This is a genomic window from Streptomyces sparsogenes, from assembly GCF_001704635.1.
In the GTDB taxonomy this organism is placed as follows: domain Bacteria; phylum Actinomycetota; class Actinomycetes; order Streptomycetales; family Streptomycetaceae; genus Streptomyces; species Streptomyces sparsogenes.
Window position 1 is genome coordinate 1 of record NZ_MAXF01000125.1, and the last position, 53003, is coordinate 53003.

Annotated in this window: 44 protein-coding genes and 1 pseudogene; 26 read left to right on the forward strand and 19 right to left on the reverse strand. The window is 73.4% G+C overall.

Annotation, left to right across the window (positions count from 1 at the left end; all coding sequences use genetic code 11):
- Window positions 1–25 precede the first annotated feature (25 nt).
- From BBH68_RS25695 to BBH68_RS25710, 4 genes are all read right to left on the reverse strand, one after another.
- A complete protein-coding gene (locus BBH68_RS25695; RefSeq protein WP_065965879.1) occupies window positions 26–907 on the reverse strand; it encodes a peptidoglycan-binding protein in 882 nt (293 codons plus the stop codon).
- 761 nt (window positions 908–1668) lie between these two features.
- The gene (locus BBH68_RS25700) at window positions 1669–3660 is read right to left on the reverse strand and encodes a GDSL-type esterase/lipase family protein (protein WP_170066598.1); all 1992 of its coding nucleotides are present in this window, start codon (window positions 3658–3660) and stop codon (window positions 1669–1671) included.
- A gap of 242 nt (window positions 3661–3902) precedes the next feature.
- A complete protein-coding gene (locus BBH68_RS25705; RefSeq protein WP_065965881.1) occupies window positions 3903–4163 on the reverse strand; it encodes a hypothetical protein in 261 nt (86 codons plus the stop codon).
- A 161-nt stretch (window positions 4164–4324) separates the two neighbouring features.
- A complete protein-coding gene (locus BBH68_RS25710) occupies window positions 4325–5650 on the reverse strand; it encodes a glucarate dehydratase family protein (protein ID WP_065965882.1) in 1326 nt (441 codons plus the stop codon).
- Between the two features lie 169 nt (window positions 5651–5819).
- On the opposite strand from BBH68_RS25710, the gene BBH68_RS25715 reads away from it, so the two are divergent.
- From BBH68_RS25715 to BBH68_RS25725, 3 genes are all read left to right on the forward strand, one after another.
- On the forward strand, window positions 5820–6611 hold the full coding sequence (locus tag BBH68_RS25715) for an IclR family transcriptional regulator (protein WP_065965883.1): 792 nt from the start codon (window positions 5820–5822) through the stop codon (window positions 6609–6611).
- Window positions 6612–6773: 162 nt separating this feature from the next.
- Complete coding sequence (locus tag BBH68_RS25720) at window positions 6774–7775, forward strand: zinc-dependent alcohol dehydrogenase family protein (RefSeq protein ID WP_065965884.1); 1002 nt, start codon at window positions 6774–6776, stop codon at window positions 7773–7775.
- Window positions 7776–7884: 109 nt separating this feature from the next.
- The gene (locus tag BBH68_RS25725) at window positions 7885–11283 is read left to right on the forward strand and encodes a hypothetical protein (protein WP_065965885.1); all 3399 of its coding nucleotides are present in this window, start codon (window positions 7885–7887) and stop codon (window positions 11281–11283) included.
- A 79-nt stretch (window positions 11284–11362) separates the two neighbouring features.
- Here BBH68_RS25725 and BBH68_RS25730 read toward each other — a convergent pair whose 3' ends face one another.
- Window positions 11363–12913 (reverse strand): helix-turn-helix domain-containing protein, encoded by a 1551-nt coding sequence (locus tag BBH68_RS25730; RefSeq protein ID WP_245738309.1) that lies wholly within the window; start codon window positions 12911–12913, stop codon window positions 11363–11365.
- 251 nt (window positions 12914–13164) lie between these two features.
- Here BBH68_RS25730 and BBH68_RS25735 point away from each other — a divergent pair, with 251 nt between their 5' ends.
- Window positions 13165–13797, forward strand: coding sequence for a hypothetical protein (locus BBH68_RS25735; RefSeq protein ID WP_065965886.1), 633 nt, complete (start codon window positions 13165–13167; stop codon window positions 13795–13797).
- Between the two features lie 204 nt (window positions 13798–14001).
- Here BBH68_RS25735 and ssgD read toward each other — a convergent pair whose 3' ends face one another.
- Complete coding sequence (ssgD, locus tag BBH68_RS25740) at window positions 14002–14418, reverse strand: spore wall synthesis regulator SsgD (RefSeq protein WP_065965887.1); 417 nt, start codon at window positions 14416–14418, stop codon at window positions 14002–14004.
- A gap of 231 nt (window positions 14419–14649) precedes the next feature.
- On the opposite strand from ssgD, the gene BBH68_RS25745 reads away from it, so the two are divergent.
- Window positions 14650–16113: a zf-HC2 domain-containing protein gene (locus BBH68_RS25745; protein WP_065965888.1), complete on the forward strand. Its 1464-nt coding sequence runs from the start codon at window positions 14650–14652 to the stop codon at window positions 16111–16113.
- 21 nt (window positions 16114–16134) lie between these two features.
- Here BBH68_RS25745 and BBH68_RS25750 read toward each other — a convergent pair whose 3' ends face one another.
- Window positions 16135–16593 (reverse strand): (4Fe-4S)-binding protein, encoded by a 459-nt coding sequence (locus tag BBH68_RS25750; RefSeq protein WP_065965889.1) that lies wholly within the window; start codon window positions 16591–16593, stop codon window positions 16135–16137.
- A gap of 290 nt (window positions 16594–16883) precedes the next feature.
- On the opposite strand from BBH68_RS25750, the gene BBH68_RS25755 reads away from it, so the two are divergent.
- Complete coding sequence (locus BBH68_RS25755; RefSeq protein WP_065965890.1) at window positions 16884–18104, forward strand: RNA-guided endonuclease InsQ/TnpB family protein; 1221 nt, start codon at window positions 16884–16886, stop codon at window positions 18102–18104.
- Window positions 18105–18244: 140 nt separating this feature from the next.
- Window positions 18245–19336 (forward strand): WD40/YVTN/BNR-like repeat-containing protein, encoded by a 1092-nt coding sequence (locus tag BBH68_RS25760; RefSeq protein WP_245738311.1) that lies wholly within the window; start codon window positions 18245–18247, stop codon window positions 19334–19336.
- 55 nt (window positions 19337–19391) lie between these two features.
- On the opposite strand, the gene BBH68_RS25765 is transcribed toward BBH68_RS25760, so the two are convergent.
- Entirely contained in the window at window positions 19392–19691 is a 300-nt protein-coding gene (locus BBH68_RS25765; RefSeq protein WP_065965891.1) for a YciI family protein, read from the reverse strand.
- Between the two features lie 30 nt (window positions 19692–19721).
- Here BBH68_RS25765 and BBH68_RS25770 point away from each other — a divergent pair, with 30 nt between their 5' ends.
- On the forward strand, window positions 19722–20453 hold the full coding sequence (locus tag BBH68_RS25770) for an endonuclease V (protein WP_065965916.1): 732 nt from the start codon (window positions 19722–19724) through the stop codon (window positions 20451–20453).
- Between the two features lie 253 nt (window positions 20454–20706).
- Here the strand turns inward: BBH68_RS25770 and BBH68_RS25775 are convergent, their stop codons facing one another.
- Entirely contained in the window at window positions 20707–21204 is a 498-nt protein-coding gene (locus BBH68_RS25775) for a DUF1203 domain-containing protein (protein WP_065965892.1), read from the reverse strand.
- A 202-nt stretch (window positions 21205–21406) separates the two neighbouring features.
- On the opposite strand from BBH68_RS25775, the gene BBH68_RS25780 reads away from it, so the two are divergent.
- From BBH68_RS25780 to BBH68_RS25800, 5 genes are all read left to right on the forward strand, one after another.
- Entirely contained in the window at window positions 21407–22345 is a 939-nt protein-coding gene (locus tag BBH68_RS25780) for a dihydrodipicolinate synthase family protein (protein WP_065965893.1), read from the forward strand.
- A 50-nt stretch (window positions 22346–22395) separates the two neighbouring features.
- A complete protein-coding gene (locus BBH68_RS25785) occupies window positions 22396–23793 on the forward strand; it encodes a sialate:H+ symport family MFS transporter (protein WP_245738313.1) in 1398 nt (465 codons plus the stop codon).
- A 171-nt stretch (window positions 23794–23964) separates the two neighbouring features.
- Window positions 23965–25098: a CaiB/BaiF CoA transferase family protein gene (locus BBH68_RS25790; protein WP_174589096.1), complete on the forward strand. Its 1134-nt coding sequence runs from the start codon at window positions 23965–23967 to the stop codon at window positions 25096–25098.
- Between the two features lie 64 nt (window positions 25099–25162).
- The gene (locus BBH68_RS25795) at window positions 25163–26377 is read left to right on the forward strand and encodes an acetyl-CoA C-acetyltransferase (protein ID WP_065965896.1); all 1215 of its coding nucleotides are present in this window, start codon (window positions 25163–25165) and stop codon (window positions 26375–26377) included.
- A gap of 57 nt (window positions 26378–26434) precedes the next feature.
- Entirely contained in the window at window positions 26435–28618 is a 2184-nt protein-coding gene (locus BBH68_RS25800) for a 3-hydroxyacyl-CoA dehydrogenase NAD-binding domain-containing protein (protein ID WP_065965897.1), read from the forward strand.
- 13 nt (window positions 28619–28631) lie between these two features.
- On the opposite strand, the gene BBH68_RS25805 is transcribed toward BBH68_RS25800, so the two are convergent.
- Window positions 28632–29420 carry a MerR family transcriptional regulator gene (locus BBH68_RS25805; RefSeq protein WP_079151210.1) on the reverse strand — a complete coding sequence of 263 codons (789 nt, stop codon included), beginning with the start codon at window positions 29418–29420 and terminating at the stop codon, window positions 28632–28634.
- 111 nt (window positions 29421–29531) lie between these two features.
- Between BBH68_RS25805 and BBH68_RS43365 the strand changes: the two are divergent.
- A pseudogene (locus BBH68_RS43365) lies at window positions 29532–29654 on the forward strand (oxygenase MpaB family protein); the annotation flags it as partial.
- A gap of 233 nt (window positions 29655–29887) precedes the next feature.
- On the opposite strand, the gene BBH68_RS25810 reads toward BBH68_RS43365, so the two are convergent.
- Entirely contained in the window at window positions 29888–31426 is a 1539-nt protein-coding gene (locus tag BBH68_RS25810; RefSeq protein ID WP_065965898.1) for a M1 family metallopeptidase, read from the reverse strand.
- A gap of 196 nt (window positions 31427–31622) precedes the next feature.
- Between BBH68_RS25810 and BBH68_RS25815 the strand changes: the two genes are divergently transcribed.
- Window positions 31623–32978 (forward strand): M14 family metallopeptidase, encoded by a 1356-nt coding sequence (locus BBH68_RS25815; RefSeq protein ID WP_245738315.1) that lies wholly within the window; start codon window positions 31623–31625, stop codon window positions 32976–32978.
- On the opposite strand, the gene BBH68_RS25820 is transcribed toward BBH68_RS25815, so the two are convergent.
- Window positions 32965–33921 (reverse strand): FAD-dependent oxidoreductase, encoded by a 957-nt coding sequence (locus BBH68_RS25820; RefSeq protein WP_065965899.1) that lies wholly within the window; start codon window positions 33919–33921, stop codon window positions 32965–32967. The two genes, BBH68_RS25815 and BBH68_RS25820, sit on opposite strands and share 14 nt — an antisense overlap.
- Before the next feature lie 221 nt (window positions 33922–34142).
- On the opposite strand from BBH68_RS25820, the gene BBH68_RS25825 reads away from it, so the two are divergent.
- Entirely contained in the window at window positions 34143–35780 is a 1638-nt protein-coding gene (locus tag BBH68_RS25825; RefSeq protein WP_065965900.1) for an ABC-F family ATP-binding cassette domain-containing protein, read from the forward strand.
- 268 nt (window positions 35781–36048) lie between these two features.
- On the opposite strand, the gene BBH68_RS25830 is transcribed toward BBH68_RS25825, so the two are convergent.
- The 4 genes from BBH68_RS25830 to BBH68_RS25840 all read right to left on the reverse strand — a co-directional run bounded on the left by BBH68_RS25830 (window position 36049) and on the right by BBH68_RS25840 (window position 40584).
- A complete protein-coding gene (locus BBH68_RS25830) occupies window positions 36049–38448 on the reverse strand; it encodes a Tex family protein (RefSeq protein WP_065965919.1) in 2400 nt (799 codons plus the stop codon).
- Between the two features lie 98 nt (window positions 38449–38546).
- Window positions 38547–38684 (reverse strand): LPFR motif small protein, encoded by a 138-nt coding sequence (locus tag BBH68_RS42115; protein ID WP_281182494.1) that lies wholly within the window; start codon window positions 38682–38684, stop codon window positions 38547–38549.
- 212 nt (window positions 38685–38896) lie between these two features.
- Complete coding sequence (locus BBH68_RS25835) at window positions 38897–39760, reverse strand: SCO6745 family protein (protein ID WP_065965901.1); 864 nt, start codon at window positions 39758–39760, stop codon at window positions 38897–38899.
- A gap of 44 nt (window positions 39761–39804) precedes the next feature.
- Window positions 39805–40584, reverse strand: a complete 780-nt coding sequence (locus BBH68_RS25840) for an enoyl-CoA hydratase/isomerase family protein (RefSeq protein ID WP_065965902.1) — start codon at window positions 40582–40584, stop codon at window positions 39805–39807.
- Window positions 40585–40794: 210 nt separating this feature from the next.
- On the opposite strand from BBH68_RS25840, the gene BBH68_RS25845 reads away from it, so the two are divergent.
- A complete protein-coding gene (locus BBH68_RS25845; protein WP_065965903.1) occupies window positions 40795–41310 on the forward strand; it encodes an ATP-binding protein in 516 nt (171 codons plus the stop codon).
- On the opposite strand, the gene idi is transcribed toward BBH68_RS25845, so the two are convergent.
- The 3 genes from idi to galE form a co-directional block, all read right to left on the reverse strand.
- Window positions 41285–41905 carry an isopentenyl-diphosphate Delta-isomerase gene (gene idi, locus BBH68_RS25850; protein ID WP_065965920.1) on the reverse strand — a complete coding sequence of 207 codons (621 nt, stop codon included), beginning with the start codon at window positions 41903–41905 and terminating at the stop codon, window positions 41285–41287. The two genes, BBH68_RS25845 and idi, sit on opposite strands and share 26 nt — an antisense overlap.
- 56 nt (window positions 41906–41961) lie before the next feature.
- Complete coding sequence (locus BBH68_RS25855) at window positions 41962–42885, reverse strand: cation diffusion facilitator family transporter (protein ID WP_065965904.1); 924 nt, start codon at window positions 42883–42885, stop codon at window positions 41962–41964.
- 211 nt (window positions 42886–43096) lie between these two features.
- Window positions 43097–44083, reverse strand: a complete 987-nt coding sequence (gene galE / locus BBH68_RS25860; protein ID WP_065965905.1) for a UDP-glucose 4-epimerase GalE — start codon at window positions 44081–44083, stop codon at window positions 43097–43099.
- Between the two features lie 273 nt (window positions 44084–44356).
- Here galE and BBH68_RS25865 point away from each other — a divergent pair, with 273 nt between their 5' ends.
- From BBH68_RS25865 to BBH68_RS25900, 9 genes are all read left to right on the forward strand, one after another.
- The gene (locus BBH68_RS25865; protein WP_065965906.1) at window positions 44357–46240 is read left to right on the forward strand and encodes a DUF5941 domain-containing protein; all 1884 of its coding nucleotides are present in this window, start codon (window positions 44357–44359) and stop codon (window positions 46238–46240) included.
- Entirely contained in the window at window positions 46237–46974 is a 738-nt protein-coding gene (locus BBH68_RS25870) for a phosphocholine cytidylyltransferase family protein (protein WP_065965907.1), read from the forward strand. The genes BBH68_RS25865 and BBH68_RS25870 overlap by 4 nt, the downstream gene beginning before the upstream one ends.
- Window positions 46962–48035 carry an iron-containing alcohol dehydrogenase family protein gene (locus tag BBH68_RS25875; RefSeq protein ID WP_065965908.1) on the forward strand — a complete coding sequence of 358 codons (1074 nt, stop codon included), beginning with the start codon at window positions 46962–46964 and terminating at the stop codon, window positions 48033–48035. Before BBH68_RS25870 ends, BBH68_RS25875 begins: the two co-directional genes overlap by 13 nt.
- The gene (locus BBH68_RS25880) at window positions 48001–48792 is read left to right on the forward strand and encodes a CDP-alcohol phosphatidyltransferase family protein (protein ID WP_076970630.1); all 792 of its coding nucleotides are present in this window, start codon (window positions 48001–48003) and stop codon (window positions 48790–48792) included. Before BBH68_RS25875 ends, BBH68_RS25880 begins: the two co-directional genes overlap by 35 nt.
- Window positions 48793–48803: 11 nt before the next feature.
- The gene (locus tag BBH68_RS25885) at window positions 48804–49676 is read left to right on the forward strand and encodes a glycosyltransferase family 2 protein (RefSeq protein ID WP_104531411.1); all 873 of its coding nucleotides are present in this window, start codon (window positions 48804–48806) and stop codon (window positions 49674–49676) included.
- An 84-nt stretch (window positions 49677–49760) separates the two neighbouring features.
- A complete protein-coding gene (locus BBH68_RS25890) occupies window positions 49761–50693 on the forward strand; it encodes an ABC transporter permease (protein WP_065965911.1) in 933 nt (310 codons plus the stop codon).
- Window positions 50686–51528: an ABC transporter ATP-binding protein gene (locus BBH68_RS25895; RefSeq protein ID WP_065965912.1), complete on the forward strand. Its 843-nt coding sequence runs from the start codon at window positions 50686–50688 to the stop codon at window positions 51526–51528. Before BBH68_RS25890 ends, BBH68_RS25895 begins: the two co-directional genes overlap by 8 nt.
- Before the next feature lie 298 nt (window positions 51529–51826).
- Window positions 51827–51952: a Rieske (2Fe-2S) protein gene (locus BBH68_RS44560; RefSeq protein WP_079151211.1), complete on the forward strand. Its 126-nt coding sequence runs from the start codon at window positions 51827–51829 to the stop codon at window positions 51950–51952.
- A 238-nt stretch (window positions 51953–52190) separates the two neighbouring features.
- A complete protein-coding gene (locus tag BBH68_RS25900; RefSeq protein ID WP_065965913.1) occupies window positions 52191–52934 on the forward strand; it encodes a TetR/AcrR family transcriptional regulator in 744 nt (247 codons plus the stop codon).
- Window positions 52935–53003 lie beyond the last annotated feature (69 nt).

The following is a 53003-nucleotide window of genomic DNA, read 5'->3' on the forward strand; positions in this document are numbered from 1 at the left end:
TACTCACCACGGCGGCGCCGAGGGGCTACACGTTGGGGACGCGCAGCTTGTCCCAGCTGGTGCGGCCCGGGGTACCGTCCGCGTCATCGCCGGAGTACCCCAGCTTGCGCTGCCACGCCGCGTAGGACTTGCGGTCCGCCTCGGTCCACTCCGGGCCCGGCCCCTCCTCGTACCGCCCGCAGCCCTCGGCGACCAGGCGCTTGCCCATCGCGGTGATGATCCTGCTCTCGCGGCCCATCCGGAAGAAGGCCGAGCCCGGGAACGGCTCGTACTTCGCGGGCGGCTTCGGGGTCTGCGGCTTGGGGCCGTCCGGCTTCGCGCCCAGGCGCTTGGCGATGCGCGAGCGCATGGTGTCCATCGAGAAGCCCCGCGGGTCCACCTTGCCCGGCTGCCACTCCAGGTGGCCGATCACCGACCGCTGGGACCAGCCATGGGCACGGCAGATGGCCGCGGCCACCTTCTCGATCGCCAGCTTCTGCGCCTCGGGCCACGGGTCCTGGCCGTCGCCGAGGTTGATGCACTCGAAGCCGTAGAAGTGGCGGTTGCCGTCCGTGTCGGCCTCGTTGTCGCGGGGCAGCGCGGTCTCGTTGACCACGGCGTTGAGCACGTCGCGGTCGCCGAGGCCCGCGTGGTTGGCCCGGCCGTTGCCGACCAGGTGGACCGCGCCCGACTTGTCGATGACGCCGTGGCACAGCGGCCCCGGCAGGGAGGAGTGGCCCTCGTAGCACAGCTCCACGGAGGAGGCCGTGCCCTTGGTGACGGTGTGGTGGATCATCACCCCGTTCACCGGACCCCAGGGCCCCTTCGAGTTGCGGTTGTGGGTGCGCCAGCTGCGGTACTCGTGGACTTCCAGTCCCTCGTCGCGCAGCGCCTTGAGCAGGCGGTCGGCGGTCAACGGAGTGGCCATCGTGATGTGCTCCTTCGATGAGGGGGACGTGGTGAGGTACGGATCTCGTGGGCGTGGGGCTCAACCCGCGGGCCTACGCCTCCCGCTGAGGCCCGGCCTCCGGCTCCGTTTCGGCCGCCGCCCGGGATCGGCCGTCACCCACGCCAGCGGCGCGTAGCGCAGCCCGTTCCGCCGCCTCGGCGATCGGGCGCTGCACGGCCTCGGGCAGCCGCGGGGTGGGCAGTTGGTCGGAACGCGTTCGCCGACGTGGTGACCGAGGCGATGGCGCGGACGCTGCTGAGAAGCTCTTCGATGTATACGCCGGGACAGCCCGCGTGCGTCGGCATTCCCCCTCCGTTCTCTGAGTGCATCAAGAGATGAGGAGGGGAAGTGAAGGACACGCGCGGTCGTGCGGCCGCTTTGCGCACACCTTCTCCAGCACTTCCCCCGTCACACACCCCGCGAAATCGGTACCGCAGGGTTGAGCCGTCGCTTGCGGCTCCTGATGCATCAGTGCCTCTTTGCCTCTTTGAGTTTCTTTCCCCTCTTCAACGCGGGTCAAGGAGGCGTTCCGGTCATTTCGGTGATCCCGGAATTCTAGATCTTTTTCGCTTGAGTCCGACTTGGGTGAGTCATTGCGCTGCGGAGATGCGGCGGCGATTCTTGATCGAATGCCGGGGCGAGGGGAGCGGCTGGGGCGGGAACGAGCCGAATGGGCGGGCGCTTCGGCGCGCCGCTTCGCGGTCCGCCGGACCCCGGGATATCGCGCGCGCGGGTCCGGGTCAGCCGAGCTTGGCGGAGATGATCGGGGCCAGACGGTCGGCGATGGCGCGGTGGCCCTTGTCGTTCGGGTGGACGGAGTCGGAGAGCTCGTCGGCGGCGAGCCAGCCCGTGGTGTCGACGAAGGAGACCTTGGCGTCGCCGCCGCTCACGGCGGCGTTCACGGCCGCCTGGGTCTCCGGGACGAAGCGGCCGCGGAAGGTCTCCAAGGCGAATATCCAGGCGTTCGGGTACGCGGCGCGGACCTTGCGCAGCAGGCTGGAGTACGCGGCCTGGAACTGAGCCGAGGTCACCCCGCGGCCCACGTCGTTGGTCCCGAGGTTGATGACCACCGCGTTGGCCTGGTAGCGGGAGAAGTCCCAGTCGGGCGTGATGGCGTTCGGGTTCAGCTTGGTGAACTGCTGTTCCAGGCTCATGCGGTCGTCCGCGGTGTCCACGAGGGCGGCGCCGCCCTGGGCGATCTGGGTGTGGTCGGCGCCCAGCCGCTCGCCGATGAGCCAGCCGTACGCGGTGCGGGCGTTCTGGGACGTCGTGGTGCCGACGGTGATCGAATCGCCGATGAATTCGATCAGTTTTTTGGGGGTGGGCGGGGTGAAGGTGGTGGCCCCGCTGTCGAGGGCCAGCCCCTGGAACACCGCGTCACCGTGATAGGAGCCCGCGACCACCTGGTAGTTGACCTGCAGGGTGTGGTTTCCGGCGGACAGCGGGGTCGGGGTCAGGTTCACCGTGCCCTTCGCCTCGTCGTAGAACGTGGCGGGGCCGCCGTCGATGCCGGCCCACAGGTCGATCGCGTCGCGCTGCTTGAGCTTGACGGTGCGCCCCGTGAAGCCGGTGCGGACGTAGGCGCCCGCCCAGTAGGGGGTGTAGGCGGTGGTGGAGGTCTTGGTGTCCCAGCGGCCGGTGAACTTGACGTTGGGGTCGCCCGGGGCCCCGGGGGCGACGGCCGCCGCCTCGGTGGCGGCGGCGCCCAGCTTCGCGGCGACGATCGGGGCGAGGCGGCCCGCGAACTTGGTGTGGCCGGACTCGTTGGGGTGCCCGTTGCCGTCCTCGTAGTCGGTGCCGTCGGTGAGCCAGCCCGTGGTGTCGACGTAGGAGACCTTGGCGTCCCCGGCGCTGTTGCGGGCGCTGACGGCGGCCTTGGTCTCGGTCACATACCGCTTCTTGAGGGTCTGGACGGCGAAGAGGACCGCGTTCGGGTACGTGGCGCGGATGTCGCGGAGCAGGCCGGTGTACGCCGCCTGGAACTCGGCCCCGGTGACGCCGTGCCCGATGTCGTTGGTGCCGAGGTTGATGACCACCGCGCTCGCCTGGTAGCGGGAGAAGTCCCAGTTCCGGTCGCCGGTGGAGGCGGTCTTGAAGAACTGGGTGGCCAGCCCGGTGCAGCCGTCCTTGCCCACCAGGCAGTAGCCCGAGCGGGCGATCTGGGTGTGCCGCATGCCCAGCTGCTCGCCGGTCTTCCAGGCGTAGGAGTCGAGCGCGAGGCGGTCGGTCAGGGCGCCGGCGGTGATGGAGTCCCCGACGAACTCGATGAGCTTCGCGGGGACCTGGGGTGCGGTCGTGCCCGCGCCCGGGTCCAGGACGAGGCCCTGGAAGACGGTGTCACCCGAGCGGTAGGAGATCCGGAGGGTGTGATTGCCCTGGGGGAGGGGCCGCGGGGTGAGGTCGACGGTGCCCCTGACGCCCGCGTAGAAGACGTCGGCGCCGCCGTCCACGCCGGCGTAGAAGTTCACCGCGTCGCGGACCTTGACCTTCACGGTCGTCCCGGTGAAGGCCGTCTGGAGATAGCCGCCGGTCCAGTTGGGCACGGCGGCGGTGCCCGAGCTCAGGTCCCAGCGGCCGACGTAGGAGATGTTCGGGTCGGTTACCGAGCCGTTGCCCAGGGTCTGGGTGGCGTGCGCCGCCTGGGCGACGTGCGCCCCCTGGATGGCGTGCGCCGCGGCGTGCGCGCGGGGGCCGCCCGGGGCCAGACCCCAGACGGTAACAGACGTGGTCATGACAAGCAGAAGCATTCCGCGTGCCGCGCGGGCGACCGCACGGGCGGGTGATCTCCTGACGGGGGATGCGGTCGGCTGCATGGGCCGTCCTCTCTGGCGGGGGTGGGCGCGGGCGCCGGCCCGGGAACCGGGGGAGCGCTCCCATCGCGGGCGCGCCCACGATGGAAGCGTTGAATCGGTTCAACGTCAAGAGAGGTGACCAGGTTCGAAAATCCCTGTTGAAAGTTCGAACCGAAAGGTCGTCAAAAGGTTTCGTCCGGGCTGCCGATGACATCCCGGACGGTCTCGACGATCTCCGGTACCGCCCCCGCGGGGGCCGGGTCGAGCGCCACCTGGCGCTCGAACTCGGCCAGTGCCTCCCGCATCATGGTGGGGTGTTGCACAAAGGTGAGCTGGACGACCTCGGCCCCACTGTCCACATAGTCCCGCTCCCCCTTCTCCAGGGCGGTGACCAGGTCCCACATCAGGCCGACCGCCTCGCTCGCGTCCTGCGGTGAGTGCATGACATCCTCCGCTGGTCCCGTGACTCACGTACGGTCCCGTTCCTCGGACTGAGAGTGTCCCGCCTCGCCGCGGCGTCGCGCAGCCGTAATGCGATAAGCGACAACGCGCGTCGGGCTTCGACCGGTTTCCGTGCGGTCTGTGTACGGTCGGCCGTCGCGGGCTACCAGCGCGGAACGGACGGGGTGACCCAGTCCGGCTCGACGACGCGCATGGCCGCCGTGTCGTCCCGGTCCCGGAGGGTGCCGTCGTCGTCCAGCCACCGCTGGTGGAGGGCGGCCAGCTCGGCGCGGTCGAGTTCGACGCCCAGGCCGGGCGCGTCGGACACGTCCAAGTGGCCGTCGCGGAAGGTGAGCCGCTCGGTGACGACGTCCTCGGTCTGCCAGGGGTAGTGGCTGTCGCACGCGTAGTCCAGGTTGGCCACCGTCGCGGCCACATGGGTCATCGCGGCCAGGCTGATGCCCAGGTGGGTGTTGGAGTGCATGGACAGGCCCACCCCGAAGGCGCGGCAGATGGCGGCCAGGTCGCGGGTGTTGCGCAGCCCGCCCCAGTAGTGGTGGTCGGACAGCACCACCTGCACCGCGTCCCGGGTGAAGGCCTCTCGGATCTCGCCGAAGGTGGTCACGCACATGTTGGTGGCCAGCGGCACCCCGGCCGCGGCGGCGACCTGGGCCATCCCCTCGGTGCCCGTGGTGGGGTCCTCCAGGTACTCCAGGACGTCGCGCAGCGCCCCGGCGACCTTCAGGGAGGTCTCCACCGACCAGGCGCCGTTCGGGTCCAGTCGCAGCGGCCGCCCGGGGAACCGCTCGGCCAGCGCCCGGATCGCGGCGATCTCCTGGTCCGGCTCGAACACCCCGCCCTTGAGCTTGAAGGAGCCGAAGCCGTAGTCGCGGGCGAAGCGTTCGGCCTGCGCCACCACGCCGGCCGGGTCGAGCGCCGCGTCCCAGTCGTCGGGCTCGCCCGCGCCGCCCGGGTGCTCGGCCCAGCGGTAGAACAGATACGCGCTGTACTCGACGCGGTCGCGGACCTTGCCGCCCAGCAGGGCGTGCACCGGCATCCCGACGGCCTTGCCCCAGGCGTCCAGGCAGGCCACCTCGAATCCGGAGAGGATCGACAGCCGCAGCTTGTCCGCGGTCTGCACCCCGCGCTGCCCGCCGACGTCCAGCGCGTTCTCGACCTGGGCGGGGTCCACCGCGACCTCGTCGGCCAGCGCGAACAGCGCGTTCAGGTCGTTCGCGGCGCGCCCTTCGAGCTTGGCGGCCAGCGGCCGGGCGAGTTCCAGGTACTTGGTGTCGCCGTAGGTCTCGCCGAGGCCCGTCACCCCGCCGGCCGTGACCACCTCGATGATCAGCCGGGGCGTGTAGGGCTGGTGCACACCCTGGGTGTTCAGCAGCGGCGGATCGGCCACCAGGATCGGGGTCAGCCGCACCTCGCTGATGGTCAGGTCGGGGATGCGGGCCGTCGGGGTCGCCGGGGGCGTCGGGGTCATCGGGTGTCTCCCGCGAGGCCGGGGGCCGTTACGCAGGCCGTTACGCCGGTCATGGCGTCTCCCTATATAGATAGCGTCTATGTATGAAGATGGAGGCTAGGGAGGTGGACGAGGGCCCGTCAATACCCGTGACGGCGGTCGTCGCGGCGCGCCGTTTACGATCTGACGCATGTCCGATACCGGCGGCGTACGCGAAGTGAAGTCCGCGGCCCGCACCGTCGAGCTGCTGGAACTGCTCGCCGCGCGCGGCGACCGCCCGGCCCGGCTGCGCGAGCTCGCCGACCAGCTCGGGGTGCCGCGCAGCAGCATGTACGCGCTCCTGCAGACGCTGATCGACCGGGGCTGGGTGCGCACCGACGCCACCGGCTCGCTCTACGGCATCGGCATCCGCGCCCTGCTCGCCGGCACCAACTACCTGGACAGCGACCCGCGGGTGCGCACCGCCCGGCCGTACCTCGACGAGGCGTCCGACGCGCTCGGCGAGACCATCCACTTCGCCCGGCTCGACGGCGGCGACGTCGTCTATCTCGCCACCCGTGAGTCACATGAATATCTGCGGCCCTTCAGTCGGGTCGGCCGCAGGCTCCCCGCGTACGCGGGCGCGCTCGGCAAGGCGCTCCTGGCCGAGCGGGACGAGGCCCGGCTGCCCCTGCCCGACGGCCCCTGGGAGCGGCTGACGCCCAACACCCACGCCGACCGCGCCTCGCTGGCCGCGGATCTGGCGCGGGTGCGGGAGCGGGGCTACGCGATCGACCGCGAGGAGGGCGTCGCGGGGATCGCGGGCTTCGGGTTCGCCCTGCGCTACGACTCGCCCGCCGTCGACGCGATCAGCTGCTCGGTGCCGACCGCCCGGCTGACGGAGGAGCACGAGCGGCGGATCGTCACCGTCATGCGCGAGATCCGCGGCCGCATCGAGGCCGCGACCCCTGGCGCCGCGGCATCCGCCCCGCAGTGGCGTTAGATCCCGGGGGCGTCGGTTCCCGCCGTGGCGCCGAGTGGTCCGCCCCGGCGTTAAGTTTGATGACGGTCGAAATTTGACAGTCATCGTACTTTCCGCTTGGGTCGAGCCACGGCGGCGCGGCCCGCGCGCGGCCGTCACCGTGTGCGAGAAGGGGGAGACGTGATGGCCAGAACAGTACGGTTCCATGAGCACGGCGGGCCGGAGGTGCTGCGGCTGGAGGACGTGGAGGTCGGCGAGCCCGGCCCCGGGGAGCTGCTGATCCGCGTGGACGCGATCGGCCTCAACCGCGCCGAAGTGCTCTTCCGCGGCGGCCACTACATCGAGCAGGTCAGGCGGTTTCCCGCCCGGCTCGGTACCGAGGCCGCCGGCGTGGTCGAGGCCGTCGGCGCCCAGGTGACGGGGTTCCGGATCGGTCAGCCGGTCAGTGTGGTGCCCGCGTTCTCCATGAACGACTACGGCGTCTACGCGGAGCGCGCGATCGTCCCCGCCGCCGCCGTCGTACACCGCCCCGAGGGGCTCGACGCGGTGGCCGGGGCGGCGGTGTGGATGCCGTATCTGACGGCCTACGGCGCGCTGGTGGAGGTCGGCGGGATGCGCGCCGGCGACACCGTCGTCCTGACCGCGGCGTCCAGCAGCGTGGGGCTGGCCGCCCTCCAGATCGCCCGACGCGTCGGAGCGGTGCCCCTCGCCACCACGCGCACCGGCGCCAAGAAGGACGCGCTGCTCGAGGCGGGCGCGGCCGAGGTGATCGTCACCGACGAGGAGAACCTCGTCGACCGCGTCCTCGACCTGACCGGGGGCCGGGGGGCCGAGTTCGTCTTCGACGCCGTCGCCGGACCCGGAGTGGTGGACCTGGCCAAGGTGGTCGCCCCCGACGGCACGCTCTTCCTGTACGGCGCGCTGAGCGGCGAGACGACCCCCTACCCGGGGTTCGAACTGGGCATGCCCGCGATGAACATGCGCACCTACACCGTCACCCGCGAGCTGACCGCGCACCCCGAGCGCCTGCGCCGCGCCGAGGCGTTCGTCTCCTCCGGCCTGCGCACCGGTGCCTTCCGACCCGTCGTGGACCGCACCTTCCCCCTGGACGAGATCGCCGAAGCCCACCGGTACATGCAGGCGGGCGCCCAGGTGGGCAAGATCGTCGTCACCGTCGACCACTGACCGCCTCCGCGGGCGGCCGGGCCCGGCGTCTGCCGTCAAACCAGCGTCTGCCGTCAAAGGGGGCGGGGCGGCGTCCCAGGCCGTCCGGGCCGCAGGCACAATCCCTGCCATGGCCCGTGATCCCCAAGCCTCGCCCGCCCTGGCCGACGAGCTGCTCGCCGCCCTCGATCCGCTGCCCTACCCGCGCCGGATGCGGGAGCTGGCCCTGCGGGCGAGGGCGGCGAGCGCGCGCGGGCAACTGTCCGGGCTGCTCGACGAGCTGTCGCGGCGCGGCGGATACGAGCGGGCGCTGGCCGTCACCGCCGCCGCGGTCGGCGGCCGGACCGACTACCTGGAACAGCGGCTGGCCGACCCCGACCCCGTCGTGCGCGGGCACGCCCTCGGGGCCGCGCGCCGCGGCCGGCTCGCCGACGCCGCGCTGGAGGCGGCCTTCGAGGACGCCCCCGCCGCCGTACGGCGGGGGCTCATCCGTACGGTCGTCGCCGGCCGGCGCACCGCGCTCGCCGACCGGCTCGTCGACCCCCTGCGGGAGCGGTGGGGCGACGCCCCGGCCGCCCGGCTGCTGCCCGCCTGCGGGCCCGCGACCGTCACCCGGCTGCTCCCCGACCTCTTCCACGCCGTCGGCAGCTGGCGCGCCCTCTCCTCCCGCCATCCCGCGGCCGTCCTCGACGAGGCCGAACGGCAGCTGTCCGCGCTCCCGGAGGCGCTGCGCGGCGACTGGTGGTTCCGCCACGCCCCCTGCGTCGCCCTCGCGGCGCCCGCCGAGCCACGGCGCGCCCTCGACCTGCTCGAGCGGCTGTGCCACAGCCCACTGCCACTGCCCGTGCGGCACCGGCTGGGGACGCTCGCCGCCGCCGAGCCCGGACGCACGATACGGCTCCTGCTGGCACCCGAACACGCCGGTGTCCTGCGCGGCCGCGGCCTGGAACGGGCCGTGCTGCGCCGCCTGGTCCGCGCGGACCCGCCCGAACTGGCCGAGCTGGCGCGGGCGCTGGGCCACGACGCCCACGCCCTGGCCCGGCTGCTGGCCGCCCTGCCGCCCGCCCGCCGCCCCGACGTCTTCGACGCGGCCGTCGCCGAGCGCGACCTGAGCCACGCCGACGTGGAATCCGCCCTGCTCGAGGTGGTGCCCCGGCCGCGCCGGGAAGCGGAGGCACGCCGGATGGCCGCACGGGCGCGCGAGCGCGGCGCGCACTGGACCACGGTCCTGGAAGCGGTCGCGTACCTCCCGGTCGGCGAGGCGCGCGACGACCTGCTGGAGGCCACCCGCCGCTCCTCGGCCGAGGACCGCGCCCTGGCCTACCCGCTCCTCATACACAACACCGCGCGCTCCGGCGACCCGGACGCCGTCACCTCGCTGCTGGCCCTGCTGGAGCGGCTGCGCAACGAGCGGGACCCGGTGCGGTCGGCCGCGCTGGGCGCCCTCGCCGGCACCCACCCCTCCCTCTTCCTCGACGCCGCCGCCGAACACCTCGACAAGATCGCCACCGACGCCATCCAGGCCCGCGACTCCTCGGCCGCCACCCGGCAGGCCCTGCGCCGGCTCGCAGTCGCCCTCCTGCGGGAACACGCGGTCACCGGGCGGCGGGAGCTGATCGGCTGGGCGCTGCGCACCATCACCCGGCTCGCCGGAAACATCGGCCCCACCGACCTCGGGCGGCTCGACCACACCCTGCGGCGCGGCCAGGAGCAGGCGGTCCTCGAAGCGCTGCGGCCATGGCTGGAAGCGGGCGCCGACCGGGTCGACCACGAGCTGACCTTCGCCCTCGCCCGCTCGCTCGGGCGCCGCGCCCACGCCCTGCCGGAACTCCAGGACCTGCTGCGGCAGGCCATCCGGTTCGGCGGCGACGCCACGGTCCGCACGGCCGTGGGGCTGTGGCTGGACGACCCGGCGCGGCGGGACGCGCGCGTCGACGAACTGCTGGCGCAGGAGCCCTCGGCGGCCGTGCTGCCGCCCGTCCTCGCGGTGCTGACGCACCGCCGCACCGACCTGCTCGACCTCGTCCTGGACGACACCCCTCCCTACGGCCGCTTCCTGACGCCCGGCAGCCACTGGACGCCGCCGGTGGACCACGGCACCAGCCGCTGGCTGCCCCGGCAGCGCGCCGCCGCCGCCCGGATCCTCGCCCGCGCCGCCGCGGACGACTCGCTGCGCACGGACCAGCGCACGAGCGCCATCGCCGCCGCCGCGCGCATCCCGGGCCACGGCGCCGAGGCCGCCCTGGCCTGGACCGACGCGGACGACGTGGTCCTCGCCGAGGCCGCCCTCGCCGCCCTGGCCCACACCGACCGCCCGGGCGAGCAACTGCCCCTGCTGCTCGCCCACGCGGGCGGCGACCGGGCCCGGGTGGCGGTCTACGCGGCGACGAGGGCGTCCCTGTACGTGGCGCCGTCGCGGCTGGAGGTCCTGCTGCGCGGGGTGCTCGCCACGGCCGTGCCCGCCAAGGTCACCAGCCGCAAGGAGGCCGCGCGGCTGGCCGCCACCCGGCTGCCGGCCCCCGCCGCGGCCGCGCTGCTCGCCGACGCCTACGACGCGCCGGGCCAGCACCACGACGTCCAGGCGGCCTGCGTGGCCTTCGCGACCGGGCTGCTCGGCCGCGAGTCCGCCTGGGAGCTGCTGTCGGCCGCCGCCCGCGGCCGGCGCGAGCTGCGCTGGGCCGTACTGCGCACCCGCCCGCTCGACCTGCCCGAGCCCCACCGCGCCCGCTACGCCCGGCTCGTGCGGGATGTGTGCGACACCGACGACCCCGAGGTCGCCCGGGCGGGCCACACCGCGCTCGCCGTCTGGTCCCCCTGGGCGCCCGACGCGGCGGCGGTGCTGGTCGCCGCCGCCACCGACCTGGACAACCGGGCGAGCTGGCACTCCGCCGCCGACGCGCTGATCGACCTGATGGCCGCCGCCCCCGGCGGCATGCCCGAGGACAACCCCCTGGCCTGGGTACTCGCGGCCCTCGCGGCCGCCGACGCCCACCCGCACACGCCCGACGCCGAACCGGACCGCGACCGTCCGGCCCGCCGCCGCATCGGGCGGATCACGGCCCGGCTCGCCCAGCACAGCCGGATGCGGCCGGGCACCATGCGGCCCGTCGCCACCGCGGCCGGCGAACTCCTCGCGGGCTACGAGCCGTTCGTCGCGGACGCCGCCCACGTCCTGGTCAACGCCATCGACCTGGACGCCGAACCCGGTGAGCTCACCGCCGCGCTCGGCCGGCTCGCCCGGCTGCACGCCACCCGGCCGTCCCTCGCCGCCCGCACCGCCGACACCCTGCACGGAAGGTTGCGCACCGCCGCGCGGCCCGGACGGAGCGAAGCCCTGCTGCGGGCCGCCCGGGAGCTCGGCGACGACGGAGCGCTCGCCTCCGGGCTGTTCGCCGTCACCCTCACCGGTGTGGGCGGGGCGCGCGCGGAATGGGCGGAGCCCTGGCGGACCCGGCTGCGCGCGCTGCGCCACCACCGGCACCCGGACGTCCGCGACGCCGCGCTGCTGCTCGCGACCGCGCAGGAGTGACGCGCCGCGAGCCCGATGCCCAGAGACCCGATGCCCAGGGACCCGATGCCCAGGGACCCGACGTCCCGGAGCCCGACGCCTAGTCATTCCTGCGCCACACGCCCTCGTCGTACTGATAGCCGTACTCCGGGCGCCCCTTGACGCCGCTGGTGCGGAACGGCGCGCCGTGGTCGTCGATCCGTATCGTCCCCTCGCGGTCGCCACTGGTCCAGTCGAGCTCCAGGTACCAGCTGCAGTCGCAGCCGGACGTACGGGCGTTGACCAACAGCACCTCCGGGTCCGTGGCGGAGACCCGGTACGGGAAGCGCACGGCGGGTATCGGCTCGCCCGCGTCGCTGCCGTCCGTGGGGATGGGCAGCGGGCGGTCGGCGTCCAGATCGACGGAGAAGGCGCGCGGGGTCAGGGAGCCCCCGCAGCCGTTCTCCATCGCGAAGGACGACCAGGGCAGCGGGGCGCGCCGCCCCACCACGCGGACGTGCAGGTCCTGCAGCACGACGGCCGACTCGGACCGGCCCTTCACCGTCACCTCCACGTTCGTGGTGCCGCCGTGCACCGCGCCGTGGGCGGATGCCCAGGCCGCGGCGTCCTGCTCGACGGGCGGCGGGGCGACCTGGGACGGGGGCCGGTCGATGAGATAGCGGTGATCACAGCGGTTCTCCCAGACGTGGGAGCGGGTGCTGAGGGTGAGCGGGGTGCCGCCGCCGGGCTTGTCGTCCCGGCCGCCGCCCCCCGAGCCGCCGGTGCCGGATCCGTCCCGCTTCGGCGACGCGGAGGCGGACGCGCCGTCGCCGCGCCGCTCGCCGCCCCGGGGCGAGGCCGAAGCGCGCTCCTTGGTCGTGTCGTCCTTCTTGAGCTCGCCCCGCGCGGTGGGGCCCGCCGCCGGCGCGGAGCCCGACGCCGCCGAGGAGGGCGCGGGGGACGAGGCGGCCTCCTTCCGCTCGTCATCGGTGGTCGGCCGGACCTGCACGGCCGTGACGGCGAGCACGGCCGCGGCGGCCACCCCCATCAGTAACGCCCACGGCCGGGTCCGCCAGGCGTGGAGCCCACCCGACCGCCCGGCGGCCCCACCCGCCACCGGCACGGGCCTCAGCCGCCCGCGCGCCACGGCGCCCCGGGCCCCGGCCTTCGCGTCGCGCAGGTCGGTGGTGTTTCCCCGCTCGGTCGCGTCTTCCGCCGGGCGGCCCGGCTCGTCCGAGGGGTCCTGCGGTGCGCCGGCCGCCGCGTCGCGGTCCTCGGCCCGGGCGGCCGGGCCGCCTCCGGCCGTGGGGCCCGGCGGGCCCGACGGGGTGGCATCGTCGGGCGGTGACGGATCACCGTCCGAGGACGTACCCGCCGGAGCGAGGCCCTCCCCCCGGGGCCCGCCCCGGCCGGAGGGCGACCGTCTCGCCGCGTCCGCCAGGATCCACCGGCGGTGCAGGGCGATCAGCTCCTCCGGACCGGCTCCGCACAGCCGCGCGAACCGCTCCACCGCCGCGTACTCCGCGGGCACCGCGTCGCCGTTGCAGTAGCGGTGCAGCGTCGAGGTGCTGACGTGCAGCCGCGCGGCCAGCGCGCCGTAGCTGCGACCCGAACGGTCCTTCAGTCCGCGCAGACTCTCCGCGAACTCCATGATCTCTTCCCCGCCGGCCACCTGTGACCACCCCCCACATATCCATACACCGCCACCCGCGCTCACGTTCCACCGTCCCGCGGGCGCGTTCCAGGCTGTTGTCATTCCCCCAAGTCAGAGTACGTGCAGGCATTCCGGCGTCCCGGATGCCACGCCATCCGTAGCGGCCCCGGCACGGCGGCGCCCACGCTGGGGACCAGTCGCCGCGACCGCAGCGGCGGATCACCGACCCGGACCGCGGGGACGCGGACCGAAGAGACGGGAAACACTGCATGCACAGGCACAAGCACAAGCGCTCCCACCGCGCCGCCGCCCTCGGCGCGGTGGCCGCGGCGGCCGTCGTGGCCGTCGTCGGGACCGGACCGGCCCAGGCGAGCGCTCAGGCCGTTCCGGCTCACCTGGCGCCCAGGGAACTGCCGCCGCACCCGGCGTCGGACTGGTACGCGAGCGACGTCATCAAGGGGCTGCCGGAGAGCGCCCCGTTCTGCGTGGAGAACACGCTGCCCTCCGCGGGAGCCACCCACCGGACGTTCTGGACCGAGTACGACACGAACGCGACCCAGATCGTGGTCAGGACCGGGACCGTGGACGCGGCCCGCAAGCTCGCCGCCGCGGCCGAGAAGAAGATCCAGAACTGCGCGGCCGACTGGGAGCGGAAGGTCCCCGCGGGCACCGCCTCCTGGCGGGACTACGGGACGGTCCAGGCCGAGGACGGGGCCCATGTGTACGGCGTGCACACCTCGCATCCCGACTCGGAGCCGGGCATCCACCTCTTCGGGGTGGGCCGCGACGGGCGGACCGTCACCATCGTCCGGTGGGGCGAGATGGGCGGCTACGACCAGGCCCCGGTGGACGCCTTCAGGCACACCACGACGACCGCGGTCGTCAAGCTCTACCAGGAGTAGCGGCTCGTACGGCACTCGCCGGCCACGGGGCACCCCATCCGGACGTGGCGGCTACGCGCGCGCAAGGGGGGCGCGCGTCGTCGTCACGCCGGGTGTGGGCGACGTGACCGTACGGCGCGGGGATCAGGCCGGACCCGGGCCCACTGAGGAGAGGCCGATCGGTCAGGGGCGGGTTCGGCGGTCAGGGGGTGATCCCGCCGCGCTTCAGGCCTCCCGCAGCAGCGCGGCCAGGGCGTGGTCGAGGTCCAGCCGGCCGCTCTCGCTGCCCTCGGGCACCAGGGCGTACGAGCGGTCCAGGAAGAGCCGCAGATCGTCGGTGTCGAACTGGACCATGGCCATGCCCTCCGGGGCGTGGAACTCCAGAACGGTGCGCTGCGGGCCGCACGGCCACATCTGGACGTCGCCGCTGCCCGCCGGGCCCCTCAGCCCGGCCGTCAGCAGCTCGCGCCCGAAGGTCCACTCCACCGCCGCCCCGTCGAGGGACGCGGCGGGCGGGAAGGAGACGTGGACGGCGAACGGGTCCTCGCGCTCGTAGCGCAGGTACGCGGGGATGGCGCGTGCCTCGGGCGTCGACGCGATGAGGCGTGCCTGGACGGCTTGATCGATGACGGTGGTGGTCACAACGCCTGCTCCCTTGCGATCGGGCGGGTCCTTGGCCTCTCTCTACGTCCTTAAGACGTATGGGCGATCACCCCAGTGCACCCGCGGCGGACGTGACGTGTGTCACGACCATGTATTCGGGTGGAGATGCGACATTTAGGCTTGCGGAATCCACGCAAAGTCTCAGGTGCCGTGCTGAGCTGTTACAAAACCGCGGCGGCGGCGAGGCACCACTTCAGGGGTTGTTCCACCATGACCGAAGGTCCCGCAGAGCTGGACGCGGACGCCTACATCCGGCTCCATCAAGACCACCGTTCGGCGCTCCTCGTCTACGCCCGCACCCTCATCGGCACTCCCTGGCCGGCCGAGGACGCCGTCGCCGAGGCGTACTTCCTGGTCTGGCGGCGCCTGCGGTCCGGTGAACCCGTCGATGACGTCCCGGCCGCCCTGAAGGCCACCGTGCGCGACCTCGCCAGGTCCGCGGCGAGCCGCGACCGCGCGCAGCGCGTCTCCTACGTCGACCTGCTGGCCCGCGTCATCGAGGAGCTGCCGCAGCGGTGGGTCAAGGCGCTGTGGCAGGCGGAGGCGGAGCGGCAGCCGCCGGTGGCCGCGGGCCGCCGGCCGGCGGCGGGCGCGAGCCCCGCCGCCGCCCTGGAGCGGGCCCGGGACGGCGTGCGCCAGCACTTCCTGCGGGCCCAGCCGGGCACCCCGGCCGATCCGGCCTGCGGCTGGTGCTGGGAGCGGCTGCCCGAGCACGTACGGGGCGTGGACTCGCCGTCCCAGGCGGAGCAGGTCGCCGTCCACGTGGCCGGCTGCGCCGACTGCCGGGCGCGGACGGAGCGGCTGATGGCGGCCGACGCCCGGCTGTCCGCGCTGCTGGGCCCGGCGCTGCTGACCCTGCTGGCCCGGGGGAGCGCGGACTACCTGGTGCCGCTGGCCCGCGCGGGCGGCGCGGTGGCCGCCCTGTCCGCGGGCGGGGCCCACGCCGCCCCCTCGGGCCCCCTGACCTCCGCGGCCCGCTCCGCGGGTCATCTCGTGCGCCGCCGGGTGACCCGGGCGGGCCGGCCGGTCGCCGTCGCGGCCGGGGCCGGCGCGCTGGCCGTGGCGGGGGCGGCGGTGGCGGCCGGGCTCGTCCTCACGGGCGGCGATACGCCCGGTGACGAACAGCGCACGGCGGCCTCGGCGCCCGACTCGGGCTTCGGCTCCCCGCCGTGGGGGCAGGAGGCGACGCGGTCGGACCCGGCGGGACACGGGAAGGCGTCGGGCGTCGCGCCCTCGGGGCGCCCTGGCGCGGGCACCCCGTCCGGCGCCGCCGACCGGTCACCGGAGCGGTCGCCGTCCTCCTCCTCGGGGTCTGCCTCGCCGTCCTCGCCGTCCTCGTCGGCTCCCGGCGCACCCGGGAGCGCGCCGGCGTCCGCGGGGCCGTCCACACCGTCCGGGAGCGGCGCGAAGACCCCCACCCGGCCGCCGGCCACGCGGCCGACCGCGAAGCCCTCGCAGAGCGCCACGCCCAAGCCGACCAAGACCCTGGAACCGACCGGGACCGCGACGGCCGGGCCGACCGCCACGCCGACCGAGTCGCCCTCGACGGAGCCGGCCACGCCGACCGCTCAGCCCACACCGACCGATTCGGCCAAGCCGGCCAAGCCGACCGAGCAGCCCCCGGCGGCCGGCCGCGACGGCCGCGACGGCCGGGACGGCTGGGAGAACGGCTAGGCCCTCAATACGGCTGAGCCCTCAACACGGCTGGGCGGTGCCGACGGCCAGGCCCGTGCCGCCGGGCGCGGTCCGGCCGCCGCAGGGCCCGGAGCCGTCGCAGTACGGGGCGTTCGCGCTGGTCCCGCAGCCGCACAGCGTCGCGCGGGTCTCCCGGCGGGGCCCGGCCGCGGTCTCGACCACGAGGTCGCCGCGGACGAGGATCTGCCCCGAGTCCGTACGGGCGACCGCCGTGGGGCGGACCGGCGTCTCGGTCTGGCCGTTGGCCATCCGGTAGCGGAGCGCGCCCGACGTGCAGCGCCGGACGATCTCGGCGACCACGTCGGCGGGCGCGCCGTCGGGCTGGATCCACGGCTGCCGGTCCGGGTCGAAGACCTGGGGGAGTGCCCGTACGCACTCGCCCGCGCGCAGACATCGCTCCGCCTCGTAGTGGATCGTGACCATGGCTCCCACATACGGCTTCGAGCGCTCGCCGTCCATACCGCCGCCTCCTCGCTCCCCGCCCCGCCCTCACCGGGATTCCCGGAGGATGCCCCGGCCTTCGGACCGGGGAGAAATCCGGATTCCCGCGTAGCGGGGCAGGGGGAAGCCGGATCGCCGTCGGGCGATCAGGCGTCCGCCCGGGGAGCGGTGAGGACGACTGCGAAGAAGGCCGGTGGGTCCCGGAGTTGCTGGGGGACCGGCGGTCCGTGGCGGCTGGGCGGTCACCCGTTCGAGTAGTGCTGCCGGAATCCGGAGTGGCCGCCGGGCGGTGACGTTACGTTAGCGGCATGACGACGCCACGTGAAGTCGAGGGGGCCGGGTATGCCCGGTACACGTACCGGCTTCGCGTGTCCTCGACCGCCCGTACGATGCTGCTGGCGGAATGGGCTCGGTGCCGGTGGATCTGGAACGAGTGCGTGGCCAAGTCCAGGGCCATCCACCTGCACAACAAGACTACGGGTGAGAAGCGGACCTGTGGCCCAGCGCAGCTGGACAGGATGCTGACGCGGGCGCGGGAGTGTACGCCGTGGCTGCGTGAGGGCTCGAGTGTGGTGCAGCAGCAGGTGATCCGGGACTTCGGCAGGTCGCGTGCCAAGGCTCAGAAGGACATCCGGGAGCGGGTGCCTCAGCGGCGGCGGGCGGGCATGCCGGGGTGGAAGAGGAAGCGTGGGGCCGCTCCGACGCTGAACTACACCCGGCGCGGGTTCCGGCTGAGGGACGGTCGTCTGCATCTGGCGGGTGGGATCGTGGTGTCGGTGGTGTGGTCGCGGGGCCTGCCCGCCGAGCCTTCCTCGGTGCGCGTGTACCAGGACAGTGTCGGGCACTGGTACTGCTCGTTCGTGGTTCCGGCCCAGGTGGAGCCGCTGCCTGGGACCGGGCGGGTGCTGGGCGTGGATTGGGGCGTGAAGCAGATAGCGACCACCACCTCCCACGCGCATGATCTCCCGCACGCCCAGTACGGCCGCAAGGCGCAGGCCGGGCTGGGCCGGTATGACCGGATGATGGCCCGCCGCAGGCCGAAGAAGGGGCAGGCCGCCTCGAAGGGTTACCGCCAGGCGAGGAAGTGGCGGGCGAAGACTTACGGGAAGATCGCCCGGCAGCGGCAGGACACCGGCCGCAAGTGGGCGAAGAAGGCCGTGACCGACCATGACGCCATCGCGGTGGAGGACTTCAAACCCCGGTTCCTGGCCAAGTCCTCGATGGCGCGGAAGGCGGCGGACGCGGCGATCGGCGCGACGAAGAAGGCCCTGATCGAGATGGGACGCAAGCACGGGCGGGACATCCGCCTCGTGCATCCCGCGTACACCACCATGGACTGCGCGCGGTGCGGAGCGAGGACCAAGCACGCACTCCCACTGTCCGAACGTACCTACACCTGCACCGCGTGCGGAGCCGTCTCCCCCAGGGACAAGAACTCCGCCCGCGTGATGCTGGTCCGGGCAGGTCTCGACCCGGCTGGTGCCGAGGGCGTAAGACCTGCGGGAGCGCTGCTCCCGCAGGCGGCCTGAGCCAGAAATCCCCTCCCTTTAAGGAGGGGAGGATTCAACATAGGAAGGCCCGCCCCGCGATTCGGCGTCCGGGCTCACTCATCCGTGGACGGAGTCCCGCCGATGGGCTAGCTTCCGGCCCCATGAGGGACCAGGGGATCATGAGCATGATGAGACGTGTGGTGGCGGTCGGGCTGTGCGGCGCGGCGCTCGCCACGGCCGTCGCCGCCGCGCCCGCGCAGGCCCGGCAGGCGCGCCCGGAGGGCGTGTCGGGCGCGGGGTGGCGGCTGAAGGACAGCGGCACGGACGCCCGGTTCCGCGGGCTCGCCGCCGTCAGCCGTACGACCGCGTGGGTGGCGGGCTCGAAGGGGACCGTGCTGCTCACGCACGACGGCGGGCGCGGTTGGCGCGATGTGTCGCCCCCGGGCGCGGAGGGGCTGGAGTTCCGGGACGTCGAGGCGTTCGACGGGCGGCGCGCCGTGGTGCTGGCCATCGGCGAGGGCGAGGCCTCCCGGGTGTTCCGTACGGACGACGCCGGGGCGACCTGGACGGAGACCTTCCGCAACACCGACCCGCGCGCCTTCTACGACTGTGTGACTTTCTTCGACGCGCGCAACGGGATCGCGCTCAGCGACCCGGTCGAGGGGAAGTACCGGGTCCTGGCGACCGGCGACGGCGGGCGCAGCTGGCGCGTGCTGCCCTCGGACGGTATGCCCGCCGCGCAGCCGGGCGAGTCCGCGTTCGCGGCGAGCGGGCAGTGCCTGGTCAGCTCCGGGCGGCGGGACGCGTGGTTCGCCACGGGCGGCGCGGCCGGCGCCCGCGTCTTCCACTCCGCCGACCGCGGCCGCACCTGGACGGTGGCCGACACGCCGCTCCCGGCGGGCGACCCGGCGCGCGGCGTCTTCGGGCTCGCCTTCCGCGACGCCCGCGTCGGCCTCGCCGTCGGCGGCGACTACCGGGCCGGGCAGGCCTCCCCGAAGGCGGCCGCCGTCACGGCGGACGGCGGGGCCGGCTGGACGGAGGCCGCCGCGCCGCCGCCCGCCTACCGCTCGGGCGTCACCTGGCTGCCGCACAGCCGCCGCACCGCGCTCGCGGTCGGCCCGACGGGCACCGATGTGACGACGGACGGCGGCCGCACCTGGCGCACGGTGGACCCGGGCTCGTACGACACCGTCGACTGCGCCCCGGACCTCGGCTGCTGGGCGGCGGGCGAACAGGGCCGCGTGGCCCGTCTGGAGCCGGCCCGGAGCTGAGGGACGGGGGGTGAAGGGCCAGGGGGCGAGGGGCCGGGGGGAGGAAGGGCGGAGTTCAGGACGGCAGCTGCTGGCGGTAGGCCTCCAGTTCCGGAGCGGTCTTGGTGGCCAGGAACTCCGTGATCCGGTACTCGCACACGCCCGCGACCGAGAACGGGTCGGTCGCCACCAGCTCCTCGATCCTGGCCCGGTCGTCCCCGACCGCCAGGATGACCCCGCCCTCCCGGGGCACCTTGCGGCCGGAGGCGATGAAGACCCCGGAGGCGTAGTGGCCCTCCAGCCAGACCACGTGGTCGGGGAGTACGGCGTCGACGCGCTCGAGGGGCGCGGTGTAGGTGAGTTCCAGAACGAACATGATCGCGAGGCTAGTACCGTGGAGCGCATCATGACCAGCACGTCCGACCCCCGGCCCCCCGCCGCTCCCCGCTACGAGCTTCCGCCCGGCTGGCCCGCGACAAAGGCCGAGGCGGCCGCCGTCCAGGAGCGGCTGCGGGGCTCCGTCCTGGTGGGCGGGGATCTGCCCGCGCCGGGCGCCGGCACGGGCGCCGTCGTGGGCGTGGACGTCGCGTACGACGACGAGCGGGGGCGGGTCGCGGCGGCCGCCGTCGCGCTCGACCCGCGCGGCCTGACGGTCGTGGGGGAGGCCACGGCGGTCGGCCCGGTCGCCTTCCCGTACGTGCCCGGCCTGTTGGCGTTCCGCGAGATCCCGGCCGTCCTCGACGCGCTGGCCACCCTGGACCGGCTCGGCCACCGCCCCGACGTGGTCGTCTGCGACGGCTACGGCCTCGCCCATCCGCGCCGCTTCGGGCTGGCCAGCCACCTGGGGGTGCTCACCGGGCTGCCCACCATCGGCGTCGCCAAGAACCCCTTCACCTTCCACCACGACGCCCCGGGCCCGCGCCGCGGCGACTGGTCACCGCTCCTGGACGGCGCGGAGGAGGTCGGCCGCGCGCTGCGCACCCAGGACGGCGTCAAGCCGGTCTTCGTCTCCGTCGGCCACCGGGTAACCCTCGCGGCCGCCTGCGCCTACGCCCTTCACCTGGCCCGCGACTACCGGCTGCCGGAGACGACGCGGCGTGCCGACGCGCTGTGCCGCCAGGCGCTGGCGGCCGCCTGAGGGACCCTCACGGGGCGCGCCGCACGCGCCGCCGCACTGGGCGCGCCACCCGCGGGAACCGCGCCCGCCGCACCGGGCGCGCCCGCGCGCGGGCAGCGCGCGTACGCAGCGCCCGCGTCGCCCGCCGCGTCGCTCAGCGCGCGCCCGCCCGCGCGCCCACGCGCGGGGCAGCACCCGCACGAGCCGTCCGCGCCGTACTGGGCGCACGGGGCGCGCCCGCCCGCGGACAGCACTCGCACGCACGCCGCGTCGCTCAGCGCGCCGTCCGCCGCGTCTCCGCGTGGAAGCAGCCGTACACCACGGACCGCACATGGACCACGGCCGCCTCCGGATTCCGGCGGTAGACCTCGGCCAGGCCCTCCTCGATCGTCATGTCCCCGCCGTCCAGCAGCAGCCCGCCGATGATGTCGCCCGCGGCCGAGTACGCCCGCAGCACCCGCTGCTCGCCCCGCATGGCGTCCGGGTAGTCGCCGCCCTGCCAGCCGCCGCAGTCCTCGGGGTGGATGAAGACCGGGCCCACCTCGTCGTACGGGCCGGGCGTGGCGCCGGTTTCCCGTGCCCAGCGGCGCAGCGGGGCGTACGAGACCAGGGCGATCGTCTCGCCCGGACGGCTGCGGCTCAGGCAGCAGCGCAGCGGGTTGCCGCCCTCGTCGTCCACTACCGTGCGCGGCGGGTTGCCCGCGTCGTCGCCGGTCCGCAGCTGCTTCAGCACGTCGGGCGCGATGGCCCGGATCTCGTAGTCCTTGCTCATGCCGTCCATGCTGGCCGCCGGGGGCGGGCCGAGCTGGCGGGATTCGGACGGCGCGCTGTGCGGACGCCGGCGTGCGCGGGGGCTTGACACCGTGCTGGCCCTCCGTCAGATTCAGCCCGCGGACGTGGGACGTCCGATGTCCTGAATGACCAGAACATGAATGCCCGACATATTCGTACGCTCGTCAGAAGGCTGGGTTCCGATGAGTCTGCCGACTCCGCTCACCGGTGTCGTTCCGCCCCTGTGCACCCCCCTCACCCGCACCGGCGAGGTCGACACCCGGTCCCTCGCCGCGCTCGCCGAGCGGCTGATCGGCGCCGGGGTCAGCGGTCTGTTCGCCCTCGGGTCCAGCGGCGAGGCCGCCTATCTGAGCGACCGTCGGCGCCGCACCGTCCTGGAGACCGTGACCGAGGCCGCGGCCGGCCGGGTGCCGGTGCTCGCCGGGGTGATCGACATGACCACCGAGCGGGTGCTCGACCACGCCCGCGCGGCGGCCGCGGCGGGCGTGGACGGCCTGGTGGCCACCGCGCCGTTCTACACCCGCACCCACTCGGCGGAGATCGCCGACCACTTCCGGCGCATCCGCGGCGGCGCCGGGCTGCCGCTCTTCGCGTATGACATCCCGGCCTCCGTGCACACCAAGCTCACCCCGGCCCTCGTCCTCCCGCTCGCCGCCGACTCCACGCTGGCCGGGCTCAAGGACAGCAGCGGGGACGACGGCGCGCTGCGCCGCCTCCTGGTCGAGGTGCGCCGGCGCGGGCTGGACGGCTCCTTCTCCGTGCTCACCGGCTCGGAGCTGGCCGTGGACGGGGCGCTGCTGGCCGGGGTGCACGGTGTCGTCCCCGGCCTGGGGAACGTCGACCCGGCCGGCTTCGTACGACTGTACGACCATGCCCGGGCGGGCCGCTGGAAGCAGGCGGCGGCCGAACAGGACCGGCTGGCCGCCCTCTTCGCCCTCACCGACGTCGGCGACCCTGCCGCCATGGGAGGCAGCTCCTCCGCCCTCGGCGGCTTCAAGGCCGCCCTCCACCTGCTGGGCGTCATCGACTGCCCGGCCACCGCCCCTCCCCAGGTGCCACTGGACGACGCCGCCGTGGACTCCGTACGCCACATCCTCGAGGACGGAGGGCTCCTCCAGTGACCACACCCCTGCCCTGGTACCGGGAAGTCACCCCCCGGCAGTGGAAGGCGATGTTCGCCGCCTGGATCGGCTATCTGCTCGACGGCTTCGACTTCGTCCTGATCACGCTGGTCCTGACGGAGATAGCCGACGAGTTCGACCTGAGCGACGCCTCGGCCGCCGGCCTGGTCTCCGGGGCGTTCATCACCCGCTGGCTCGGCGGGGCGCTGCTCGGCGCGATGGGGGACCGCTACGGGCGCAAACCCGCCATGATCGCCAGCATTCTGCTCTACTCCCTGGGCACCTTCGCCTGCGGCTTCGCCTGGGACTACTTCAGCCTCTTCACCGCCCGGCTGCTGATCGGCATGGGGATGGCGGGGGAGTACAGCGCGAGCGCGACCTACGTCCTGGAGAGCTGGCCGGCCCGGGTGCGCAACCGCGCCTCCGGCTTTCTGATCTCCGGGTTCGCGGGCGGCTCGATCCTCGCCGCCGAGCTCTACAAGTGGGTGGTGCCCCACTGGGGCTGGCGCCCGCTGTTCTGGATCGGGGTCCTGCCGGTGATCGTGGCGCTGTGGGTGCGGCGCGCGCTCCCCGAGGCCGGGGACTGGAGCGCGACGGCGCGCGGCGAGGCGCGCCCGAACCCGTTCCGGCCGCTGTTCACCGGGCGCCGCCGGGCCTCGCTGAACACGGCGCTCGCCGTGGCCGCGAGCGCCGCGCTGTTCTGCGTCTTCACCCCGTTGGGCGAGGGGATGGTGTGGCCGCTGGCACTGCTCGCGGCGGGCTGTCTGTTCGCCTTCGCCGCCCAGCTCGGCGGGCGCCGCCGCTGGGTGGTGTACGTGGCGCTGATGTGCACCGTGTTCTGCGCCTTCCTCTACAGCTGGCCCATCCAGGCGCTGCTGCCCACCTACCTGAAGAAGGAGCTCGGCTACGACCCGGCCCAGGTCACGGACATGATGTTCTACGCCGGGTTCGGGACGATGGTCGGCTGCTGGCTCGCCGGGTTCATGGGCGACTGGCTGGGGACCCGGCGCGCCTACGCCTGGACCCTCCTGGCCTCACTCGCCTTCGTCTTCCCGGTCTTCGCGGTGCAGGACAGCCTGGTCGGGCTCGGGGTGCTGCTGTTCTTCCTGCTCGCCCTGAGCCAGGGGATCTCCGGGATCCTGCCCAAGTACATCGCGGGTCACTTCCCGACCGGCAGCCGGGCCGCGTCCCTCGGCTTCGTCTACAACACCGGGGCGCTCGGCGGGGCGGTGGCGCCGGTGCTGGGCGCCCACTTGGCGGAGGGCATGTCCCTCGGGCGGGCGCTCGCGGTGCTGACCTTCGGGCTCACCCTGCTGGTGATCGTGCTGGTCGGCGGCAATGTCCCACAGCGGCTCGGGCGGCTGTCCGACCCGGAAGGGCCCGATGACCACCTCGTGCCCGAGCGGCCGTTGTCGTCCCCTGCCGCTAGCGTGGAGAAGGCCGGCTGAGGGCCGGCGCCGCGCATGCGGCACCGCTGGTCAAACACCTGGTCGGAGCAGTGTTTCTGAGAGCCCGTCCGGTTTTCCACAGGCCCGCCCGGGGGCTTGTGGAATGCCGGGCGCCTTCTTAGCATCAGCGGTGTTACAGCGGTGGTGTCACACGGTTTGGGGATGGGCGGCATGGCGGCGACAGAGCACGGCCCGTTGACGGGGGTGCGGGTGGTGGAGCTCGCGGGGATCGGGCCCGGCCCGTTCGCCGCCATGCTCCTGGCCGACCTGGGCGCCGACGTCGTCCGCGTCGACCGGCCGGGCGGCACCGGCGGGCTGAAGGTCGACCCGGCGTACGACCTGGCCAACCGCAACAAGCGCTCCGTGCTGCTCGACCTCAAGACCGAGCCGGGCCGGGCGGCCGTGCTCGACCTCGCCGAGCGCGCCGACATCCTCCTCGAGGGATACCGCCCCGGCGTCGCCGAGCGCCTGGGCGTGGGCCCCGACGCCTGCCTGGCCCGCAACGCCCGCCTGGTCTACGGCCGGATGACCGGCTGGGGCCAGGAGGGCCCGCTCGCCGACCGTGCCGGCCACGACATCGCCTACATCGCCGTCACCGGCGCGCTCGGCATGATCGGCGCCTCGGACGGCCCGCCCCTCGCCCCCGCCAACCTCCTCGGGGACTACGCGGGCGGCGCGCTCTATCTGGTGATCGGCGTCCTCGCCGCCCTCCAGCACGCCCGCACCTCCGGCACCGGCCAGGTCGTCGACGCCGCGATCGTGGACGGCACCGCCCATCTGACGGCCGCGATCCACGGCATGATGGCGGCGGGCGGCTGGCAGGACCGGCGCGGCGCCAACCTCCTCGACGGCGGCTGCCCCTTCTACGGGACCTATGAGACCGCCGACGGCGGCTATATGGCCGTCGGCGCCCTCGAGCCCAAGTTCTACGCGGAGTTCACCGGGCTCCTCGGCATCGCGGAGGACGCCCCGGGCCGCCGCGACTTCGACCGCTGGGGCGAGCTGCGCTCCCTCATCGCCGACCGCTTCAAGCAGCGCACCCGCGAGGAGTGGACGGCGGTCTTCGCCTCGTCCGACGCCTGTGTCGCCCCCGTCCTCTCCCTCCGCGAGGCCCCCGCCCACCCCCACCTGGCCGCCCGCGCCACCTTCGTCGACCACGGCGGCATCACCCAGCCCGCCCCCGCGCCGCGGTTCTCCGCCACCCCGGGCGCGGTGCGCCGCCCGCCCGCCCGGCCGGGGGCCGACGCCGACGAGGTGGCCCGCGAGTGGGGCCTGCCGCCCTTCCCGCGGGAGGAGCCGTCGTGAGGCGCCGCACCGCCGCGGCCGTGCCGCGCTCCCTGCCGTCCCCCACCCCCGAAAGGCTGCTGTCGTGAGCACCGAAGCGTATGTGTACGAGGCCATCCGCACCCCGCGCGGGCGCGGCAAGCCCGACGGGGCCCTGCACGGCACCAAGCCGGTGGATCTCGTGGTGGGCCTCATCCACGAGATCCGGCGGCGCCTGCCCGGCCTGGACCCCGCGGCCGTCGACGACGTCGTGCTCGGCGTCGTCAGCCCGCTCGGGGACCAGGGCTCCGACATCGCCAAGATCGCCGCCATCGCCGCCGGGCTCCCCGAGACGGTCGCCGGCGTCCAGGAGAACCGCTTCTGTGCCTCCGGCCTCGAAGCCGTCAACCTGGCGGCGGCCAAGATCCGCTCCGGCTGGGAGGATCTGGTGCTGGCGGGCGGCGTCGAGTCGATGTCGCGGGTCAAGATGGGCTCCGACGGCGGCGCCTGGTTCGCCGACCCGATGACCAACTACGAGACCGGCTTCGTGCCCCAGGGCATCGGCGCGGACCTCATCGCCACCGTCGAGGGCTTCTCCCGCCACGACGTCGACTCGTTCGCCTCCCTCTCGCAGGAGCGCGCCGCCCAGGCGTGGAAGGAGGGCCGCTTCGACCGCTCCGTCGTCCCGGTCCGGGACCGCGCGGGCCTCACGGTCCTCGACCACGACGAGCACATCCGCCCGGGGACGACGCCCGAGTCCCTGGCCGGGCTGAGGCCCTCCTTCGCCACCATCGGCGCGGCGGGCGGGTTCGACGCCGTCGCGCTGCAGAAGTACCACTGGCTCGAGGCCATCGACCATGTCCACCACGCCGGAAACTCCTCCGGCATCGTGGACGGCGCGGCCCTGGTGGCCATCGGCAGCGCCGAGGTCGGCGAGCGCTACGGCCTCACTCCCCGCGCCCGTATCGTCTCCGCCGCCGTCTCCGGCGCCGACCCGACGATCATGCTCACCGGCCCCGCCCCCGCCACCCGCAAGGCGCTCGCCAAGGCCGGGCTGACCATCGACGACATCGACCTGGTCGAGATCAACGAGGCCTTCGCGGCCGTCGTGCTGCGTTTCGCCCGGGAGATGGGGCTCGGCCTCGAGAAGATCAATGTCAATGGCGGAGCGATCGCCATGGGGCATCCGCTCGGCGCGACCGGGGCGATGATCCTGGGCACCCTCATCGACGAGCTGGAGCGGCGCGGGCAGCGCTATGGGCTGGCCACGCTGTGCGTCGGCGGCGGCATGGGCATCGCCACGGTCGTCGAGCGCGTCTAGCGCGTCCAGCGCGCCTTGGCCGCCCGCCCCCACGACTTCCCAGGGAGACCGAAGAACATGACCAGCCCCACCGCCGAGTCCACCATCCGCTGGGAGCGCGGCGACGACGGCATCGTGACCCTCGTCCTGGACGACCCCCACCAGTCCGCCAACACCATGAACGCCGCCTTCGTCTCCTCCCTCACCGCGGTCGCCGACCGCCTCGAGGCCGAGCGGGAGTCGATCCGCGGCATCGTCGTCACCTCCGCCAAGAAGACCTTCTTCGCGGGCGGCGACCTCAAGGACATGATCAAGATCGGGCCGGAGGACGCCCAGCGGGCGTACGACACGAGCATGGAGGTCAAGCGCGGCCTGCGCCGCATCGAGACGCTCGGCAAGCCCGTCGTCGCCGCGATCAACGGCGCGGCCCTCGGCGGCGGCTTCGAGATCGCCCTCGCCTGCCACCACCGCGTGGCCCTCGACGCCCCCGGGTCGAAGATCGGCTGCCCCGAGGTCACCCTGGGGCTGCTGCCGGCCGGCGGCGGCGTGGCCCGTACGGTCCGGCTCCTCGGCGTCGCCGACGCGCTGCTCACGGTCCTGCTCGAGGGCCGGCAGTACTCCCCCCGGCGGGCGCTGGAGGCCGGCCTGGTCCACGAGGTCGCGGACTCCCCGGAGGAGATGCTGGCCAAGGCCCGCGCCTTCATCGACGCCCACCCCGAATCCCAGCAGCCCTGGGACGTCAAGGGCTACAAGATCCCCGGTGGCACCCCCGCCCACCCGAAGTTCGCCGCCGACCTCCCCGCCTACCCCGCGAATCTGAGGAAGCGGCTGGGCGGCGCCCCCTACCCGGCGCCGCGCAACATCCTGGCCGCCGCCGTCGAGGGGGCCCAGGTCGACTTCGAGACCGCGCAGATCATCGAGGCCCGCTACTTCGTGGAGCTGGTCACCGGCCAGACCGCCAAGAACATGATCCAGGCGTTCTTCTTCGATCTCCAGGCGGTCAACTCCGGCGCCGGCCGGCCCGAGGGCGTCGCGCCGCGGCAGGTCCGCAAGGTGGCTGTGCTGGGCGCCGGGATGATGGGCGCGGGCATCGCCTACTCCTGTGCCAAGGCGGGCATCGACGTGGTCCTGAAGGACGTGTCGGAGGAGGCCGCCGCCAAGGGCAAGGCCCATGCCCAGGGGCTGCTGGACGCGGCCGTCGCCAAGGGCCGTACGACCGAGGCCGAGCGGGACGCGCTGCTCGCCCGCATCGCCCCCACCGCCGACCCGGGCGACCTGGCCGGCTGTGACGCGGTCATCGAGGCGGTCTTCGAGGACCCGGCGCTCAAGCACAAGGTCTTCCAGGAGATCGAGGGCGTCGTCGCGCCCGACGCCCTGCTGTGCTCCAACACCTCCACGCTCCCCATCACCCTGCTCGCCGAGGGCGTCCAGCGCCCCGCCGACTTCATCGGCCTCCACTTCTTCTCGCCCGTCCACAGGATGCCGCTGGTGGAGATCATCAAGGGCGAGCGGACCGGCGACGAGGCCCTGGCCCGCGCCTTCGACCTGGTGCGGCAGATCCGCAAGACCCCGATCGTCGTCAATGACTCGCGCGGCTTCTTCACCTCGCGCGTCATCGGCCAGTTCATGAACGAGGGCGTGGCGATGGTGGGGGAGGGCGTCGATCCCGCCTCCGTCGAGCAGGCCGCCGCCCAGGCCGGCTACCCCGCCAAGGTGCTGGCGCTGATGGACGAGCTGACCCTGACCCTGCCGCGCAAGATCCGCGAGGAGACGCGGCGGGCCGTGGAGGAGGCGGGCGGCGCCTGGCAGGCGCACCCCGCCGACGCGGTCATCGACCGGATGGTCGAGGAGTTCGGGCGGCCGGGCCGCGCCCAGGGCGCCGGGTTCTACGCGTACGACGAGCGGACCGGCGAGCGGACCGGCCTGTGGCCCGGTCTGCGCGAACACTTCACCAAGCCCGATGTCGCCGTGCCCTTCGAGGACATGAAGGAGCGGATGCTCTTCTCCGAGGCGCTGGACACCGTCCGGCTCCTGGAGGAAGGCGTGCTGACGTCGGTCGCCGAGGCGAACATCGGCTCGATCCTGGGCATCGGCTTCCCCGGCTGGACCGGCGGCGTGCTGCAGTACATCAACGGCTACCGGGGCGGGCTGCCCGGCTTCGTCGCGCGCGCCCGGGAGCTCCAGGACAGGTACGGCGACCGCTTCGCGCCGCCGCGGCTGCTGCTGGACAAGGCAGCCAAGGGCGAGACGTTCACCGACTAGCCGGGACGGGGTCTCAGGCGCGGTGGGCGGCGTCCTCGCCCTCCGCCGCGTCCTGCCCGTACCAGCCGCGCAGCTCCCGCTTCATCGACCGCTGGAAGGCGATCACCAGCGCCTGCACCACCAGCGGCTGCATATGCGCCGACAGCGACTTCTTCGCCCTGACCCGCTCGGGGCCCGACGCGCCGGACCCGCCCTCCTGGTCGGGCCCCCACACCTCCTCGCGGAAGAGCCTGCTCAGCTCGCGGGCCGCGGACCGGGAGTGTTCGAGGACGACCGTATGGGCCGCCAGGATGGTCTCCAGCGCGATCGGCACATCGAGCAGCCGCATGCCCAGGTGCAGCACACCGGGGTCGATGCGGAAGACGTCCGGGTCGTCCGTGCGCTCCAGCACGTTCAGCGCGGCCAGCCGGTCGATGTCCTCCTCCGACAGCGGCCGTCCGGCCCGCCGCGTCAGCTGCTCCCGGGAGGCCTCCTCCGGCGCGTCGGGCGCCCAGGAGGCGACCAGGGCGCGGTGGATGGCCAGGTCGTCCGCGCTCAGGTCGGGCGGGAGCTGCCGCAGATAGCGTTCGATGGCGGACAGCGTCATGCCGTGGTGCTGGAGTTCCTCGATCAGCGCCAGGCGGGAGAGGTGCTCGGGCCCGTAGTGGCCGACCCGGCGCGGGCCGATCACCGGCGGCGGCAGCAGCCCCCGGGTCCCGTAGAAGCGCACCGTACGGACCGTCACCCCGGCGCGGGCCGCCAACTCGTCGACGGTGAGCGTCGGTTCCTCGGTGTCCGTGGTCGCCATGTCGGTGTTCGCCATGCGCCGCGCCTCGCTCTCCGCCCTGCTGCACGATCGGAATCCTCGGTCGGGTTCTCCAGTATTGCTGTCTCACCACTGGTGTGAAGCCCCTCGGCCGTCCCGCCGGGAACATACCGGCACTCCGTCTTCCGCACCGACCCGTGGGGGCGCGGCGAGCGCTCACTGCGCTCGGTGCAGCTGTGGGTGTACGGCGGGGAGCGGGCGGCGGCGGAGGGCCGCAGGCTGCGCGCGCTGCGCCCGCTTCGGCCGCGCCGTCCGGGTGCTGGTGCCGCTCCTTCCCGAGCGACCGCGCTACCTGCCCCTCGCCCGCGAGGCCCGCCGCACACAACGCACACAACGCACACAGCGAACGCAGCGGCGGCGCGCGGCCCGCGCCTGAGGGCCGCGCCCCGGCCCCCGAAGCGCGAAGGCTCCGGGGCCGGGGCACGGGACCGGGCACGGGGTGGGGGAGTGCCCCTGGGGGAGCGTCAGCGGCCCGCGCGGCCGTGGACGGTGTCCGTCGCGTGGATCGCCTTCCACGACTTCGGCCGCGCCACCGTCACCCCCGCACCGTCTCCCGCGTCCGCGTCAGCATCCGCGTCAGCATCCGCACCGATGCCCGCCGCCCGCGCGGCCGGCGCGCCCGGCTTGGACGCCGTGAACAGCCAGGTGTCGAAGAGTTCCCCGAGCGGCTTGCCGGAGACCTTCTCGGCGAACACCTCGAAGTCCCGCACCGACCACTTGCCGTAAGCCCGGTCCGTGGGCCACTTCCTGAGGATCGTGAAGAAGTCGTCGTCGCCCACCGTGTTCCGCAGCGCCTGCAGCGCGATCGCCCCACGGTCGTACACCGCCGCGTGGAACTGGTTGTCCGGCCCCGGATCCCCCGGCTTCACCGTCCAGAACGCGTCCTCGGCCGGGTGCTGCGCGTACGTGTAGTCCGCCAGCTCCTGCGCCGTGCCCTCACCCTCCTTCTCCGACCACAGCCACTGCGCGTAGCGCGCGAAGCCCTCGTTGACCCAGATGTCGCGCCAGTCCTTCAGCGAGACGCTGTCGCCGTACCACTGGTGGGCGAGCTCGTGGACCACCACCGAGACGTTCGAGCCGCTCGCGAACTGCCGGGGGCTGTAGAACGGGCGGGTCTGGGTCTCCAGCGCGTAGCTCGTGGGCACGTCGGGCACATAGCCGCCGAGCGCGTCGAAGGGGTACGGGCCGAAGACCCCGCTGAGCCAGTCCGCGACCTCGGCGCTCCGCTCGACGCTCGCCTTCGCCGCGCCCGCGCCCGCGCCCAGGTTCTTGCTGTACGCGTTGAGGACCGGCAGGCCGTTCTCGGTGGTGTCGGTGGTGATGTCGAACCTGCCGACCGCGAGGGTGGCCAGATAGGTGGCCTGCGGCTTGCCGGAGCGCCAGCTGTAACGCGTCCAGCCCAGCCGCGACGTGGTCGACACCAGCCTGCCGTTGCTGATCGCCTGCGTCCCGTCGGGCACCGCCACCGACACGTCGTAGGTGGCCTTGTCGAGCGGGTGGTCATTGCTCGGGAACCACCACCACGCCGCCTCCGGCTCGTTCGCCGCCACCCCGCCGTCCCGGGTGCGCAGCCAGGAGGTGAACCCGCCCACCTTCACCGCTGAGGGCGTGCCGCCGTACCGCACGACCACCGTGAAGGGGCGGCCCGAGGCGAGCGGGGCCGCCGGGGTGATCTCCAGCTCGTGGTCGCCCTTCGCCGCGAACGCCGCCTTCCTGCCGCCCACCAGCACCTCGCTCACATCGAGCGCGAAGTCGAGGTTGAAACGGGACAGGTCCTGGGTGGCGGTGGCCAGCACCGTCGCCGTGCCCTCCAGGCGGTCGGTGGCCGGCTGGTACTTCAGCCGCAGGTCGTAGTGGGAGACGTCGTACCCGCCGTTGCCGTAACCGGGGTAGTACGAGTCCCCGATCCCGGGCGCGCCCGGGGTGGCGTCGGCCGCCGAGGCCGGGACGGCCAGCAGCAGGCAGGCCGCGGCCGCGGTCGGGACGATGAGTCTGTGACGCACGGGTCCTCCAACTCGTCGGGCAGAACGATCAACGCAGACACTAGGTACTCGCGGCGGACCCCTCATGTCCATCACCGACCACGACACACGATCGACATCCGGCCGACATCCGTGGCCACGGTGACCTCACATACCTCGGAACGCCCTCTTCTCCCCACGAGTTGACTCGCGCTACGGTCCGCCCGTGCTGCTACGTATGCGGAAGCCCCGCCTCGACCCGGCCCCCACCGAGTTGCCCTCGATCCCCCGCATCCCGCTGATCCGCGCGGCCGCGGCCGGCGCCGTCGCGCTGCTGACCACGTCCGTCCTCACCGCGCCCGCCCGGGCGGAAACACCCGCGCCCCGTACCGGATTCGAGGCCAGCCAGGGCGCGCGCTGGACCACCCAGCCGGAGGAGGAGCGCTTCCTCGCCGCCGTCGACGCCGCGAGCGCGCGCGTCGCCGTCGACCGCATCGGCACCACCGCCCAGGGCCGCCCGCTGCGCCTGGTGCGCATCGGCGCGCCCGCCGCCCCGGCCCGCACCACGGACGGCAACACCCTGCTGCTCATCTGCTCCCAGCACGGCGACGAGCCGTCCGGCCGCGAGGCCTGCCTGTCCACCGTCCGCGACCTGGCCTACGCCAAGGACGCGCGGACCAAGCGCTTCCTGGAGCGCACCAACGTCCTGGTCATACCGACCGCCAACCCCGACGGCCGCGCCGCCGACACCCGCGGGAACTCCGAGGGCGTCGACATCAACCGCGACCACATCGCCCTCAAGACCGCGGAGGCCCGCGCCGCGGCGGCCGTCCTCCGCGACTGGCGGCCCGACACCGTCTACGACCTCCACGAGTACGGGGCCACCGTCCCGTACTACATGAAGGACCTGCTGGCCCTGTGGCCGCGCAACCTCAACACCGCGGACGCCGTGCACCAAGAGGCGCGCACGCTCTCCGACGCGTACGTCCGGCCGCGCGCCGAGCAGGCGGGCTTCGACACCGGCGTCTACGGCATCTGGACCGACCCCAAGACCGGCGACCCCGTCAAGCAGGTCGCGGGCGACGGGCAGGAGCGGATCCTGCGCAACACCGCCGGGGTCAAGAACTCCGTCGGCCTCCTCGTCGAAACCCGGGTCGACGCGCTCACCGACGCCGAGAAGGCCGACCCGGCGCTCAACAACCGACGCCGCGTGGGCTCCCAGCTCGCCGCGCTCGACGGGGCCTTCGACTTCGTGGACCAGCGCCGCGGGCGCATCGAGGCCGCCACCACCCGCGCCCGGCTGACCGGCTACGCCGACCGCGGCCCGGTCTACCTCGGCGGCGCCGACAACGACCCGGCGGGGGAGGACGAGATCCTCGCCGACCCGCCGTGCGGCTACCGGCTGGACGCCGAGCAGTACGCGCTGGTCAAGGACGAGCTCGCGCTGCACGGCGTCACGGTGCGCCCCCGGCACGGCGGCGCGGACGGCGCGTTCGTACCGCTGCGCCAGTCACTGCGCGCGCTGGTGCCGCTGCTCCTGGACGGCCGCGCCGCCTACCACCTGGCGGAGGGACAGCCCGTCAACCACTGCTGACCAGCAGCCCGGCGGCCTCCTCCGCACACCCCCACGAGACGGTGACGCCCGCGCCGCCGTGTCCGTAGTTGTGCACGAGGCGGCCGCCGGGCGCGGTCTCCGCCTCCAGCCGTACCCGTGACCGGGCCGGGCGCAGCCCCACCCGGTGCCCGATCACGCGCGCGTCCGCCAGCCCCGGGCGGACGCGCGCGCAGCGGGCCACGATGGCCTCGGCCGTCGCCGGATCCGGCGTCAGGTCCCAGACGCCCTCCCGGGCGGTGCCGCCGAGGATCACCCCGTACGGCTGGGGCAGCAGGTAGACGGTGTCGGCCGAGCCGGGGTCGGCGGCGACGAACCACTCGTCGAGGCCCGGGTCCTCCACGATCACCAGCTGGCCCTGCACGGGGTGCACCCCCGCGTCGGGCACCAGGTCGCGGGCGCCGAGGCCGGTGCAGTTGACGACGAGCGGCGCGGCCCCCGCGGCCTCGTCCAGACCGGCCACGGCGCGCCGCTCGACGGTGCCGCCCGCCGCCTCCAACCGCCGCCGCAGATAGTCCAGATACGTCACCATGTCGACCAGCGGAACGCGCGCCCGCAAACCGTGGTCCCAGCCCTCCGGCAGTTCCTCGCGGCGCGCCGGGCGCAGCCCCGGCACCTCGGCGGCCCACGGGCCGAGGTCCTCGGGGCCGGTGCCCGCCAGCGTCCCCTCGACCATCCGGACCCCGGTCTCCTCCGGCCGGGCCGCGAGCTCGGTCAGCACGCCCAGCGTGCGCAGGGACCAGGCGCCCACCTTCTCCTCGGGCTCCGCCCGATAGGGCCACCACAGCCCCCCGGCCACCGCCGACGTGGTGTCCCCGGCCGGGTCCCGGCTCCACACCGCCACCCGCACTCCGCGCTCGGCCAACGTGATGGCGCTGGTCAGGCCGATGACCCCGGCCCCGACGACTATCGCATCGCTCGTCATGCCCGGAGGTTACGCCCTGGCGCCCCGGACGCTCGGGCATGGGCGCGACGCCGCGTCCCGGGCAACGCCACCTTCAGGTCACCGGCACGTTCAGGTCACCGGCACCGTAAAGACGCGGTCCAGGGTGACACCCCTCAATGCCTCCCCTCCGCGGGCCCCGCCCCGCACGCGGAAAACCCCGCGACAGCGCCCTCACCCGTCCGGTTAGGATCGGCGCCCTGATGACTGCCACACTCGTCGCCAAAGACCTCGCCGCGGGACACGGTGACCGCACCCTCTTCTCCGGCCTCGACCTGGTCGTGGCGCCCGGGGAGGTGATCGGACTCGTCGGCGTCAACGGCGCCGGGAAGTCCACCCTCCTGCGGCTGCTGGCCGGCCTGACCGAACCCGAGCAGGGCGCCGTGCGGCTCAGCCCGCCCCACGCGACCGTGGGCCATCTGCCGCAGGAGCCCGAGCGGCGGCCGGGGGAGACCGTACGGGACTTCCTGGCCCGGCGCACCGGCGTGGCCGCCGCCCAGACCGCGCTCGACGCCGCCACCCAGGCGCTGGTCGACGGTGCGCCCGGTGCCGACGACACATACGCCACCGCCCTGGAGCGCTGGCTCGCGCTCGGCGCCGCCGACCTGGACGAGCGCGCGGACGAGGTCGCGACCTCGCTGGGGCTCGACGTGTCTCTGGACCGGCACATGACGGACCTGTCGGGCGGGCAGGCGGCGCGCGCCGGACTCGCCTCGCTGCTGCTCAGCCGCTACGACGTCTTCCTGCTCGACGAGCCGACGAACGACCTGGACCTGGACGGGCTGCAACGACTGGAGACCTTCGTGAACGGGCTGCGGGCCGGCACGGTGCTGGTCAGCCACGACCGCGAGTTCCTCGCCCGCACGGTCGACAGGGTCCTCGAACTCGACCTCGCCCAGCAGGAGGTGAACCTCTACGGCGGCGGCTACGCCTCCTACCTGGAGGAGCGCGAGACCGCCCGGCGCCACGCCCGCGAGCGCTACGAGGAGTACGCCAACACCCGCTCCGCCCTGGAGACACGGGCCCGCACCCAGCGCGCGTGGATGGAGAAGGGCGTCAAGAACGCCCGCCGCAAGGCCACCGACGGCGACAAGATCGGGCGCAACGCCCGGGTCGAGGCCACCGAGAAGCAGGCCGCCAAGGCGCGCCAGACCGACCGGATGATCGAGCGGCTCGAGGCGGTGGAGGAGCCGCGCAAGGAGTGGGAGCTGCGGATGGAGATCGCCGCCGCGCCGCGCTCGGGCGCGGTGGTGGCGACCCTGCGCGGCGCCCAGGTACGGCGCGGCGACTTCCGTTTCGGCCCCGTCGACCTCCAGATCGACTGGGCGGACCGGGTGGCCGTCACCGGGGCGAACGGCTCCGGCAAGTCCACGCTGCTGGCAGCCCTCCTCGGCCGCCTCCCGCTGGACGCGGGCGCGGCGGCGCTCGGTCCCGGGGTGGTCGTCGGCGAGATCGACCAGGCGCGCGCCCTGTTCTTCGGCGGCGAATCGCTGCTGGACGCCTTCGGCGCGGCGGTGCCGGAGACGCCGCCGGCGGAGGTGCGCACACTGCTGGCCAAGTTCGGCCTCAAGGCCGACCACGTGCTGCGGTCCGCGGCCACCCTCTCCCCGGGCGAACGCACCCGCGCGGCGCTCGCCCTTCTCCAGGCCCGGGGCGTCAACCTCCTGGTACTGGACGAACCCACCAACCACCTCGACCTGCCCGCCATCGAGCAGCTCGAGTCCGCGCTCGCCTCCTACACCGGCACGCTCCTCCTGGTCACCCACGACCGCCGCATGCTCGACGCGGTCCACACCACCCGCCGCCTCCACGTCACCGACGGCCAGGTCACCGAAGCCTGACCCACCCCCACACACGGGCGCCCGGCCCCGGAGGCGGCCCGGAGAAGCGCGTCTCACGTCGCCGCGGCACGAGGCGCCGCCCGCGCTGGGGAAGCCCGTCGCCGGGCCGTAGCCGTGCACTCCGGCGATCCCCCCCGGCCGCACCCCCGCCCCGCAGGGCGGCAGGGCGAGGCGGCGGGACCCCGCCGCCGCCCCCGCGCCGCCACGAGGCGCTGGGGGACGGCCGCGGGCCAGGGCGCGGGGCCGTGGGGGAACCGCGCCGGAGGCGCTACCGCTTTTTGGGGTCCAGCAGGCCCGCCCGCCGCAGTGCGTCCGCCATCGCGCCGTTGGCCGGGGCCGCGTCGCGGCCGCCGCCTGTGCCGCGCTGGCCACGGCCGCCACCCTGGCGCTGCTGGGGGGCGCCCCGGCGGCCGGCGCCGCGCGGGGCGCGGCCGTCCTGGTCGGAACGGTCGCGCCCGCGATCCCGGCCGCCGCCGGGTCCCGAGCCCGCGCCCGCCTCGTCGTCCAGCCGGAGCGTCAGCGAGATCCGCTTGCGCGGGATGTCCACGTCGAGGACCTTCACCCGCACGATGTCGCCCGGCTTCACCACGTCCCGCGGGTCCTTGACGAACGTCTTCGACATCGCGGAGACATGGACCAGGCCGTCCTGGTGCACACCGACGTCGACGAAGGCCCCGAACGCGGCCACGTTGGTGACGACGCCCTCCAGGATCATCCCCGCCGTGAGGTCGCCGATCTTCTCGACGCCCTCCTTGAAGGTCGCGGTCTTGAACGCGGGCCGCGGGTCGCGGCCGGGCTTCTCGAGCTCCTTGAGGATGTCGGTGACCGTGGGCAGACCGAAGGTGTCGTCGACGAACTCCTGCGGCTTGAGCCTGCGCAGTACAGCCGTGTTGCCGATGAGGGACGCCACGTCGTCGCCCGCGGAGGCGGCCATCGCCCGCACCACGGGATACGCCTCCGGGTGCACGCTGGAGGCGTCCAGCGGGTCGTCGCCGCCGCGGATGCGCAGGAAGCCCGCGCACTGCTCGTAGGCCTTGGGGCCGAGCCGGGGCACGTCCTTGAGGGCCTTGCGGCTGCGGAAGGGGCCGTGGGCGTCGCGGTGGGCGACGATGTTCTCCGCGAGGCCGCTGCCGATGCCGGAGACCCGGCTGAGGAGCGGGGCGGAGGCGGTGTTGACGTCGACGCCGACGCCGTTGACGCAGTCCTCGACGACCGCGTCGAGCGAGCGGGAGAGCTTCACCTCGGACAGGTCGTGCTGGTACTGGCCGACGCCGATCGACTTCGGATCGATCTTGACCAGCTCGGCGAGCGGGTCCTGGAGCCGCCGCGCGATGGACACGGCCCCGCGCAGCGAGACGTCAAGACCGGGCAGCTCCTGGGAGGCGAAGGCCGACGCGGAGTACACGGAGGCCCCGGCCTCGGAGACCATCACCTTGGTGAGCTTCAGCTCGGGGTGCTTGTCGCACAGCTCACCCGCCAGTTTGTCGGTCTCGCGGGACGCCGTGCCGTTTCCGATCGCGATGAGCTCGACGTCGTGCTCGCGCGCCAGCCGCGCCAGCTTGGCGAGGGAGTCGTCCCACTTGTTGTGCGGGACGTGCGGATAGATCGTGTCGGTCGCGGCCACCTTGCCGGTCGCGTCGACGACGGCGACCTTCACGCCCGTACGGAAGCCGGGGTCCAGCCCCATCGTGGCGCGGGTGCCGGCCGGGGCGGCGAGGAGGAGGTCGCGCAGATTGGCGGCGAAGACGCGCACCGCCTCGTCCTCGGCGGCCTGCCGCAGCCGCAGCCGCAGGTCGATGCCCAGGTGCACCAGGATCCGGGTGCGCCAGGCCCAGCGGACCGTGTCGGCCAGCCACTTGTCGGCGGGGCGGCCCCGGTCGGCGATGCCGAAGCGCTGGGCGATGCTGCGCTCGTACGAGGTGGGGCCGGCCTCCGCGGAGGGCTCCTCCGGCTCCAGCGTGAGCTCGAGGACCTCCTCCTTCTCGCCCCGGAACATCGCCAGTACCCGGTGCGAGGGCAGCTCCGTGAACGGCTCGGCGAAGTCGAAGTAGTCGGCGAACTTCGCGCCCGCCTCCTCCTTGCCGTCCCGCACCTTGGTGGCCACCCGCCCGCGCGTCCACATGCGCTCGCGCAGCTCGCCGATGAGGTCCGCGTCCTCGCTGAACCGCTCGGTGAGGATGGCCCGCGCGCCCTCCAGCGCGGCGACGGGGTCCGCGACCCCCTTGTCGGCGTCGACGAAGGCCGCCGCGGCGGCCAGCGGCTCCACCGAGGGGTCGCCGAGCAGCCCCTCGGCCAGCGGCTCGAGACCCGCCTCCCGCGCGATCTGGGCCTTGGTGCGGCGCTTCGGCTTGTAGGGGAGGTAGATGTCCTCCAGCCGGGCCTTGGAGTCCGCGGCGAGGATCTGCGCCTCGAGGGCCTCGTCGAGCTTCCCCTGGGACCTGATCGACTCCAGGACCGCGGCGCGCCGCTCCTCCAGCTCCCGCAGATAGCGCAGCCGCTCCTCGAGGGAGCGCAGCTGCGCGTCGTCGAGCATCTCGGTCGCTTCCTTGCGGTAGCGCGCGATGAACGGCACGGTTGAGCCGCCGTCGAGCAGCTCGACGGCGGCCCTCACCTGCCGCTCCCGTACGCCGAGCTCCTCGGCGATCCTGCCTTCGATGGACGTCGTCACGATCACGCTCCGCTTTCTGTCTGCGCTGCGATCTGCATTGTGGCAGGTGGCGCTGACACAGCGGGCGCGACCGGCGCGTCCCGGCACGGGGCGGGTGATCAGACGTGCCTGCGGCGGCCCGCGCCCGTCCGCGAGGCCCCGCCGAAGAGGCGGGCGAGAGCGCGGAAGGGGAGCGTCACCACGGAGGCGAGCGTCGACCCGATGGCGCGGAGAACATCGGCGATGGCACGGAACACAAGGGCCTCCTCACGGTCGGTCTGGTCCGTTTCATCCACGGGGCATGAATCCCACTGGCATGACCGGCAGCCGTCGCCGGGCGCCGTACGCAGCGCGGGGCACGGGCACTCGCCGGCGTGCGCGGCGCGCGGTTGAGCGCCCTGGTGAGGCGGCCGATCGCGCTCCACATCCGGGTACCCACCGCACCGTGGGCAAACCTGGCCGCCGCCGCTCAGCGCTTGCCGATGAGGTCCGCGGGGAACGCCCCCGCCTCCATCGCCGCCTTGGTGAAGGCGCCGGCCAGCTCGGTCAGCCGCGCCACGCCGGCCGCCCCGAGATGCTCGTAGGGGGCCTGGTCCAGCCGGTCGGTCTCGTCCTCGATGGCCTTGCGCAGGTCCGTGCCCGCCTGCGTCAACTCCCCGTCGGCGGCGAGCAGTCCGCGCTCCCGCAGCCGCTCCCGCGCCGCCTCCCACTCCTCGGCCGACCAACCCCGGGTCCGCAGGATCCACTTCGGGGACATGCCCTTGCCGCTCGCCGTATGGCTGGCCAGCGCCTCGACGGGGTCGAGCCCGGCGCTCACGAGGGTCATCAGATGTCCGTCGCCGCGGTGCTCGCGCAGGAGCGTCGCGGCGTGCCAGTAGGCCAGGTGCGGGGCTTCGGGGACGGGAAGGTCGGCGTGCGCGGCGTACAGGGGGCGGGCGGCGCGGGAACACGCCTCGGTGGCGCGCAGCGCCAGCTCCGCGGCCTCGGCCATCTCCTTGGAGGAGAGCGCGTCGTCGCCGAGCAGCCGCCGCAGCACACTGTCGGCCGCGCGCAGCCGGGCCTCCAGCGCGGCCTCGGGGGAGATGACCTCCCAGGCGGCGGGGAGGTGGCGGGCGACCAGGTCGTGCTTGAAGTTGTAGAAGGTGGCGGTGACGGTCCCGGCGCCGACCCGGCCGAACGCCGCGGCGCGGCTGACGAAGTAGTCGGCGCCCCGGTCCGGCAGCCCCAGCCGCTCGAACTCGCGCGCGATGTCCGGGGCGAAGTACACGGTCGAGTGGAGGGGGTTGACGACGGCGTGGCAGCGCCGTGCGGCACGTGCGGGGAGTGAGGTCATGGCCGCATGTTACTTACTGGTAAGGAGTGTGTCCCGGGCCCGGCCTACGCGGGGGTACCGGCGTCCGCCGGCTCCTGGGGGCTCCAGCGGAAGCGCGGGGGGCGCCGTTCGAGGAAGGCCGCGACGCCCTCCGCGGCCTCGCCGCTGTCGCGCATCTGGTCCCGCCAGTACTCCAGGCGCGCCGGATCGACGGGCCCGGCCGTGAACTCCTTGGCCGCCGCCTGGGTGAGCGCCGAGCGGGACACCAGGATCCGCGTGAACTCCGCCACCCGGTCCGCCAGCCCGCCCGGGGGCAGCACCTCGTCCACGAGCCCGGTCCGCAGGGCCCGCTCGGTGCCGATCAGCTCGCCGGACAGCAGCAGGTATTTGGCGGTGGCCGGCCCGACCAGCTCCATCAGCCGCCGGGTGGAGCCGGGCGCGTACACGATCCCGAGCCTGGCCGGGGTGACGCCGAAGCGGGCCCCCTGCTCGGCGAAACGCAGGTCGCAGGCAGCGGCCAGCTGGCAGCCGCCGCCCACACAGGAGCCGCGCACCGCGGCGAGCGTCGGCCTGGGGAAACGGGCCAGGGCCTCCTCGGCGGGCAGCGCGAGCGCGGTGGTCTCCTCGTAGGTCGCGCCCAGCGCGCCGATGTCCGCGCCCGCGCTGAAGGTGTCCCCCTCGCCCGTGAGCACCAGTGCCCGTACGGCGGGGTCGGCGGCGAGCCGCTCCAGCAGCGGGGGCAGTGCGCGCCACATGCCGGGGGTCAGCGCGTTGCGCTTGCCGGGGTTGTGGATCACGACGGTCGCTATGCCGTCGGTGACGTGGTGCTGCAGGCAGGGGTCCATGGGGCGGATCGTATCCGGGCCGTTCAAGTGACTGTCCGCATCGTCGGAAGCAAGCCGGGCAGGAACAGTCGAGCGAGTGACCCTGGCATACGCACGCGGTCAAAAGACGTCGATAGGCAGCGACTTGTGCTCAGTTACCCGGTCCGTACCAACGCGTTCCCAACACTCGATGACCAGTGGTCGAGCTGTTGCGATGGGTGGGGATCGGACATGGAGATCGTCGGGAGCGTCCCTCCTGAGCCGGGAGCGGCCCCGCCCCGCGGGCAGGCCGCGTACGAGGGCGTCTGGCGCTTCGCCGCCCCCGCCCTGGACTCCTCGGTCCCCCGGGCCCGCCACGCGGTCCGGGACCTGCTGGCCCACCAGCGGGTGCCCGCCCCCGACGATCTCGTGCAGAACCTGCTGCTGATCGTCTCCGAACTGGTCACCAACGCCGTGCGGCACGCGGCGCTGCTCTCCCCGGAGATCGCCGTGGAGGTGTCCATCGGCCCGGACTGGGTGCGGGTCGCGGTCGAGGACAACCACCCCTACCGGCCCAAGGCGCTGGCCGCCGACCAGGGCCGCACCGGAGGGCGAGGGCTGTTACTGGTGCAGACGATCGCCGAGGAGACGGGCGGCGTCTATGACGTCCAGCACACCGCGAGCGGCGGCAAGGTGGTCTGGGTCGCGCTGCCGCTCGCGGCCGCCCGGGCGGCGCTGACCGCTACCAGCCTGCCGCCGATCCGGTGATCTCCCGGATCGCCGGCCGGGCCGCGTCCAGCACGGTCAGGAACCAGGCCGAGAAGGGATTCCCCTCCAGCAGCCCGGCCAGCTCCGCGGGGGAGACGAAGGCGATCTCGCCGATCTCCTCCGGGTCCGGCTCCGGCTTGCCGCGCACCAGCCCCGCGAAGAGGTGGTTGTACTCCTGCTCCACCAGGCCCGACGCCGGATCCGGGTGGTTGTAGCGCACCGTGCCCGCCTCGCGCAGCAGCGCGGGCGCCACCCCCAGCTCCTCGGCGGTGCGCCGGGTCGCGGCCACGAACGGCGGCTCGCCGGGGTAGGGGTGGCCGCAGCAGGTGTTCGACCACACGCCGGGGGAGTGGTACTTCCCCAGGGCCCGGCGCTGGAGCAGCAGCCGCCCGTCGTCGTCGAAGAGGAAGACGGAGAAGGCCCGGTGCAGCCGACCGGGGGCGAGGTGGGCGGAGAGCTTCTCCGCGGTGCCGATGGTCACCCCGTCCTCGTCGACCAGCTCCAGCATGATCGGTTCCGTGGAACCGGCTTCCGCGCCCGGCGCGGAGGGCCTGGCGGTGTCGGTGGTGCGGCCGTTGGCGGGTGTGATTGGCATGACCATCCTCATCGTTTGTCTCGGCCCCTTCAAGTCTGCCGCACCGGCGCCATGTGTCAGTGGCAAAGTTTGGCTTCGTGCTCAGCATGTCCACCCGGCTCCAACTGGAACGTGCAGTGAGCCACGTCGAAGTGATCCCCCAGACAACCCTGCAACTCGTGCAGCAGCCGCTCATGGCCGACCGAGTCCAGCACCCGCCTGCCGACCACCACGTGCGCGGAGAGCACCGGCATCCCCGAGGTGATGGTCCACACATGGAGATCGTGCAGGCCCTCCACACCGGGGAGGGCCAGGATGTGGGCCCGTACCTGGTCCATGTCCACGTTCCGCGGCGCCGCCTCCAGCAGGACGTTCAGCGTGTCCCGCAGCAGCCGGTACGTCCGCGGCACGATCATCAGGCCGATCAGCAGGGACGCGATCGGGTCGGCCGCCCGCCAGCCGGTGGCCACGATGATCCCCGCCGAGACGAGGACCGCGACCGACCCCAGCGCGTCCGCCAGCACCTCCAGGAACGCTCCGCGCACATTCAGGCTGTCCCGCTGGCCGCCCCTGAGCATCGCCAGCGACACCATGTTCGCGGCCAGGCCGACGGCGGCGAAGAGGAACGTCAGCCCGCCCTGGGTGGCGGCCGGGGTGATCAGCCGCAGCACCGCCTCGTACAGGATGTAGCCCCCCACGCCGAGCAGCAGCAGACAGTTCGCCAGCGCCGCCAGGATCTCGGCCCGCGCGTAGCCGTAGGTGCGCCGCGGGCTCGGCGGGCGGTTCGCGAAGTGGATCGCCAGCAGCGCCATGGCGAGCCCGAGGGCGTCGGTCGCCATGTGGCCGGCGTCCGCGAGCAGCGCGAGCGAGTCGGCGAGCACCCCGCCGACCACCTCCACGGCCGTCACCGCGAGCGTGATGCCGAGGGCGGCCCGCAGCCGCCACCGGTGCGCGGCGCCCGCCGTGCCGAGGCCACCGCCGTGGTCGTGGCCTGCGCCCATGTACGGCCTCCTCCCGCGCGCCGTCGGGCCGGGCGCGCCTGCCTTACGGCCCAGTGAACTACGGCCGCCCCCGGCGGCGCGGTCAGCCGCGCCGCGCTCGGGTGGGCCGCAGCCGCCTCGGGCCGGCCGCGCCCACCCGAGACCGTGGGGCAGGAGGTCCCGCCGCGCAGGGCCGAGGCCGTGCGGCGGGAGGGCCGCCGTGCCGGGCTCCCTACCGCCGCACGGCCTCCGGGTGGTTCAGGCACCAGCCCGCCCAGGCCGACCGCACCATCTCCTCCACCCCGTGCCGCGCGCTCCAGCCCAGCTCCTTGGCGATCAGCTCGGCCGAGCCCACCACCCGGGCCGGGTCGCCCGGGCGCCGGGCCTCGACCACCGGGGCGAGCTCCGGGCGGCCGGTGACCTCGCCGATCAGCCGCGCCATCTCGCGCACCGACACCCCCCGGCCGGTGCCGATGTTCACCGTCAGATCGCCGCCCCCCGGACGCTCGGCCAGCCGGCGGGCCACGGCGAGGTGGGCGGAGGCCAGGTCCTCGACATGGATGTAGTCGCGCACGCAGGAACCGTCCGGCGTCGGATAGTCGTCGCCGAAGATCCGGGGCGCCTCGCCGTGGGTGATCCGCTCGAACATCATCGGGATGATGTTGGACACCCCGGTGTCGGACAGCTCGGGGCGGGTGGCGCCCGCCACATTGAAGTAGCGCAGACAGGCCGTGGAGATCGAATGAGCCGCTCCGGTGGCTCTGACCAGCCACTCTCCGGCCAGCTTGGTCTCCCCGTACGGATTCATCGGATGGCACGGGGTGTCCTCGGTGACGAGTTCCACATCCGGCATCCCGTAGACGGCGGCGGAGGAGGAGAAGAGGAAGCTCCCGATCCCGGCCTCGACCACCGCCTCCAGCAGCACCGTCAGGCCGTGCACGTTCTCGCGGTAGTAGCGCAGCGGCTGCTCGACGGACTCCGCGACCTGCTTCTTCGCCGCCAGGTGCACCACCCCGGTCACGCCGAGGTCGGCGAAGGCGCGGTCCAGCAGCTCGCGGTCGAGCATGGAGCCGGCCACCAGCGGGACGCCGTCCGGCAGGCGCTCGGGGCGGCCGCTGGACAGGTCGTCGAGCACGGCGACGCGCTCCCCGGCCTCGGCCATGACCCGTACGACATGCGACCCGATATATCCGGCACCACCTGTGATCAGCCACGTCATGACCGCACCCTATCCACAGCCGGGGCGGGCGGCCGTTTGTCGCGGGGAGCCGCCATCCACCATGATGATCGCGGCAGTGGAAGCCATCGTTCCCGCGATCGGGTGATGAATGTGCGGTGAACGGACGCTTCCTTCCATCCGATAGCCTCTGCCGACGTGCCGCCCGCCCCGCGCGGGGCCCGGGGCGTGCGACGACCGCTGTCCGGACGGCGGCCCCCCGGCCGATGCCTGTCCGGCGCGGCCACCGTGCCAGCTGCCAAGGAGTGAGTTCGTCTGTCGACCGCCATTCTCACCGGTCCCGCGGTCGCGGGCTCGTCCCTCGAGGACGACCTGCGGTCGCTGGGGTTCGACGTGCGCGCGGCAGCCGACGCCGCCGGGGTCGCGAGGGAACTCGCGGCGGCCCCGGCGCGTGAGCGGGTGGCGCTGGTCGACCCGCGCTTCGTCGGCCACGTCCACGCGCTCCGCCTGGCCCTGACCGACCCCCGCTTCCCGGCCGCCGCGGTCCACGGCGCCCTCACCGCCCAGCCGGAGGCCCGCGCAGCGCTCACCCGCGCGCTGACGGCGTACGCGCCGGGCGCGGCGGCGCCCGGCCGCGGCGCCCTCGCCGCGGCCGCCGCCCCGGCGGCCCCCGGCGCGGCCGGCCCCGGGACCGCTCCGGACGGCGCCGCCGTGCTCCCCGACGCGCTCGCCGACGCCCTGGCCGCCGAGGACGTCCCGGTGCACCGGCCCGAGCTGGGGGTCCTCGTCGCCGCCGTGCCCGAGGACGCGCTGGGACGTGCCCGAGCGCTGGACCGCACCCGGGCCGTGGACGACGAGAAGGTGCGGCTGCGCAGCGCCGTCAAGTCGCGGGACGGCTTCTTCACCACCTTCTGCATCAGCCCCTACTCCCGCTATATCGCCCGCTGGTGCGCCCGCCGCGGCCTGACGCCCAATCAGGTCACCACCGCCTCCCTGCTCACCGCCCTCATCGCGGCGAGCTGCGCGGCCACCGGCACCCGACCCGGGTTCATCGCGGCCGGGGCGCTGCTGATCGCCTCCTTCGTACTGGACTGCACCGACGGCCAGCTCGCCCGCTACTCCCTCCAGTACTCCACGCTCGGCGCCTGGCTGGACGCCACGTTCGACCGCGCCAAGGAGTACGCCTACTACGCGGGGCTGGCCCTGGGCGCGGCGCGCGGCGGGGACGACGTATGGGCGCTCGCGCTCGGCGCGATGGTGCTGCAGACCTGCCGCCATGTCGTCGACTTCTCCTTCAACGAGGCGAATCACGACGCCACCGGCAACTCCAGCCCCACCGCCGCCCTCTCCGACCGCCTCGACAGCGTCGGCTGGACCGTCTGGGTGCGCCGGATGATCGTGCTGCCCATCGGCGAGCGCTGGGCGCTGATCGCGGTGCTCACCGCCTGCACCACGCCCCGCGTCACCTTCTACGCGCTGCTCATCGGCTGTGCGCTGGCCGCCTGTTACACCACCGCGGGCCGGGTGCTGCGGTCGCTGACCCGCAGGGCGCGGCGCACGGACCGCGCGGCGCGCGCCCTCGGCGACCTCGCCGACTCGGGCCCAATCGCCCAGGGCTTCGCCGCGGTCCTCCGCGGGGCCGCGCGCCGGCTCCCGGCCCTCGCCGCGCCCGCCGTCGCCCTGCTGGGGGCGGCCGCCGTGGTCTGTGTGTCCGCGTTCACGTCCTTCGGCGGCCCCTGGCCGGTGGTCGCCGCCGCCGGCTACGCGCTCGCCTCCGGCCTGGCCGTGGCCCGCCCGCTGAAGGGTCCGCTCGACTGGCTCGTGCCGCCGGTCTTCCGCGCCGCGGAGTACGGCACCATCCTGGTTCTGGCCGCTGACTCCGGGGTGAACGGAGCCTTGCCCGCCGCTTTCGGGCTGGTGTCGGCGGTCGCCTACCATCACTACGACACGGTGTACCGCATCCGCGGTGGCACCGGCGCGCCCCCGCACTGGCTGGTGCGGGCGATCGGCGGGCACGAGGGGCGGACCCTGGCGGTCACGGTCGCCGCCGCCCTGCTGCACGAGCGCAACCAAGGCTTCACCATCGCGCTGACCGCTCTCGCGGCGGCCCTCGCGCTGGCGGTGCTCAGCGAGAGCATCCGCTTCTGGGTGTCCTCCGGAGCACCCGCTGTACACGACGAAACAGGAGAACCCGCATGATCGGCCTCGTGCTGGCGGCCGGCGCCGGACGGCGTCTGCGCCCTTACACCGACACCCTTCCCAAGGCCCTGGTGCCGGTCGATGGTGACACCACCGTCCTCGACCTGACCCTCGGCAACTTCGCCGAGGTGGGCCTGACCGAGGTGGCGATCGTGGTCGGTTACCGCAAGGAGGCCGTGTACGAGCGCAAGGAGGCGCTGGAGGCGAAGTACGGCCTCAAGCTCACCCTCATCGACAACGACAAGGCCGAGGAGTGGAACAACGCCTACTCCCTCTGGTGCGCCCGTGACGCGATCAAGCACACCGTGATCCTCGCCAACGGCGACACCGTGCACCCGGTCTCGGTCGAGAAGACCCTGCTCGCCGCCCGCGGCAACGGCCAGAAGATCATCCTCGCGCTGGACACGGTGAAGCAGCTCGCCGACGAGGAGATGAAGGTCGTCGTGGACCCCGAGAAGGGCGTCCAGAAGATCACCAAGCTGATGGACCCGGCCGAGGCGACCGGCGAGTACATCGGCGTCACCCTCATTGAGGGCGAGGCCGCGGCGGAGCTGGCGGACGCGCTGAAGACCACCTTCGAGCGCGACCCCGACCTGTACTACGAGGACGGCTACCAGGAGCTGGTCAACCGCGGCTTCAAGGTCGACGTGGCCCCCATCGGCGACGTCAAGTGGGTCGAGATCGACAACCACGACGACCTCGAGAAGGGCCGTGAGATCGCATGCCAGTACTGACCCGCCTCATCCCGTCTCCCGTCTCCGTCGACATCAACGCCGGGGCCCTGGACGACTTGGCGGGCCTGCTGGCCGACCAGCGCATCTCGGCCTCCGGCAAGCTGGCGATCGCGATCAGCGGCGGCTCCGGCGCCGTCCTGCGCGAGCGGCTGGCCCCGGTGCTGCCGGGCGCCGACTGGTTCGAGCTGGCCGACGGCACCATCGACGGCGCCATCCAGCTGGGTGACGCCATGAAGACCGGGCACTACGACGCGGTCGTCGGCCTGGGCGGCGGGAAGATCATCGACGCCGCCAAGTACGCCGCCGCGCGCATCGGCCTGCCGATGGTCGCCGTCGCGACCAACCTCTCCCATGACGGCATCTGTTCCCCGGTGTCGATCCTGGACAACGACGCGGGCCGCGGCTCGTACGGCGTGCCGACCCCGATCGCGCTGGTCATCGACCTCGATGTGATCCGTGACGCACCGGTCCGCTTCGTCCGCTCCGGCATCGGCGACGCGGTGTCCAACATCTCCGCGATCGCGGACTGGGAGCTGTCGCACCGCGAGACGGGCGAGCCGATCGACGGTCTGGCGGCGGCCATGGCCCGCACCGCGGGCGAGTCGGTGCTCCGGCACCCCGGCGGCTGCGGCGACGACGACTTCCTGACCGTGCTGTCCGAGGGCCTGGTGCTGTCCGGGATCGCCATGTCGATCGCCGGCCACACCCGCCCCTCCTCCGGCGCCTGCCACGAGATCAGCCACGCCTTCGACCTGCTCTACCCCAAGCGCTCCGCCCTCCACGGCGAGCAGGTCGGCCTCGGCGCCGCCTTCGCGATGCACCTGCGCGGCGCGCACGAGCAGGCCGCGCTGATCGTCGAGGTGCTGCGGCGGCACGGGCTGCCCGTCCTGCCGACCGAAATCGGATTCAGCGAGGACGAGTTCGTCAAGGCGGTGGAGTACGCGCCGCAGACCCGCCCCGGGCGCTACACGATCCTCGAGCACCTTGACCTCTCCTCCGACGCGATCAGGGACGCATACGCCGACTATGCCAAAGCAGTCAGTCAAACCCTCGGTGGCTGAACTCCGCCCGGTCGTCCACCCCGCGGGGGTGAAGGACCGGCGGAGCGGTGAGCACTGGATGGGACGCCTCTACATGCGCGAGGTCTCCCTGCGGGTCGACCGCCACCTGGTCAACACCAGGGTCACACCCAACCAGCTCACGTACCTGATGACCGTCTGCGGCGTCCTGGCGACCCCGGCACTCCTGGTGCCGGGGATCCCGGGCGCCGTGCTCGGGGTGGTCATGGTCCAGCTCTATCTGCTGCTGGACTGCGTCGACGGCGAGGTCGCGCGCTGGAAGAAGCAGTTCTCGCTCGGCGGCGTCTACCTCGACCGCGTCGGCGCCTATCTGACCGACGCCGCCGTGCTCGTCGGCTTCGGCCTGCGCGCCGCGGACCTGTGGGGCTCCGGGCGGATCGACTGGCTGTGGGCCTTCCTCGGCACCCTGGCCGCCCTCGGCGCGATCCTGATCAAGGCGGAGACCGATCTCGTCGGCGTCGCCCGCCACCAGGGCGGGCTGCCGCCGGTCAAGGAGTCGGCGTCCGAGCCCCGTTCGTCCGGCATGGCGCTGGCCCGGCGGGCCGCCGCGGCGCTGAAGTTCCACCGGCTGGTGCTCGGCATCGAGGCGTCCCTGCTGATCCTGGTCCTCGCGGTGGTCGACCAGGTGCGCGGCGACCTGTTCTTCTCCCGGCTCGGCGTCGCCGTGCTGGCCGGCATCGCCCTCCTGCAAACCGTTCTTCACCTGGTGTCCATCCTCGCGTCGAGCAGGTTGAAGTGATGACGGACACACTGAAGGTCGGCGCGGTCGTCCTGACGATGGGCAACCGCCCCGACGAACTGCGCGCGCTGCTCGACTCGGTCGCCAAGCAGGACGGCGACCCCATCGAGGTGGTCGTCGTGGGCAACGGCTCGCCGCTGCCCGAGCTCCCGGACGGGGTGCGCACCGTCGAGCTGCCGGAGAACGTCGGCATCCCGGCGGGGCGCAATGTCGGCATCGAGGCCTTCGGCCCCGGCGGCAGCGAGGTCGACGTGCTGCTGTTCCTCGACGACGACGGGCTGCTGCCCCACGCGGACACCGCCGAGCTGTGCCGCCAGGCCTTCGCCGCGGACCCGGAGCTCGGCATCATCTCCTTCCGCATCGCCGATCCCGAGACCGGCACCACGCAGCGCCGCCATGTGCCCCGGCTGCGCGCCTCCGACCCCATGCGCTCCTCGCGGGTGACCACCTTCCTCGGCGGTGCCAACGCGGTCCGTACGAAGGTCTTCGCGCAGGTCGGCGGCCTGCCGGACGACTTCTTCTACGCCCATGAGGAGACCGACCTCGCCTGGCGCGCCCTGGACGCGGGGTGGATGATCGATTACCGGTCGGACATGGTGCTGCACCATCCGGCCACGGCGCCGAGCAGGCACGCGGTCTACCACCGCATGGTCGCCCGCAACCGGGTGTGGCTGGCCCGGCGTAACCTCCCCGTCCCGCTCATCCCCGTCTATCTCGGCGTCTGGCTGCTGCTCACCCTGGCCCGGCGGCCCTCGAAGGCCGCCCTGCGCGCCTGGTTGGGCGGATTCCGGGAAGGCTGGAAGACTCCGTGTGGTGCACGGCGCCCCATGAAGTGGCGTACGGTATGGCGCCTGACCCGACTGGGCCGACCGCCTGTCATCTGACAAGCTCGTATCTGAGAGCATCGGGCGCGACCCGGGGCGCGGCCCCCGTCAGCGCACCCCCTGATGAGGACGAAAGTGTCAACTGTGAGCGAGACTACGCACAACAGTGCGGTCGCCAGCGCCCCGCCATCGCCGGACGACGGCCTGGCCCCGGCAGAGCTGGCGGCGAAGTACGGGCTGTCGGTGAGCGGCGCCCGGGTGGGCCTTGCCGAGTACGTCCGGCAGATGTGGGGCAGGCGCCACTTCATTCTGGCTTTTTCGCAGGCCAAGCTCACCGCCCAGTACAGCCAGGCCAAGCTGGGTCAGCTGTGGCAGGTGGCCACACCGCTGCTGAACGCGGCGGTGTACTTCTTCATCTTCGGTCTGCTGCTGAAGAGCAGCAGGGGCATGGAGCACAACACCTACATCCCCTTCCTGGTGACGGGGGTGTTCGTCTTCACGTTCACGCAGAACTCCGCGATGTCGGGGGTGCGCGCGATCTCCGGGAATCTGGGTCTGGTGCGGGCCCTGCACTTCCCGCGCGCCTCGCTCCCCATCTCCTTCTCGCTCCAGCAGCTCCAGCAGCTGCTGTTCTCGATGATCGTGCTGGTCATCGTGTTGGTGGGCTTCGGGCACTACCCGGGGCCGTCCTGGCTGCTGATCCTGCCGGCGCTCGCACTGCAGTTCGTCTTCAACACCGGTCTCTCGCTGATCATGGCCCGGCTGGGCGCCAAGACCCCGGACCTGGCCCAGCTGCTGCCGTTCATCCTGCGGACGTGGATGTACGCCTCCGGGGTGATGTTCCCCCTGGCGCGGACGCTCGAGTCGGCGGGGGCCAGCGGCTGGGTCGCCGACGCCATGATGGCGAACCCGGCGGCCGTCTACATGGACCTGATGCGGTACGCGCTGATCGAGGGCTACGGCGCCGGGAACCTGCCCCCCCATGTATGGGCCCTGGCCCTGGGCTGGGCGGTGCTCTTCGGCGTCGGCGGCTTCGTGTACTTCTGGAAGGCAGAGGAGCAGTACGGCCGTGGCTGAGCAGACTCTCGACGAGACTACCCAGGCGTCCCAGGCGCCCGATGCCGCCCGGGGCGGCCAGCCGGCCCCGGCCGCGGGGCGGGTGCCGACCGTCATCGCCGACGATGTGCACATCGTCTACCGCGTCAACGGCGGCCCGCGCGGCCGCGGCAGCGCCACCGCCGCCCTCAGCCGCATCCTCCGCCGCAAGAGCGCCCCGGGCATGCGCGAGGTGCACGCCGTGCGCGGGGTCACCTTCGTGGCCTACCGCGGCGAGTCGATCGGCCTGATCGGCTCCAACGGCTCCGGCAAGTCGACGCTGCTCAAGGCCGTCGCCGGGCTGCTGCCCACCGAGCGCGGCAAGGTCTACACCGACGGCCAGCCGTCGCTGCTCGGGGTGAACGCGGCGCTGATGAACGACCTGACCGGCGAGCGGAACGTCATCCTCGGCGGGCTGGCCATGGGGATGTCGCGGGAGCAGATCCGCGAGCGCTACCAGGACATCGTGGACTTCTCGGGCATCAACGAGAAGGGTGACTTCATCACGCTGCCGATGCGCACCTACTCCTCCGGCATGGCCGCCCGACTGCGCTTCTCGATCGCCGCCGCCAAGGACCACGACGTGCTGATGATCGACGAGGCCCTGGCCACCGGTGACCGGAAGTTCCAGAAGCGCTCGGAAGCCCGCATCCGCGAGCTGCGCAAGGACGCCGGCACCGTCTTCCTGGTCAGCCACAACAACAAGTCGATCCGGGACACCTGCGACCGGGTGCTGTGGCTGGAGAAGGGCGAACTGCTGATGGACGGCCCGACCGACGAGGTCATCAAGGCGTACGAGAAGGAGACCGGCAAGTAGCCGATCCCCGCTATGGATGGGCCGAGCGGCCCCCGCCGGACACCGTCCGGCGGGGGCCGCCGCGCTTTCGCGGCGGCCAACCGGGCCGCGCGCGACAAAGGCCTGACGCACAGGCGATCCGGTCTCCGTACGGATTTCTTTTCGAAAATGGGTCCGGCATGCGTCCGGAGTATGTGAAGCCGACATTCCGCCAATTGAGGAGTGAGCTGCGTCCGGAGCGGAGACACTTGATGAGTGAGACGGCGAACGAGCGGGGCGGGACCCGCGTCACGCGGTCGGCGGATGTGCGCCTGGCGAGATGACGACGGTGGAAGTAAAGGGTGTCGGGGTACTCCTGGCGAACGTCGCGGGCACGGTCCGTGCCGTGCGCGACCGCTGCCCGCACGAGGAAGTCCCGCTGTCGAAGGGCGAGTTGGAGGGATAGACGGTGGTCTGTCCCTGGCGCTTCAGCAGCTTCTGCCTCCGTGCGGGCGGGGTCCCGGGGGCCCCGCGGCGGACCCCGTGAAGGGCTTCGCGGTCCACGTGGTGGACGACGAGGTGTTCCTTTCTCGCCAGTGAACGTGGGGAACTGCCGCAGTCGCCGTTCACTAAACGGAGGCGCTGTATCGTGTGCCTGAACGCCGGGTTCTTGTCGAGCGGCGGAGCATCAGGGAGGGGGACGCGTGTCGCCAGGGGAAGCGCACGTCGCACCGTACTCACGGCGCGAGCGGCTGCGCATCGCGACCATCCGCGAGATCAAGGATGTCGCCCGGACGCTCCTGGTTCAGGAGGGCCCGGAGAATGTGACGATCCGGGCCATCGCTCGCGAGATGGGCATGACCGCGCCCGCCGTCTACCGCTACTTCAGCAGCCGTGACGCGCTGATCCTCCAGCTGCGTGTGGACATCTTCGCCGAGATGGCCCGCTATATGCGCGGGGTGATCGGGCAGATCCCCGAGGACGAGCCCGGGCGCGGAGTGATCGGCGGGGCCAGGGCGCTGCGCGTCTGGGCCATCAAGCACCCCCATGAGTTCGGGCTCATACTCGGGCCGTGGGCTCCGGGCCTCGGCCGCGAGGAGACCAAGCCGGACCGGAACATGGGCTTCGACTTCGGCTCGGTCTTCTCCGACCTGATCTCCCAGCTGTGGCGCGTCCGCGGCTTCCCCGCCCCCGAGGAGGAGGAGCTCGACCCCGGGCTCGTGCGGGCGCTGGCGGAGCTCAGCGAGGACCAGGGCGTCGAGATGCCGCCCGGAGCGCTGGCCGTGATGCTCCGCTGCTGGGTCCGGCTGTACGGGGTGATCTCCATGGAGGCCCTCGGCCACATGTCCTTCGCCCTGGCGGAGGGGAAGTCCTTCTTCGAGTTCGAGCTGCGCAACCTGTGCCAGGTGCTGGACATCGAGGAGTTCTACGAGGAGGACACGGCCTAGCACCAGGCGGACCCTGTCGCGTCCCCTAGATGAGTGAGTCCGATGTTCTCAGTGGTCGTAGGCTAGGCG

Excerpts from the sequence above, each read along its gene's own strand:
- BBH68_RS25695 (WP_065965879.1), bottom strand. The coding sequence starts at position 907 with ATGGCCACTCCGTTGACCGCCGACCGCCTGCTCAAGGCGCTGCGCGAC.
- BBH68_RS25700 (WP_170066598.1), bottom strand. The coding sequence starts at position 3,660 with ATGACCACGTCTGTTACCGTCTGGGGTCTGGCCCCGGGCGGCCCCCGC.
- BBH68_RS25705 (WP_065965881.1), bottom strand. The coding sequence starts at position 4,163 with ATGCACTCACCGCAGGACGCGAGCGAGGCGGTCGGCCTGATGTGGGAC.
- BBH68_RS25710 (WP_065965882.1), bottom strand. The coding sequence starts at position 5,650 with ATGACCCCGACGCCCCCGGCGACCCCGACGGCCCGCATCCCCGACCTG.
- BBH68_RS25715 (WP_065965883.1), top strand. The coding sequence starts at position 5,820 with ATGTCCGATACCGGCGGCGTACGCGAAGTGAAGTCCGCGGCCCGCACC.
- BBH68_RS25720 (WP_065965884.1), top strand. The coding sequence starts at position 6,774 with ATGGCCAGAACAGTACGGTTCCATGAGCACGGCGGGCCGGAGGTGCTG.
- BBH68_RS25725 (WP_065965885.1), top strand. The coding sequence starts at position 7,885 with ATGGCCCGTGATCCCCAAGCCTCGCCCGCCCTGGCCGACGAGCTGCTC.
- BBH68_RS25735 (WP_065965886.1), top strand. The coding sequence starts at position 13,165 with ATGCACAGGCACAAGCACAAGCGCTCCCACCGCGCCGCCGCCCTCGGC.
- BBH68_RS25745 (WP_065965888.1), top strand. The coding sequence starts at position 14,650 with ATGACCGAAGGTCCCGCAGAGCTGGACGCGGACGCCTACATCCGGCTC.
- BBH68_RS25750 (WP_065965889.1), bottom strand. The coding sequence starts at position 16,593 with ATGGACGGCGAGCGCTCGAAGCCGTATGTGGGAGCCATGGTCACGATC.
- BBH68_RS25755 (WP_065965890.1), top strand. The coding sequence starts at position 16,884 with ATGACGACGCCACGTGAAGTCGAGGGGGCCGGGTATGCCCGGTACACG.
- BBH68_RS25760 (WP_245738311.1), top strand. The coding sequence starts at position 18,245 with ATGAGCATGATGAGACGTGTGGTGGCGGTCGGGCTGTGCGGCGCGGCG.
- BBH68_RS25765 (WP_065965891.1), bottom strand. The coding sequence starts at position 19,691 with ATGTTCGTTCTGGAACTCACCTACACCGCGCCCCTCGAGCGCGTCGAC.
- BBH68_RS25770 (WP_065965916.1), top strand. The coding sequence starts at position 19,722 with ATGACCAGCACGTCCGACCCCCGGCCCCCCGCCGCTCCCCGCTACGAG.
- BBH68_RS25775 (WP_065965892.1), bottom strand. The coding sequence starts at position 21,204 with ATGAGCAAGGACTACGAGATCCGGGCCATCGCGCCCGACGTGCTGAAG.
- BBH68_RS25780 (WP_065965893.1), top strand. The coding sequence starts at position 21,407 with ATGAGTCTGCCGACTCCGCTCACCGGTGTCGTTCCGCCCCTGTGCACC.
- BBH68_RS25785 (WP_245738313.1), top strand. The coding sequence starts at position 22,396 with ATGTTCGCCGCCTGGATCGGCTATCTGCTCGACGGCTTCGACTTCGTC.
- BBH68_RS25790 (WP_174589096.1), top strand. The coding sequence starts at position 23,965 with ATGGCGGCGACAGAGCACGGCCCGTTGACGGGGGTGCGGGTGGTGGAG.
- BBH68_RS25800 (WP_065965897.1), top strand. The coding sequence starts at position 26,435 with ATGACCAGCCCCACCGCCGAGTCCACCATCCGCTGGGAGCGCGGCGAC.
- BBH68_RS25805 (WP_079151210.1), bottom strand. The coding sequence starts at position 29,420 with ATGGCGAACACCGACATGGCGACCACGGACACCGAGGAACCGACGCTC.
- BBH68_RS25815 (WP_245738315.1), top strand. The coding sequence starts at position 31,623 with ATGCGGAAGCCCCGCCTCGACCCGGCCCCCACCGAGTTGCCCTCGATC.
- BBH68_RS25820 (WP_065965899.1), bottom strand. The coding sequence starts at position 33,921 with ATGACGAGCGATGCGATAGTCGTCGGGGCCGGGGTCATCGGCCTGACC.
- BBH68_RS25825 (WP_065965900.1), top strand. The coding sequence starts at position 34,143 with ATGACTGCCACACTCGTCGCCAAAGACCTCGCCGCGGGACACGGTGAC.
- BBH68_RS25835 (WP_065965901.1), bottom strand. The coding sequence starts at position 39,760 with ATGACCTCACTCCCCGCACGTGCCGCACGGCGCTGCCACGCCGTCGTC.
- BBH68_RS25840 (WP_065965902.1), bottom strand. The coding sequence starts at position 40,584 with ATGGACCCCTGCCTGCAGCACCACGTCACCGACGGCATAGCGACCGTC.
- BBH68_RS25845 (WP_065965903.1), top strand. The coding sequence starts at position 40,795 with ATGGAGATCGTCGGGAGCGTCCCTCCTGAGCCGGGAGCGGCCCCGCCC.
- idi (WP_065965920.1), bottom strand. The coding sequence starts at position 41,905 with ATGCCAATCACACCCGCCAACGGCCGCACCACCGACACCGCCAGGCCC.
- BBH68_RS25855 (WP_065965904.1), bottom strand. The coding sequence starts at position 42,885 with ATGGGCGCAGGCCACGACCACGGCGGTGGCCTCGGCACGGCGGGCGCC.
- galE (WP_065965905.1), bottom strand. The coding sequence starts at position 44,083 with ATGACGTGGCTGATCACAGGTGGTGCCGGATATATCGGGTCGCATGTC.
- BBH68_RS25870 (WP_065965907.1), top strand. The coding sequence starts at position 46,237 with ATGATCGGCCTCGTGCTGGCGGCCGGCGCCGGACGGCGTCTGCGCCCT.
- BBH68_RS25875 (WP_065965908.1), top strand. The coding sequence starts at position 46,962 with ATGCCAGTACTGACCCGCCTCATCCCGTCTCCCGTCTCCGTCGACATC.
- BBH68_RS25880 (WP_076970630.1), top strand. The coding sequence starts at position 48,001 with ATGCCAAAGCAGTCAGTCAAACCCTCGGTGGCTGAACTCCGCCCGGTC.
- BBH68_RS44560 (WP_079151211.1), top strand. The coding sequence starts at position 51,827 with ATGACGACGGTGGAAGTAAAGGGTGTCGGGGTACTCCTGGCGAACGTC.